Origin of the sequence: Rhodococcus sp. 4CII, assembly GCF_014256275.1 — a bacterium.
Lineage (GTDB): Bacteria > Actinomycetota > Actinomycetes > Mycobacteriales > Mycobacteriaceae > Rhodococcus_F > Rhodococcus_F wratislaviensis_A.
In genome coordinates this window covers 6,378,999-6,435,090 of sequence record NZ_JACCFE010000002.1, presented here as the reverse complement: position 1 = coordinate 6,435,090, position 56,092 = coordinate 6,378,999, and the positions used below count along the sequence as shown (strand labels likewise).

The 56,092-nt window shown below is 68.5% G+C and carries 59 protein-coding genes and 3 tRNA genes (2 of these 62 only partly in view); 22 read left to right on the top strand and 40 right to left on the bottom strand.

What is annotated here, in order from left to right; all coding sequences use genetic code 11:
• Positions 1–382 carry the 5' portion of a cobalamin biosynthesis protein gene (locus H0B43_RS30615; protein ID WP_185724510.1) on the bottom strand. The gene continues 602 nt to the left of window position 1, outside the view, so the window shows 382 of its 984 coding nt (coding positions 1–382); its start codon is at positions 380–382; its stop codon lies off the left edge, out of view.
• 49 nt (positions 383–431) lie between these two features.
• Between H0B43_RS30615 and H0B43_RS30610 the strand changes: the two genes are divergently transcribed.
• Together H0B43_RS30610 and H0B43_RS30605 are read left to right on the top strand one after the other, a co-directional pair.
• Positions 432–794 (top strand): DUF5655 domain-containing protein, encoded by a 363-nt coding sequence (locus tag H0B43_RS30610; protein ID WP_185724511.1) that lies wholly within the window; start codon positions 432–434, stop codon positions 792–794.
• 230 nt (positions 795–1,024) lie between these two features.
• Entirely contained in the window at positions 1,025–1,216 is a 192-nt protein-coding gene (locus H0B43_RS30605) for a hypothetical protein (protein WP_185724512.1), read from the top strand.
• A gap of 4 nt (positions 1,217–1,220) precedes the next feature.
• Here H0B43_RS30605 and H0B43_RS30600 read toward each other — a convergent pair whose 3' ends face one another.
• Complete coding sequence (locus H0B43_RS30600; protein ID WP_185724513.1) at positions 1,221–1,409, bottom strand: hypothetical protein; 189 nt, start codon at positions 1,407–1,409, stop codon at positions 1,221–1,223.
• Between the two features lie 98 nt (positions 1,410–1,507).
• On the opposite strand from H0B43_RS30600, the gene H0B43_RS30595 reads away from it, so the two are divergent.
• Positions 1,508–1,768, top strand: a complete 261-nt coding sequence (locus tag H0B43_RS30595) for a hypothetical protein (RefSeq protein ID WP_185724514.1) — start codon at positions 1,508–1,510, stop codon at positions 1,766–1,768.
• A 52-nt stretch (positions 1,769–1,820) separates the two neighbouring features.
• On the opposite strand, the gene H0B43_RS30590 is transcribed toward H0B43_RS30595, so the two are convergent.
• The 4 genes from H0B43_RS30590 to H0B43_RS30575 form a co-directional block, all read right to left on the bottom strand.
• Positions 1,821–1,892, bottom strand: a tRNA-Val gene (locus H0B43_RS30590).
• Between the two features lie 32 nt (positions 1,893–1,924).
• Positions 1,925–2,389, bottom strand: coding sequence for a peroxiredoxin (locus tag H0B43_RS30585; protein ID WP_005247827.1), 465 nt, complete (start codon positions 2,387–2,389; stop codon positions 1,925–1,927).
• Between the two features lie 42 nt (positions 2,390–2,431).
• A complete protein-coding gene (locus tag H0B43_RS30580; protein WP_005247829.1) occupies positions 2,432–2,857 on the bottom strand; it encodes a DUF3052 domain-containing protein in 426 nt (141 codons plus the stop codon).
• Positions 2,858–3,025: 168 nt separating this feature from the next.
• Positions 3,026–3,562: a hypothetical protein gene (locus H0B43_RS30575; protein ID WP_185724515.1), complete on the bottom strand. Its 537-nt coding sequence runs from the start codon at positions 3,560–3,562 to the stop codon at positions 3,026–3,028.
• 224 nt (positions 3,563–3,786) lie between these two features.
• Here H0B43_RS30575 and aceE point away from each other — a divergent pair, with 224 nt between their 5' ends.
• The 6 genes from aceE to H0B43_RS30545 all read left to right on the top strand — a co-directional run bounded on the left by aceE (position 3,787) and on the right by H0B43_RS30545 (position 12,237).
• Positions 3,787–6,642 carry a pyruvate dehydrogenase (acetyl-transferring), homodimeric type gene (gene aceE, locus H0B43_RS30570; protein ID WP_185724516.1) on the top strand — a complete coding sequence of 952 codons (2,856 nt, stop codon included), beginning with the start codon at positions 3,787–3,789 and terminating at the stop codon, positions 6,640–6,642.
• Positions 6,643–6,716: 74 nt separating this feature from the next.
• Positions 6,717–7,988: a CdaR family transcriptional regulator gene (locus H0B43_RS30565; protein WP_185724517.1), complete on the top strand. Its 1,272-nt coding sequence runs from the start codon at positions 6,717–6,719 to the stop codon at positions 7,986–7,988.
• 127 nt (positions 7,989–8,115) lie between these two features.
• A complete protein-coding gene (locus H0B43_RS30560; protein WP_185724518.1) occupies positions 8,116–9,033 on the top strand; it encodes an ACP S-malonyltransferase in 918 nt (305 codons plus the stop codon).
• Positions 9,034–9,139: 106 nt separating this feature from the next.
• Entirely contained in the window at positions 9,140–9,451 is a 312-nt protein-coding gene (gene acpM, locus H0B43_RS30555) for a meromycolate extension acyl carrier protein AcpM (protein WP_005247839.1), read from the top strand.
• An 8-nt stretch (positions 9,452–9,459) separates the two neighbouring features.
• Positions 9,460–10,710, top strand: coding sequence for a KasA/KasB family beta-ketoacyl-ACP synthase (locus H0B43_RS30550; protein ID WP_072946664.1), 1,251 nt, complete (start codon positions 9,460–9,462; stop codon positions 10,708–10,710).
• Between the two features lie 93 nt (positions 10,711–10,803).
• Complete coding sequence (locus H0B43_RS30545) at positions 10,804–12,237, top strand: acyl-CoA carboxylase subunit beta (protein ID WP_185724519.1); 1,434 nt, start codon at positions 10,804–10,806, stop codon at positions 12,235–12,237.
• 91 nt (positions 12,238–12,328) lie between these two features.
• Here H0B43_RS30545 and H0B43_RS30540 read toward each other — a convergent pair whose 3' ends face one another.
• From H0B43_RS30540 to H0B43_RS30525, 4 genes are all read right to left on the bottom strand, one after another.
• A complete protein-coding gene (locus H0B43_RS30540; protein ID WP_185724520.1) occupies positions 12,329–12,838 on the bottom strand; it encodes a DUF3145 domain-containing protein in 510 nt (169 codons plus the stop codon).
• A gap of 125 nt (positions 12,839–12,963) precedes the next feature.
• Positions 12,964–13,782 carry a serine hydrolase gene (locus H0B43_RS30535; RefSeq protein ID WP_185724521.1) on the bottom strand — a complete coding sequence of 273 codons (819 nt, stop codon included), beginning with the start codon at positions 13,780–13,782 and terminating at the stop codon, positions 12,964–12,966.
• Positions 13,783–13,873: 91 nt separating this feature from the next.
• On the bottom strand, positions 13,874–15,001 hold the full coding sequence (locus H0B43_RS30530) for an NDMA-dependent alcohol dehydrogenase (protein WP_185724522.1): 1,128 nt from the start codon (positions 14,999–15,001) through the stop codon (positions 13,874–13,876).
• A 110-nt stretch (positions 15,002–15,111) separates the two neighbouring features.
• Positions 15,112–15,630: a DinB family protein gene (locus tag H0B43_RS30525; protein WP_185724523.1), complete on the bottom strand. Its 519-nt coding sequence runs from the start codon at positions 15,628–15,630 to the stop codon at positions 15,112–15,114.
• Between the two features lie 66 nt (positions 15,631–15,696).
• Between H0B43_RS30525 and H0B43_RS30520 the strand changes: the two genes are divergently transcribed.
• Positions 15,697–16,530, top strand: coding sequence for an MBL fold metallo-hydrolase (locus H0B43_RS30520; RefSeq protein ID WP_185724524.1), 834 nt, complete (start codon positions 15,697–15,699; stop codon positions 16,528–16,530).
• Positions 16,531–16,543: 13 nt separating this feature from the next.
• Here the strand turns inward: H0B43_RS30520 and H0B43_RS30515 are convergent, their stop codons facing one another.
• The 3 genes from H0B43_RS30515 to H0B43_RS30505 form a co-directional block, all read right to left on the bottom strand.
• Positions 16,544–17,026, bottom strand: a complete 483-nt coding sequence (locus H0B43_RS30515) for an adenosine-specific kinase (protein ID WP_185724525.1) — start codon at positions 17,024–17,026, stop codon at positions 16,544–16,546.
• A 21-nt stretch (positions 17,027–17,047) separates the two neighbouring features.
• Positions 17,048–17,416, bottom strand: coding sequence for a hypothetical protein (locus H0B43_RS30510; RefSeq protein WP_185724526.1), 369 nt, complete (start codon positions 17,414–17,416; stop codon positions 17,048–17,050).
• Positions 17,417–17,556: 140 nt separating this feature from the next.
• Positions 17,557–17,630 (bottom strand) — tRNA-Ile (locus H0B43_RS30505).
• A 232-nt stretch (positions 17,631–17,862) separates the two neighbouring features.
• On the opposite strand from H0B43_RS30505, the gene H0B43_RS30500 reads away from it, so the two are divergent.
• Complete coding sequence (locus tag H0B43_RS30500) at positions 17,863–18,093, top strand: DUF6480 family protein (protein ID WP_185724527.1); 231 nt, start codon at positions 17,863–17,865, stop codon at positions 18,091–18,093.
• Here H0B43_RS30500 and H0B43_RS30495 read toward each other — a convergent pair.
• Together H0B43_RS30495 and H0B43_RS30490 are read right to left on the bottom strand one after the other, a co-directional pair.
• Positions 18,034–19,206: an AI-2E family transporter gene (locus H0B43_RS30495; protein ID WP_185724528.1), complete on the bottom strand. Its 1,173-nt coding sequence runs from the start codon at positions 19,204–19,206 to the stop codon at positions 18,034–18,036. The genes H0B43_RS30500 and H0B43_RS30495 overlap by 60 nt on opposite strands.
• A gap of 125 nt (positions 19,207–19,331) precedes the next feature.
• Positions 19,332–19,404, bottom strand: a tRNA-Asn gene (locus H0B43_RS30490).
• A gap of 138 nt (positions 19,405–19,542) precedes the next feature.
• Here H0B43_RS30490 and H0B43_RS30485 point away from each other — a divergent pair.
• Positions 19,543–19,791, top strand: a complete 249-nt coding sequence (locus H0B43_RS30485) for a hypothetical protein (protein WP_185724529.1) — start codon at positions 19,543–19,545, stop codon at positions 19,789–19,791.
• A gap of 13 nt (positions 19,792–19,804) precedes the next feature.
• Here H0B43_RS30485 and dnaG read toward each other — a convergent pair whose 3' ends face one another.
• From dnaG to H0B43_RS30465, 4 genes are all read right to left on the bottom strand, one after another.
• Positions 19,805–21,739, bottom strand: a complete 1,935-nt coding sequence (gene dnaG / locus H0B43_RS30480) for a DNA primase (RefSeq protein WP_185724530.1) — start codon at positions 21,737–21,739, stop codon at positions 19,805–19,807.
• A 48-nt stretch (positions 21,740–21,787) separates the two neighbouring features.
• Entirely contained in the window at positions 21,788–22,993 is a 1,206-nt protein-coding gene (locus tag H0B43_RS30475) for a lipase family protein (protein ID WP_185724531.1), read from the bottom strand.
• A 105-nt stretch (positions 22,994–23,098) separates the two neighbouring features.
• Positions 23,099–24,397, bottom strand: a complete 1,299-nt coding sequence (locus H0B43_RS30470; RefSeq protein ID WP_185724532.1) for a deoxyguanosinetriphosphate triphosphohydrolase — start codon at positions 24,395–24,397, stop codon at positions 23,099–23,101.
• A 7-nt stretch (positions 24,398–24,404) separates the two neighbouring features.
• Entirely contained in the window at positions 24,405–25,097 is a 693-nt protein-coding gene (locus tag H0B43_RS30465; RefSeq protein ID WP_185724533.1) for a YdcF family protein, read from the bottom strand.
• A gap of 69 nt (positions 25,098–25,166) precedes the next feature.
• On the opposite strand from H0B43_RS30465, the gene H0B43_RS30460 reads away from it, so the two are divergent.
• Together H0B43_RS30460 and H0B43_RS30455 are read left to right on the top strand one after the other, a co-directional pair.
• Complete coding sequence (locus H0B43_RS30460) at positions 25,167–27,227, top strand: YgcG family protein (RefSeq protein ID WP_185724534.1); 2,061 nt, start codon at positions 25,167–25,169, stop codon at positions 27,225–27,227.
• Positions 27,228–27,433: 206 nt separating this feature from the next.
• The gene (locus tag H0B43_RS30455) at positions 27,434–28,057 is read left to right on the top strand and encodes a hypothetical protein (protein ID WP_312033647.1); all 624 of its coding nucleotides are present in this window, start codon (positions 27,434–27,436) and stop codon (positions 28,055–28,057) included.
• A gap of 8 nt (positions 28,058–28,065) precedes the next feature.
• Here the strand turns inward: H0B43_RS30455 and H0B43_RS30450 are convergent, their stop codons facing one another.
• Positions 28,066–29,457, bottom strand: a complete 1,392-nt coding sequence (locus tag H0B43_RS30450) for a glycine--tRNA ligase (protein WP_005247885.1) — start codon at positions 29,455–29,457, stop codon at positions 28,066–28,068.
• Between the two features lie 122 nt (positions 29,458–29,579).
• Between H0B43_RS30450 and H0B43_RS30445 the strand changes: the two genes are divergently transcribed.
• Both H0B43_RS30445 and H0B43_RS30440 read left to right on the top strand, forming a co-directional pair.
• Positions 29,580–30,023 (top strand): ArsR/SmtB family transcription factor, encoded by a 444-nt coding sequence (locus tag H0B43_RS30445; RefSeq protein ID WP_378465005.1) that lies wholly within the window; start codon positions 29,580–29,582, stop codon positions 30,021–30,023.
• Between the two features lie 5 nt (positions 30,024–30,028).
• The gene (locus tag H0B43_RS30440; RefSeq protein WP_185724536.1) at positions 30,029–30,454 is read left to right on the top strand and encodes a Fur family transcriptional regulator; all 426 of its coding nucleotides are present in this window, start codon (positions 30,029–30,031) and stop codon (positions 30,452–30,454) included.
• Positions 30,455–30,457: 3 nt separating this feature from the next.
• Here H0B43_RS30440 and H0B43_RS30435 read toward each other — a convergent pair whose 3' ends face one another.
• The 10 genes from H0B43_RS30435 to H0B43_RS30390 form a co-directional block, all read right to left on the bottom strand.
• The gene (locus H0B43_RS30435; protein ID WP_185724537.1) at positions 30,458–30,859 is read right to left on the bottom strand and encodes a hypothetical protein; all 402 of its coding nucleotides are present in this window, start codon (positions 30,857–30,859) and stop codon (positions 30,458–30,460) included.
• A complete protein-coding gene (locus H0B43_RS30430; protein ID WP_061045323.1) occupies positions 30,856–31,665 on the bottom strand; it encodes an isoprenyl transferase in 810 nt (269 codons plus the stop codon). Before H0B43_RS30430 ends, H0B43_RS30435 begins: the two co-directional genes overlap by 4 nt.
• On the bottom strand, positions 31,631–32,446 hold the full coding sequence (recO, locus tag H0B43_RS30425; protein ID WP_185724538.1) for a DNA repair protein RecO: 816 nt from the start codon (positions 32,444–32,446) through the stop codon (positions 31,631–31,633). The genes H0B43_RS30430 and recO overlap by 35 nt, the downstream gene beginning before the upstream one ends.
• Before the next feature lie 57 nt (positions 32,447–32,503).
• Positions 32,504–33,184, bottom strand: coding sequence for a response regulator (locus H0B43_RS30420; protein ID WP_185724539.1), 681 nt, complete (start codon positions 33,182–33,184; stop codon positions 32,504–32,506).
• Positions 33,181–35,718, bottom strand: a complete 2,538-nt coding sequence (locus tag H0B43_RS30415) for a sensor histidine kinase KdpD (RefSeq protein WP_185724540.1) — start codon at positions 35,716–35,718, stop codon at positions 33,181–33,183. Before H0B43_RS30415 ends, H0B43_RS30420 begins: the two co-directional genes overlap by 4 nt.
• A gap of 7 nt (positions 35,719–35,725) precedes the next feature.
• A complete protein-coding gene (locus H0B43_RS30410) occupies positions 35,726–36,376 on the bottom strand; it encodes a potassium-transporting ATPase subunit C (RefSeq protein ID WP_185724541.1) in 651 nt (216 codons plus the stop codon).
• Positions 36,377–36,382: 6 nt separating this feature from the next.
• Positions 36,383–38,485 (bottom strand): potassium-transporting ATPase subunit KdpB, encoded by a 2,103-nt coding sequence (gene kdpB, locus H0B43_RS30405; protein WP_185724542.1) that lies wholly within the window; start codon positions 38,483–38,485, stop codon positions 36,383–36,385.
• Complete coding sequence (kdpA, locus tag H0B43_RS30400; RefSeq protein WP_185724543.1) at positions 38,482–40,167, bottom strand: potassium-transporting ATPase subunit KdpA; 1,686 nt, start codon at positions 40,165–40,167, stop codon at positions 38,482–38,484. The genes kdpB and kdpA overlap by 4 nt, the downstream gene beginning before the upstream one ends.
• Entirely contained in the window at positions 40,167–40,265 is a 99-nt protein-coding gene (locus H0B43_RS30395; RefSeq protein ID WP_185724544.1) for a potassium-transporting ATPase subunit F, read from the bottom strand. The genes kdpA and H0B43_RS30395 overlap by 1 nt, the downstream gene beginning before the upstream one ends.
• 256 nt (positions 40,266–40,521) lie before the next feature.
• Positions 40,522–41,151, bottom strand: coding sequence for a pyridoxamine 5'-phosphate oxidase family protein (locus tag H0B43_RS30390; RefSeq protein ID WP_185724545.1), 630 nt, complete (start codon positions 41,149–41,151; stop codon positions 40,522–40,524).
• 77 nt (positions 41,152–41,228) lie between these two features.
• Between H0B43_RS30390 and H0B43_RS30385 the strand changes: the two genes are divergently transcribed.
• From H0B43_RS30385 to H0B43_RS30375, 3 genes are read left to right on the top strand one after another with little or no spacing between them, the layout of a single operon-like run.
• A complete protein-coding gene (locus H0B43_RS30385) occupies positions 41,229–42,677 on the top strand; it encodes a PLP-dependent aminotransferase family protein (RefSeq protein WP_185724546.1) in 1,449 nt (482 codons plus the stop codon).
• 40 nt (positions 42,678–42,717) lie between these two features.
• The gene (locus H0B43_RS30380) at positions 42,718–44,184 is read left to right on the top strand and encodes an amidase (protein ID WP_185724547.1); all 1,467 of its coding nucleotides are present in this window, start codon (positions 42,718–42,720) and stop codon (positions 44,182–44,184) included.
• A 3-nt stretch (positions 44,185–44,187) separates the two neighbouring features.
• Complete coding sequence (locus H0B43_RS30375) at positions 44,188–44,760, top strand: TetR/AcrR family transcriptional regulator (protein WP_185724548.1); 573 nt, start codon at positions 44,188–44,190, stop codon at positions 44,758–44,760.
• Positions 44,761–44,803: 43 nt separating this feature from the next.
• Here H0B43_RS30375 and era read toward each other — a convergent pair whose 3' ends face one another.
• The 9 genes from era to hrcA all read right to left on the bottom strand — a co-directional run bounded on the left by era (position 44,804) and on the right by hrcA (position 53,024).
• Positions 44,804–45,721 carry a GTPase Era gene (gene era / locus H0B43_RS30370; protein WP_185724549.1) on the bottom strand — a complete coding sequence of 306 codons (918 nt, stop codon included), beginning with the start codon at positions 45,719–45,721 and terminating at the stop codon, positions 44,804–44,806.
• Positions 45,714–46,046, bottom strand: coding sequence for a cytidine deaminase (locus tag H0B43_RS30365; RefSeq protein WP_185724550.1), 333 nt, complete (start codon positions 46,044–46,046; stop codon positions 45,714–45,716). The genes era and H0B43_RS30365 overlap by 8 nt, the downstream gene beginning before the upstream one ends.
• Positions 46,039–47,355 carry a hemolysin family protein gene (locus tag H0B43_RS30360; protein WP_185724551.1) on the bottom strand — a complete coding sequence of 439 codons (1,317 nt, stop codon included), beginning with the start codon at positions 47,353–47,355 and terminating at the stop codon, positions 46,039–46,041. The genes H0B43_RS30365 and H0B43_RS30360 overlap by 8 nt, the downstream gene beginning before the upstream one ends.
• Positions 47,356–47,376: 21 nt before the next feature.
• Positions 47,377–47,919, bottom strand: a complete 543-nt coding sequence (ybeY, locus tag H0B43_RS30355; protein ID WP_185724552.1) for an rRNA maturation RNase YbeY — start codon at positions 47,917–47,919, stop codon at positions 47,377–47,379.
• Between the two features lie 36 nt (positions 47,920–47,955).
• Complete coding sequence (locus H0B43_RS30350) at positions 47,956–49,029, bottom strand: PhoH family protein (protein ID WP_185724553.1); 1,074 nt, start codon at positions 49,027–49,029, stop codon at positions 47,956–47,958.
• Between the two features lie 183 nt (positions 49,030–49,212).
• Positions 49,213–49,974 (bottom strand): alpha/beta fold hydrolase, encoded by a 762-nt coding sequence (locus tag H0B43_RS30345; RefSeq protein ID WP_185724554.1) that lies wholly within the window; start codon positions 49,972–49,974, stop codon positions 49,213–49,215.
• 6 nt (positions 49,975–49,980) lie between these two features.
• Positions 49,981–50,742 carry a 16S rRNA (uracil(1498)-N(3))-methyltransferase gene (locus H0B43_RS30340; RefSeq protein ID WP_185724555.1) on the bottom strand — a complete coding sequence of 254 codons (762 nt, stop codon included), beginning with the start codon at positions 50,740–50,742 and terminating at the stop codon, positions 49,981–49,983.
• A gap of 2 nt (positions 50,743–50,744) precedes the next feature.
• Complete coding sequence (dnaJ, locus tag H0B43_RS30335) at positions 50,745–51,893, bottom strand: molecular chaperone DnaJ (protein WP_185724556.1); 1,149 nt, start codon at positions 51,891–51,893, stop codon at positions 50,745–50,747.
• A gap of 87 nt (positions 51,894–51,980) precedes the next feature.
• Positions 51,981–53,024: a heat-inducible transcriptional repressor HrcA gene (hrcA, locus tag H0B43_RS30330; RefSeq protein WP_072946667.1), complete on the bottom strand. Its 1,044-nt coding sequence runs from the start codon at positions 53,022–53,024 to the stop codon at positions 51,981–51,983.
• A gap of 210 nt (positions 53,025–53,234) precedes the next feature.
• On the opposite strand from hrcA, the gene H0B43_RS30325 reads away from it, so the two are divergent.
• Positions 53,235–53,552: a type II toxin-antitoxin system VapB family antitoxin gene (locus H0B43_RS30325; RefSeq protein WP_005261240.1), complete on the top strand. Its 318-nt coding sequence runs from the start codon at positions 53,235–53,237 to the stop codon at positions 53,550–53,552.
• Between the two features lie 18 nt (positions 53,553–53,570).
• On the opposite strand, the gene hemW is transcribed toward H0B43_RS30325, so the two are convergent.
• Positions 53,571–54,818: a radical SAM family heme chaperone HemW gene (gene hemW / locus H0B43_RS30320; RefSeq protein ID WP_185724557.1), complete on the bottom strand. Its 1,248-nt coding sequence runs from the start codon at positions 54,816–54,818 to the stop codon at positions 53,571–53,573.
• A gap of 136 nt (positions 54,819–54,954) precedes the next feature.
• Here hemW and H0B43_RS43275 point away from each other — a divergent pair, with 136 nt between their 5' ends.
• Both H0B43_RS43275 and H0B43_RS30315 read left to right on the top strand, forming a co-directional pair.
• Entirely contained in the window at positions 54,955–55,056 is a 102-nt protein-coding gene (locus tag H0B43_RS43275) for an Ms4527A family Cys-rich leader peptide (protein ID WP_397517546.1), read from the top strand.
• Positions 55,057–55,176: 120 nt separating this feature from the next.
• Positions 55,177–56,092, top strand: partial view of a nitrite/sulfite reductase gene (locus tag H0B43_RS30315; protein WP_185724558.1) — the 5' portion only. 806 nt of this gene lie beyond the right edge of the window; only the first 916 of its 1,722 coding nucleotides appear in the window; its start codon is at positions 55,177–55,179; the stop codon falls past the right edge of the window.

The window sequence follows — 56,092 nt, the reverse complement described above, 5'->3', positions numbered from 1 at the left end:
ACGGCAGCAGGGCGCGTGCCGCGGCGAGGTCGTCCGCTGTGAGATGCGCGGCCATGGCCGTCCCGGTCCGGCTCAGCGACGTTCCGCCGAGCACGGCCCAGGTCGCGACGGCCGTCCCGGCTGCCTCCCCGCCCCATCCCCCGCGCCGTGCCACCCGCGCGGCGGCGGCTCCGGCACCCGCCGCGCCGCCCACGAGGACCGCGACGTGCAGGACCCCCGACCACCGGGAATCGCGGTACGTGAGCTTCTCCAATGCCATTGCCGTGCGGCCGAATCCGGACACCGGATGCCACCGGGCCGGGTCGGCGAACACACGGTCGGCGACGAAGCCGAGGAGCAGGCCGGCCGCACGGGCGGTGCCGGGACGGGAGGTTCGATGCACGTCGCTATTTGTATCAACTAACGTTGCAGTCGATGTAAAGGAGCGTCCCATGAGTGCCTCGATCGACGAATACCTGGCAGGCAAGGACCCGGACGCCACCGAGCGCCTACTGCAGTTCCGCGACCTCGTGCTGGCGTGCGGGGAGGTGGACGAGCGGGTCCACCGGACCGAGATCGCGTGGGCCCGTGCCCGCGTCTTCGCCGCCGCGTTCATCTATTCGTCGCGCCTCGAGATCGCGCTCGACCTCCGTCGGCGCATCCACCACCCGCAACTGCGGGAGGCTTTTCCCACCACCAAGACGGTGATCACTCACCGGCTGACAATCACGTCCGACGATCAACTCGACGGCACCCTGTCGGACCTTCTCACCGAGGCATACGAGACCGTGGGCCCGGGCACGCGCGCACGATAGCGAGTCGGATTTCGGAAACTCTGCCCAGTATCTCGCCAAGCGGCCTTTCGGGCGCCTACCATGGTAAATGCCGCCTCGTTCCCCCCATTCAGAGGCGGCGCACGGCCCCGCCCCGCTCACATCTTCGGTGCTGACTCAACACACCCACGTGGCCCGGCGGGGTTCTGCGCGTCCGGAAATTTTTCGTACGAGGCGTTGGAATCGCCGGCGGCGGCTGCGACGATCGAAGAGTGAGCGGCGACGTGACGAAGCTGGGCGACGACCAACTGCTCGCCCTGCTGAGCGAGCACCGGGCACTGCTCGGGGAATCGATAGCGAACGACTACGGCAGCGGGACGGTACGCAGCGTCACCGTCCGGATCGCGGAGTTCGAGGCCGAGATCCATCGCCGCGGCTCCACGGCGCGCGGAAGTCCGGCCTGACCAGCTACGACCGGGTCTTGGCGGGAGCAGACCAGACGGCCTCGACTCCCCCGTTCTCTGCGTAGCGGTCGATCTGCACGATGCCCGCCCCGGGCTCGGTGGGCCGGTGCGTCTCGTTGACTGCCTGGAAGTCCGATTCGAACGTCTTGTCGCTCGACGTGCCGTTGCGCAGCGTCACCTTGTACCTGGGCATGTCAGGAATATGCCACTGCCGGGGAAGCTCCGGGCGATGAACAGGTGAACTCCGCGAAACCCGTCACAGCACGGTGGTTCGAGAAGAGGATGTACTGCATGGCCGAACCCGATCTGTCCGTCCTTCGCGAGCGCGCCGCGAACGGTGACCAGACAGCGATCGACATCCTGATCGAACTTGCCGGCGAGCGCGGCGACATGGACGAGTTGCGCGGCCTCGCCGAGAACGGGAGCTCCGATGCGGCCGACCAACTCATCGAAGTGGCCACCGAACTCGGCGACCTGGGCGAACTCCGCCGCCTCGCCGACGGTGGAAACATCACCGCCGCCGAGCAACTGAGGGAACTCACCGAGGAATGACACGAGAAAGCCCCGACGTGCGAGAAACGCACATCGGGGCTCTGCCTGACGGTGGGCGCGGAGGGTTTCGAACCCCCGACCGCTGGTGTGTAAAACCAGAGCTCTACCACTGAGCTACACGCCCGAACATCCGGCGAGAAACTCGCCGGATGCGCATCAGGACTCTAGCGTGGCGAGCGCTTTCTCCCAAGCTCCCTGGTCACGGGCCTCTCCGGGTCCGTTCATCTCGGCGAACCGGATGACACCTTCCTTGTCGATGACGAAGGTGCCGCGGTTCGCGAAGCCCAGCTTCTCGTTGAAGACGCCGTACTGCTGCGCGACGGCGCCGTGCGGCCAGAAGTCCGCGAGTAGCGGGAAGGTGTATCCCTGCTCGGCGGACCAGATCTTGTGGGTCGGCGACGCACCGACGGAGAGGGCGAGGATCGCGGTCTCGTCGTTCTCGAACTTCGGCAGTTCGTCGCGAACCTTGCAGAGCTCACCCTGGCACGTTCCGGTGAACGCGAGGGGGTAGAACACGAGCAGAACGTTCTTCTTTCCGCGGTAGTCGGAAAGCGTCACCTCCTGGTTGTTCTGGTCCTTGAGGGTGAAATCGGGGGCGGTGGTGCCCACCTCGAGCGGCATGGCGGTATTCCTTCGGTGAGTGTGACGGAAAGGTGTGACAGTTCAGCGCTTGTTCGCGGGACGCGACTTCGGCTGAACCAGACGGCTTCCCGACCAGTCCCCGAGGTTTGCCGCCGACGTCTGGGTGAGACCGGCTGTGGGTGCGGACTCGGCGATCTCGCTGGGCTCCACGTGACCGGGCTGACCGGTCTTGGGCGTGAGGACCCACACGAATCCCTCGTCGGCCAGTGGGCCGATGGCATCCATGAGGGCGTCGACCAGATCTCCGTCTTCGTCGCGCCACCACAGCAGCACGACGTCGATGACCTCGTCGGAATCCTCGTCCAGTAGTTCTCCACCGATGGTGTCCTCGACCGCGGCACGCAGGTCGTCGTCGGTGTCCTCGTCCCAGCCCAGTTCCTGTACCGCCATGTCGGCAGTGATCCCGAGTTTCTGAGCGTAGTTTTGGGCGTCCGCCGCGGCGACCACGGTGGGGTCCTCCTTTTGTTGACGGTGCTCGGGTACCCGAACACCGGCCGGATGAAGATCAATTAGGTGAAAGCGAACATGCTCGGACGCTTTCGCGCAAGCCGACCGCGCGAATTTTTGTCAGAAAGTAGTGTTGCGCGGTCATCGACCGAGCCTACGGTGCGGGAGTCAGGATGTGGGGCAGGCTGCCCGAATCGAGTCGCTGATCTCGTCTCCGCGGCTTGCGAGGGTGTTCAGATTGTCTCCGCGTTGCCCGCTGTCGACGGCGGCTGCGAGATCGCGGTAGTTGTTCGCGTAGTCGGTGAGCAGTCCGGTCAATTCAGGGGGAAGCGACGGGATGGAGGCATTCGCCCCGTCGGCAGCCGCCCGGAGAGCCACCGCCGCGGCGCTCGCCTTGGCGCCGGTGTCCGCGGCGTCGGCGTTGGCTGCGTCGATGAACGCGTTGTAGGTCTCGATGGTGTCGCCCGCGCGGGTCACGAACATCGTGCATTGCGTCACAAGTTCCTCCCGCTCGGCTGCGGCCTTCTGTGAGGACGACGCCGCCACCGAAGAGGACGTCGCCTCCGCCGCGTATTCGGCAGCCTGGGCATCGTTCTGCTGCGCGGTCCCCTCGATCGCGCTGGCACATCCGGCGATGAGGCCGGCACCGACGATCGCCGCGGCGGCGGCACACATCAGACCCCCGCGGCGCGACGACGTGCGCATTCGTCTCCCCCATGTTTTGGACGACATCGATAAGTTCAACATTCGGCCCCGGATCTGCGCAAACGCTACCGGAGAGTAACCCGAACTGAGTGTGCCGACTGCGCCGCAATGGGGAAAGATAAGGGTTGCGCCATATTCATAAAGGAGATGGGTCGGGCCTAACAAGGCCGCGATCGCATGGAGAGGACGCCACACCGCGCGTCCCACCACAATGAGGAGCAACGTTGTCAGACCTGATCCAGGGACCCGCGTCTCAACCGGATTCCGCCGCACCCGGCGCCGGAGCGGCCCAACCTTCCAGCCCCAGTGCGACCCCGGGTTCCGACGGCCGCGTTCGCGTCATCCGTGAGGGTGTTGCGTCGTATCTGCCGGATATCGATCCGGATGAGACCACGGAGTGGTTGGAATCGTTCGATGGTTTGTTGGACCGGTCCGGTCCTACTCGTGCCCGGTATCTGATGTTGCGGATGCTCGAGCGGGCCGGGGAGAAGCACGTCGCGTTGCCGGCGTTGACGTCCACCGATTATGTGAACACCATCCCGACGGAGAACGAGCCGTGGTTCCCGGGGGATGAGGAGGTCGAGCGCCGGTATCGGGCGTTCATCCGGTGGAACGCGGCGGTGATGGTGACCCGGGCGCAGCGGCCGGGTGTCGGGGTCGGCGGGCACATCTCGACGTACGCGTCGTCGGCGGCGTTGTACGAGGTCGGGTTCAACCACTTCTTCCGCGGCAAGGATCACCCCGGTGGTGGGGATCAGATCTTCATCCAGGGCCACGCCTCCCCGGGCATTTATGCGCGCGCGTTTTTGGAGGGGCGGATCCCGGCGGAGCGGATGGACGGGTTCCGGCAGGAACACTCGCACGCCGATCAGGGTGGTGGGTTGCCGTCGTACCCGCACCCGCGGCTGCTGCCGGATTTCTGGGAGTTCCCGACCGTGTCGATGGGTCTGGGCCCGATGAACGCGATCTATCAGGCCCGCTTCAACCACTACCTGCACGATCGGGGCATCAAGGACACCGCCGATCAGCACGTGTGGGCGTTCTTGGGGGACGGGGAGATGGACGAGCCGGAGTCGCGGGGTCTGGCGCACGTCGCCGCCACCGAGGGCCTGGACAATCTGACATTCGTGGTGAACTGCAACCTGCAGCGCCTCGACGGCCCGGTCCGCGGCAACGGGAAGATCATCCAGGAGTTGGAGTCGTTCTTCCGCGGCGCCGGCTGGAACGTGATCAAGGTGGTCTGGGGCCGCGAGTGGGACGCGTTGTTGCACGCGGACCGGGACGGTGCCCTGGTCAATCTGATGAACGTCACCCCGGACGGGGACTACCAGACGTACAAGGCCAACGACGGCGGGTATGTGCGGGAGCATTTCTTCGGGCGCGATCCGCGGACGAAGGAGTTGGTGGCGAACCTGTCCGATCGGGACATCTGGAACCTCAAACGCGGCGGGCATGACTACCGCAAGATTTATGCGGCGTACGCGGCGGCGATGGCGCACAAGGGGCAGCCGACGGTCATCCTGGCGCACACCATCAAGGGTTACACGTTGGGTAAGCATTTCGAGGGCCGCAACGCCACCCACCAGATGAAGAAGCTGACCCTGGACGATCTGAAGAATTTCCGGGATCTGCAGCGGATCCCGATCTCCGACGAAGAGTTGGAGCGGGACCCGAAGATGCCGCCGTACTACCATCCCGGCCCCGATGCCCCGGAGATCCGGTACATGCTGGACCGGCGCAAGGCGCTCGGTGGGTTCCTGCCCGAGCGGCGGACCGCCCCGAAGCCGTTGCCGCAGCCGGCGGATTCGACCTACGACGTGGTCCGCAAGGGTTCCGGTAAGCAGCAGGTCGCCACGACGATGGCGTTGGTGCGGATCATGAAGGAGCTGTTGCGGGACAAGGAGATCGGGAAGCGGATCGTGCCGATCATCCCGGACGAGGCCCGCACCTTCGGGATGGACTCCTGGTTCCCGTCGCTGAAGATCTACAACCGCAACGGGCAGCTGTACACCGCGGTGGATGCGGAGCTGATGCTGGCGTACAAGGAATCGGAGATCGGGCAGATCCTGCACGAGGGCATCAACGAGGCCGGCTCGACCGCCTCGTTCACCGCGGTCGGCACCTCGTATGCCACCCACGGGGAGCCGATGATCCCGCTGTACATCTTCTACTCGATGTTCGGGTTCCAGCGCACCGGCGACGGCCTGTGGGCGGCGGCCGACCAGATGGCCCGCGGGTTCGTCCTCGGCGCGACGGCCGGCCGCACCACCCTCACCGGCGAAGGGTTGCAGCACGCCGACGGGCACTCGCTGCTGCTGGCGTCGACGAACCCGGCGGCCGTGGCCTACGATCCGGCGTTCTCCTACGAGATCGCGCACATCGTCAAGGACGGGTTGCGCCGGATGTACGGCGGCACCGACGGGGTGGACGGGTTCGGTGGGGAGGACATCTTCTACTACATCACCCTCTACAACGAGCCCTACTCCCAACCCGCCGAGCCGGAGAACCTGAACGTCGAGGGCCTGCTCAAGGGCCTGTACCTGTTCAAGAAGGCAACCACCTCGGGACCGAAGGCGCAGATTCTGGTCTCCGGTGTCACCATGCCCGAGGGGCTGCGGGCGCAGGAACTGCTCGCCACCGAGTGGGGGGTGGCCGCCGACGTGTGGTCGGTGACCTCCTGGGGTGAGCTGCGCCGCGACGGCATCGAATCCGAACGCCAGGCACTGCGCGACCCGGGCACCGACGCCCCGCTGCCCTACGTCACCCAGGCGTTGTCGGATGCGGCCGGACCGTTCGTCGCCGCCTCGGACTGGATGCGCGCGGTCGCCGACCAGATCCGGCAGTGGGTGCCCGGCTCGTACACCACCCTCGGCACCGACGGGTTCGGATTCTCCGACACCCGCCCCGCCGCCCGCCGGTACTTCAACGTCGACGCCGAATCCATCGTCGTCGCCGTCCTGTCCGCCCTCGCCGGCGAAGGCACCCTCGACCGCTCCAAGGCCGTCGACGCCGCCAACCGGTACCGCATCGACGACGTCCGCGCCGCCGCCGTGTCCTATACGGACACCGGAAGCGCATAACCCGAGTTCCTCACCCACCGCCGCCCGTGTGTCCATCGGACTACACGGGCGGCGGTGGGCGTAGGTTCTTGTCTATGGTCGAGCAGAGTCCGCTGGTCTCCCGCAGACGACAAACCCGGGATCCGTTGCCCGACGCACTGTTGCGGCGGGTCAAACAGTTCTCCGGCCGCCTCTCGACCGAGGCCGTCACGACGATGCAGGATCAGCTGCCGTTCTTCGACGACCTGGACGCCGCCCAACGGTCCAACGTGCAGTTGCTGGTCCAGACGGCGGTCGTCAACTTCCTCGAATGGCTCAAGAATCCGGACAGCGACATCCGGTTCAGCCTGGACGCGTTCCAGGTTATTCCGCAGGATCTCGCGCGCAGGCTCACCCTCAGCCAGACGGTCGACATGGTGCGCGTGGCGATGGAGTTCTTCGAGCAGTGGCTCCCTGCTCTCGCCCGTAACGACCAGCAGCTGGTCGCCCTCACCGAGGCCGTGTTGCGTTACGGCCGCGAACTCGGCTTCGCGGCCGCTTCCGTGTACGCGAGTGCGGCGGAGTCCCGTGGCGCCTGGGACACCCGGCTCGAGGCCCTCGTGGTCGATGCCGTGGTCCGCGGCGACACCGGTTCCGACATGCTGTCGCGGGCGGCCACCCTCAACTGGGACGCGACCGCTCCCGCCACCGTCATCGTCGGCACACCGCCCGAGGACGAACGGGTCTCCGTCGTCGGCACGGTCCACACCATCGCGCAGAAGCACGGTCGGGCCGCTCTCGCCGTCGTGCAGGGTTCGCGGCTTGTGATGGTGGTCAGCGGCGAGCTCCAGGAGGGTTCCGGGCACTCGAGCTTCATGACCGATCTGCTCGGCAAGTTCTCCGACGAGCCGGTGATCATCGGGCCGACCACTCCGACGCTCGGCGCGGCGCACCTCAGTGCGGTCGAGGCGCTCGCCGCGATGCAGGCGGTCGCCGGCTGGCGCGGGGCCCCTCGACCGGTCCACGCCGCCGAGTTGTTACCCGAACGCGCACTGCTCGGTGACAACGCCGCAGTCACCGCTCTCAACGACCATCTGGTCGCACCGCTGGCGGCCGCCGGAGGTGTTCTCACCGACACTTTGGACGCGTATCTCGACTGTGGAGGTGCGGTTGAGACTTGTGCACGGCAGCTGTTTGTTCATCCAAATACTGTGCGGTATCGACTCAAGAGAATCGCGGAAGTCACCGGGCGCGATCCGACGAATCCGCGGGATGCGTACGTGCTGAGAGTGGCCGCGACGGTGGGCCGATTGACACATTCCCATAACGAACCCATCACACGTTTAACACCAGTCACACCCTTCCCATTCGGAGAAGCAGGGCTGTAACGAACGCCTGTCCAAATTCGATGCGAGCACTCCACGTGCAATTTTGTGGGAACCCAACAAATCCGCTGACGAAGGTTCATCCGCAACGACATCTCGCGGTACGCGGTTGACGGTGTTCTCTTGAAGAGTGATTTCGTTGCTCGCCCCGGGTCAGGGCTCTCAGACTCCCGGCATGCTCATCCCTTGGTTGGAGCTGCCGGGTTCTCATGACCGCGTCGAACTCTGGTCGAAGGCTGCCGGCCTCGATCTGGTCCGCCTCGGTACCACCGCGACCGCGGAGGAGATCACCGACACGTCGGTGACCCAGCCACTCGTCGTGGCCGCCGCGCTCCTCGCCTTCGAGGAGCTCGACGCACGCGGCCTCGTTCCCGCGGACACCATCGCGGCCGGACACTCGGTCGGTGAACTCGCCGCCGCGGTTGTCGCAGGGGTTCTGTCCGCCGACGACGCCGTCGCCCTCGCCGCGCTCCGCGGCGCCGAGATGGCCAAGGCGTGCGCACTCGAGCCGACCGGCATGTCCGCCGTCCTCGGGGGCGACGAGGCCGAGGTGCTCGCCCGCCTCGACGAACTGGGGCTCGAACCCGCCAACCGCAACGCCGCCGGGCAGATCGTCGCGGCTGGTCTGCTGTCCGCGCTCGAGGAACTCGCGGCCAACCCGCCCGAGAAGGCGCGCGTCCGCGCCCTACCTGTCGCCGGCGCGTTCCACACCCGGTTCATGGCACCCGCCCAGGAGGCCGTCACCGAGGCTGCGTCGAAGATCACACCGGGTGAACCCACCCGCACACTGCTCTCCAACGCCGACGGCGCACCGGTCGCATCCGGAGCCGACGCACTGACTAAGCTGGCCGCGCAGGTAACCCGACCTGTGCGTTGGGACCTGTGTACCGCAAGCCTGCGGACCGCTCAGGTCTCCGCGATCGCGGAGCTCCCACCAGCCGGAACCCTGGTCGGTATCGCCAAGCGTGAAATGCGCGGCACGCCGACTCTGGCACTCAAGACCCCGGGGGACATCTCCGCGCTGGCCGAACTGACAGAACTCGGCTAGTTTGCTGCGCGCACCTCGGTGCGCGTAGGGCCCGCAGGCGCGGCCGATGGGGACGTGCCTGCACAACTCCAGATACATCTACACCGAATCAGAAGGGAGCCACTCAGTGGCCGCCACCCAGGAAGACATCATCGCCGGACTCGCGGAGATCATCGAGGAGGTCACCGGTATTGAGCCGTCCGAGGTGACCATCGAAAAGTCTTTCGTCGACGACCTCGACATCGACTCCCTCTCCATGGTTGAGATCGCCGTCCAGACCGAGGACAAGTACGGCGTGAAGATCCCCGACGAGGATCTCGCCGGACTGCGCACCGTCGGTGACGCCGTGTCCTACATCCAGAAGCTCGAAGCAGAAGGTGGCGCCGACGCGGAGGCCGTGAAGGCCAAGCTCGAAGCTGCCAAGAACGACGAGGAGTGAGCTCAACCGTGACTTCCGCCTCGACCAACGGGAGACAGTTCCCCAACATCGTCGTCACCAGCCTCGCGGCTACGACGTCGATCGCTGGTGACGTGGATGCCACGTGGAAAGGCCTGTTGGCCGGCGAGAGCGGCATCGACACCATCCAGGAAGCCTTCGTCACGGAGAACGACCTGCCGGTGACGATCGGCGGCAAGCTGAAGGTGTCACCCGACGAGTCGCTGTCCCGGGTCGAGATCCGCCGGATGAGTTTCGTCGAGCGGCTGGCGCTCGTCCTGGGCCGTCAGGTCTGGGAGAACGCCGGTAGCCCGGAGGTCGACAAGGATCGCCTCGGCGTCGTGATCGGCACCGGACTCGGCGGCGGCGAAGCTCTGATCGACGCCGTCGAGAAGATGAAGGCCGGTGGATACCGCAAGGTGTCGCCGTTCGCCGTCCAGATGGTGATGCCCAACGGCCCGTCGGCCACCGTCGGACTCGAACTGGGCGCCCGCGCCGGAGTGATCACTCCCGTGTCGGCCTGCTCTTCGGGTTCGGAGGCCATCGCCCATGCGTACCGCATGCTGGTGATGGGCGACGCCGACATCATCGTCGCCGGTGGTGTGGAGGGTTACCTCGACGCCGTGCCGATCGCGAGTTTCGCGATGATGCGCGCACTGAGCACCCGCAACGACGATCCGAAGGCGGCCTCGCGGCCGTTCGACAAGGATCGTGACGGCTTCGTGTTCGGTGAGGCCGGAGCGATGATGGTCCTCGAAACCGAGGAGCACGCCAAGGCTCGCGGTGCCACCATCCACGCCCGACTGCTGGGCGCCGGGATCACCTCCGACGGGTTCCACATCGTCGCTCCCGATCCTTCGGGTTCGGGTGCTGCGCGGGCCATGACGAGGGCGATCGAGACTGCTGGATTGACGAAGAAGGACATCCAGCACATCAACGCGCACGCCACTGCCACGCCGATCGGTGACACGGCAGAGGCGAACGCCATCAAGGCTGCCGTCGGCAACCACGCTGCGGTGTACGCACCGAAGTCCGCGTTGGGGCATTCGATCGGCGCCGTCGGTGCGCTCGAGGCGGTGCTCACGGTCCTGAGTCTGCGTGACGGAGTCATTCCGCCCACGCTGAATCTCGAGAATCAGGATCCAGAAATCGACCTGGATGTCGTCAAGGGTGAAGCCCGTTACGGCGAGATCGATTTCGCGATCAACAACTCGTTTGGTTTCGGTGGGCACAACGTCGCGCTCGCCTTCGGCCGGGCCTGACAGCCGGTCCAGCCAGATCGCGGGTGGAGACCCCTTCGTCGAAGGGGTCTCCACCCATCGACAGCCCCCCGGGCCGCTACAGAGGAGGACGCGATGACAATCTTGGCACCCGCGACGAAGTCCGATGCGTCGGTCGATCCGCGTGATCCCCTTGCGCGCCTGGAGAAGCTGTTCGACGGCGGGACGGTCGTCCCGCTCCACCCGCGTGACAAGTCCGGTGTGCTGGCCGCGTCCGGCAACATCGACGGTGTCCGCACCATTGCCTACTGCTCCGATGCCACCGTCATGGGCGGTGCGATGGGCGTCGAAGGCTGCAAGCACATCGTGACCGCGATCGACACCGCCCTCGAGGAAGATGCCCCGATCGTGGGTCTCTGGCACTCGGGCGGCGCCCGTCTCGCCGAGGGCGTCGAGGCCCTGCACGCCGTGGGCCTGGTCTTCGAGGCCATGGTCCGCGCGTCCGGCCGCGTCCCCCAGATTTCCGTCGTCCTCGGATTCGCCGCCGGCGGCGCGGCATACGGTCCCGCCCTCACCGACGTCGTCATCATGGCGCCGGAGGCCCGTGTCTTCGTCACCGGACCCGACGTGGTCCGCAGCGTCACCGGGGAACAGGTCGACATGGTCTCCCTCGGCGGCCCCGACACGCACACCAAGAAGTCGGGTGTGGCGCACATCGCCGCCCACGACGAGGGCGACGCCCTGCACCGGGCCCGCCGCCTGGTGTCGATGTTCTGCGAACAGGGCGAGTTCGATCAGGCCGCGGCCGCGCACGGCGACACCGATCTCCGCGCCCTCATGCCGGAGTCGGCGAAGCGCGCCTACGACGTCCGTCCCATCGTTCACGAGCTGCTCGACAACGTCGAGGGTGAGTCGAGTTTCGAGGAGTTGCAGGGCAATTACGCCCGCAGCATCGTCACCGGGCTCGGACGTCTCGGTGGCCGCACCGTCGGTGTCATCGCCAACAACCCCCTTCGCCTCGGTGGTTGCCTCAACTCGGAAAGCGCAGAGAAGTCGGCTCGTTTCGTCCGGCTGTGCAACGCCTTCGGCATCCCGCTCGTCGTGGTCGTGGACGTGCCCGGATACCTGCCCGGTGTGAGCATGGAATGGGAGGGCGTCGTGCGCCGCGGGGCCAAGCTCCTCCACGCGTTCGCCGAGGCCACCGTTCCCCGCGTGACGGTCGTGACCCGCAAGATCTACGGCGGCGCCTACATCGCCATGAATTCCCGCGCGCTCGGCGCCACCGCCGTCTACGCCTGGCCCGACGCCGAGGTTGCCGTCATGGGTGCCAAGGCCGCCGTCGGAATCCTGCACAAGCGTGCTCTCGCCGCGGCGCCGGAAGAAGAGCGTGAGGCGCTGCACGAGCGTCTGGCCGTCGAGCACGAAAGCATCGCCGGCGGCGTCGACCGGGCCGTCGCGATCGGTGTGGTCGACGAGGAGATCGATCCCGCCAAGACGCGCAGTGTCGTGACCGCCGCTCTCGCCGCCGCCCCGGCCAGCCGAGGCGATCACAAGAACATCCCGCTGTGATCTGAGCTCAGTTCGAGAGAAGGCCCCCACCGCAAGCGGTGGGGGCCTTTTCGTGTGCGTGGACCGCGTGTGCGGGGGGACGTGACGTGGGTCAGCCGACGTCGCGGCGCAGCCAGGTGACCTCTGCACCTTCGCCGCCGCTGCGGAACGGCTCGAGAGCCTCGTCCCAGGCGGTACCGAGCGCGTAGTCCAGTTCGGCGGCGAAGTCGCCTCCCGCTTGCATCAGTGCCCGCAAGCGCATCTCCCCCACGACGACATCGCCGTTGGCACTGGTGGATCCGTGCCACAGACCCATGCCGGGCACGTGGCTGTACCGCTCGCCGTCCACGCCCTCACTGGGGTCCTCGGTGACCTCGAATCGCAGCATCGGCCACGCGCGGAGCGCATTGACCAATCGCGAAGCCGTGCCGACGGGACCCACCCAGCTGGTGGTCGCGCGCAGGACGCCGTTGGAGGCCGGCTGCGAGGTCCATTTCAGGTTCGCTCGGCAGTCGAGGGTCGCGGTCAGCGCCCATTCGATATGGGGGCACAACGCGGCGGGCGACGAGTGGATGTAGACCACACCAGCCGTCGCGTCCGCGAACTGATTCAATGCGCGCACTCGAGCCTCCTGCTTCGACGAGGGACGTCTTCCCCAACGGCCTCAGTCGGTGTGTGCAGCACGCTCGGTTGACCAGTGTGCCCTGTGATGCCTGTGTTGCGCCAGTGATTCGAGCAATCGGTGTGTCATCGCCTTTCGCGTTCCGAGAGGATACCGTCGCTCAGCTCGGTCCACACGGGCTTGGCCCAGTCGCCGAAATCTCGGTCCGTCAACGCGACGCACGCCAGCCCCGCGGCCGGATCGACCCAGAGGAACGTGCCGGACTGCCCGAAGTGGCCGAACGTCTGCGGCGAGTTGCCCGTACCCGTCCAGTGCGGGCTCTTGTCCGACCGGATCTCGAATCCCAGACCCCAGTCGTTGGGACGTTGTGAGCCGTATCCGGGCAGAATTCCGTCCAGCCCGGGGAATTGCACCGAAGTGGCATCTGCGAACGTCTGAGGCGAAATGAGCGCGGGGCGGAACAATTCGGTCGCGAAGCGGCCGAGATCTCCCGCCGACGCCTGCGCTCCGTGGCCGGCGGGCCCGACCAGAGCGGACGCGGTCATCGACAGCGGAGCGAAGACGGATTCCGCGACGTATTCGGCGAAGTCGATCGACGTCTCCGCAGTGAGGAAGTCGGCGAGCACCTCGTAGCCGGCGCTCGAGTAGATCCGCTTGCGCCCCGGCGTCGTCTGCACCCGGTTCGCGTCGAAGGCGAGGCCCGACGCGTGCGCCAGGAGATGACGCACCGTCGAGCCCTCCGGGCCCGCGGACTGGTCGAGTTCGACGGCCCCCTCCTCGGTGGCCACCAGGACTGCGTACGCGCAGAGCAATTTGGTCACCGAGGCCAGGGGGAAGACGCGCTGCTGGTCGCCGTACTCGCCGATCACCCCTTCGTCTCGCGACAGGACCACCGCCGCAGCGTTGTCCACGGGCCATCGGGCTATCTGATCGAGACTCTGCACCGGGTCAGACTACGAGAGCCGCCCGCGGTCGGCTGCGGCGAGCCGCACAGGCCGGCTGCGGCGAGCCGCACAGACCGACAGCGGCGAGCCGTCACCAGTCGGCTTCGGTATACCGGATGACGCCGCGAATGTTCTTGCCGTCGAGCATGTCCTGATATCCGTCGTTCACCCCTTCCAGGGTGTAGGTGCGGGTGATCATGTCGTCGAGATTCAGCTGCCCCGACTTGTACATGTTCAGCAGGTTCGGGATCTCGACCCGGGCGTTTCCGCCGCCGAAGATGGTGCCCTTCAGGTCCTTCTGCAGCATCGAGAAGAGGAACAGGTTCAGCTTGACGTCCATGTCGGTCATCGCGCCCATGGCCGTGACGACGCACGTACCGAATTTGCTGGTGAGCAGCAGGGCTTCCTCGACATACTCGCCGTGCATCTCCCCGACGGTGATGATCGTCTTCTGCGCCATCAGCCCGTTCGTGAGTGCGATGATCGGTTCGATCGCGGCGGCGGCGCTCTCGAACGCGTGGGTGGCCCCGAACTTCAACGCTTGTTCCCGCTTCCACGGCACCGGGTCGATGGCGAAGATCTGACGGGCCCCGGATGCCACCGCGCCCTGCAGCGCGCTCATACCGACGCCGCCGACACCCATGATGACGACGGATTCGCCCGGCTTCACCTCCGCCATCCTCGTCGCCGAACCCCAGCCGGTGGGCACGCCGCAGCCGACGAGGGCCGCGACGTCGAACGGAATGTCCTTGTCGATCTTCACTACCGACGTCTCGTGCACGACCATGTACGGCGAGAACGTGCCGAGCAGGCACATCGGGATGACGTTCTCGCCGCGCGCGTGGATGCGGAACGTGCCGTCGCTGATCGCCAGCCCGCTCAGGAGCCCCATGCCGAGGTCACACAGATTCTGGTGTCCCGCCGAGCACGCCGGACAGCGTCCACAGGCGGGTACGAAGGAGAGCACCACGTGGTCGCCGACTTGGAGATCCTTCACCTCCGGCCCCAGTTTGGTGATGACTCCGGACCCTTCGTGGCCGCCCATCACCGGGAAGGACGCCATGGGCATCGAACCGGTGACGATGTGGTGATCGGAGTGGCACATGCCGGCGGCTTCCATGCGGATCTGCACCTCGCCCGCCACCGGATCGCCGATCTCGATCTCCTCGACGGACCACGGCTCGTTCAGGCCCCACAGGATCGCACCCTTGGTCTTCATGTGACTCCAACCCCTTCATTCATGTCTGCGCATCTGCTGATGTGACGATAGACACAAACTCGCAGAATTGGAACACGTTCTACCGAATCGGATCCGGGAATCCGAAACTGTTACCCCGACACGTCGTGAAGGTGATGGATCGGATCGTGGACGAAGTACGCGGCCAACGACTCCACGGTGAACGACGCGCCGTCACTGCGGCGCCCCGTCCGTCCCCGGAGCTCCGGGGCAACGGCCGCGAAGTCGGCGGCCACCGCCGCGCCGGCCTCACGCAGTTCGGCGCCCACAACGTCCGGATCCTGCTCGTTGTAGCGCTCGGATTCGGCCGTCTCGTCCTGATCCCAATTCGGGAACAGTGGATCCGTCTCGTCCAGCATGAGCCGCAGCCGGACGTCGAAGATCCGGAACACGTCGCGCACGTGCGCCGCGTACTCGAGCGCCGACCACGTCCGCTCGTCCGGCCGGAGCTTCACGTCGGGGCGGGCGAGCACGGACGACCAGGCGTCGGCGTTCGCACGGACGAGAGCCGGAATGTCCTCGTACCGGGTTGCCGCCGCGTCGAACCCACAGTCGGGGCAGGCCCGGTCGAGGACCCAGGTCCAGTTCTTCGTGTCGGGAGTAATCGCCATGACGGTCATCGTAGAGCGGCGCCCCGATCACGCCGGGCGACCGCGGCCGCCGGTACCGTCACGAGGATGCACGCCACCTTCCTCGGTGTCTCCACGGTCCTGTTGTCCGACGGCGAGACGTCGGTGATGACGGACGGGTTCTTCTCCCGGCCGCCGCTCCTGCGATCGGTCCTGAGGCCGCTGCGTCCCGACCGTGCCGCCGTCGACCGGGCCCTCGCGCGGGCGGGAACCGAGCGTCTCGCAGCCGTTTTCGTCGCGCATTCGCACTACGACCACGCGCTGGACTCTCCGACCGTGGCGCAGCGCACCGGCGCGGAACTCGTCGGGTCGCCGTCGACGCGGCGCATCGCCGAGGGGTACGGATTCGCGCCGGACCGGTTCCGGACGATCGAGGTCCGAACTCCCCTGCGATACGGCGCCTTCGAGGTGACGGCGCTGCCCGCTGCGCACAGTCCCGGGGCGAAGTTCCCGGGCACGATCGACCACGCAGTGCATCCACCGGCGTCGATCCGCGAGTACGCGCAGGGCGACTGCTTCTCGTTTCACTTCGCGCATCCGGACGGCCGGGTTCTCGTCCACGCCAGCGCGAACTTCGTTTCCGGTGCACTCGACGGATACGGCGCCGACACCGTCTATCTGGGTATCGGCACGCTCGGCAAGCAGTCCGACGAATTCCGCCGCGACTATTGGGACGCGCTGGTGACCCGGACCGGAGCCCGCCGGGTGATCCCGATCCACTGGGACAACTTCTGGAAGCCGCTGGACCGGCCGTTGACACCCCTCCCTCGTTTCGCCGACGATGTCCGGCGATCGCTGCGGTTCCTCACGGAAAAGGGCCTCGCCGACGGTGTCGACGTGCAACTCCCCGTCGCGTGGGAGCGGGTCGATCCGCTGGCGTAGTGCGGGCGCACGCTCAGAGCTTGTAACCGATCGTCCGGAGTAGTGCCTTGCGCTCGGCGACGTCGTCGCTCGTCTCCACGCCGGCGGGGGAACCGCCGTCGATCACGCCCGCGATTCCCCGGCCGAGATCGGTCTCGGCCACGATGATTTCGACGGGGTTGGCGGTGGCGCAGAAGATTCCGCACACCTCCGGAACCTGCTTCAGCGTGTTCAGGACGTTCACCGGATAACCGTCCTCCACGAACACGAAGAACGAGTGGCCCGCACAGACCGCGACCGCGTTGCGCGTGGCCAAATCGACGAGCCGATCGTCGTTGCCGGAGCGACGCACGAGGCGGGGCCCCGACGCTTCACAGAACGCCACCCCGAACCGGAGGTGAGGACTCACTCCGGCCAGCGCCTCGTGGATGTCCTCGACGGTCTTGATGAAATGGGACTGCCCGACGATCACGTTCATGTCGTCGGGCTTGTCGACTGCCACGATCTGCAGTTCCACGATGGCCTCCTCGGGTGCCTCTCAGTCTGCCCCGCTCCGACACGGAGAACAACGGACGCGGCGCGTGCCGGGCTTCCGGTCAGGCGCCGATACGGGCGGCGAGTGTCGGCTGGCCGGAGCCGGCGAGGTCGCCGAGTGCGTCGCGGCGCCCGGGCGAATCAGCGAAGCAAAACGGGCGAACTCCAGCGCCGCGCGCAGCCGATCCTGCGGAATCGTCCGGGGAATCGCGAGGGGCCGCCGGATGTCCTGCTGATGGATCATGCCGTCGACGAGGCCGATCATCCCACCGAAACCGGCTGGCAGACCGCTGGGTTCGGCATGCAGGCGCATCGAGTCCACCAACTCGTCTGTGGTGCGGTCCGCGAGATCGGCGACCCCCAGCGCGTTCACCCGATCCTGCAGGAACCACCCCTTCCCGAACCGAAGGAAACTCCGCGAACTCTTCACGTTCCGCACGCGCCAACGTCATGGCGTCCACACTGCCCGCATCCGGGCGGGTTTGGATAGACCGGCCCGACCGGCGGCAACGGTGGGGCGGGCGGGGCTCGAACCCGCGACCAATGGATTATGAGTCCACGGCTCTAACCGACTGAGCTACCGCCCCATCACCGCAGCACTCGCACTCGCGGCGTGCCGATGTTACCGTGCGCCCGCCGTGGCGGCGTACCCGGGACGAAGCCCGTCCGGACAGGACTTTTCGAGTAACGGCGGACCCCACCGCCGCAGCATGTGTGTGCGGCACCGCCGCAGCATGTGTGTGCGGCACCGCCGCAGCATGTGTGTGCGGCACCGCCGCAGTGGGTACGCGAGTCTCATTCCCCAGCGAAGGAGCAGAGATGAGCGTCGAACGACCAGGACCCGAACCGGAAGATGCGCCCGCACTCGACGAGGGCGGCGGCGTTCAGCCCGGTGACACACCACCGGATGCCGGCCAGACCTCGGGGTTGTCCCACCCCCAGCCGATGCCGGGCCGGACGGTGCCGATCCTTGCTTTCGTACTGATCGGTCTACTCATCCTGGGAATCGCGGCCTTCTTCGTCGCGCGCGTCTTCGCGCTGTTCGACTGACGCGGCCCCCGGCTTCCCGCCGTCTGCGACGAGTTCGTACCGTCGCCCGTAGGTTTCGACGAGCGCCTGGATCGCCGCGACCACCGGGACCGAGACGAGTGCACCGACCGCACCGAACAGAGAGGCACCCACGATCACCGATCCGAACGCGACCGCGGGGTGGATCGAGACCGTCGCGGACGTGATGCGCGGGTGCAGCACGTAGTTCTCGATCTGCTGGTAGACGGTTCCGAAGACGATCACCCACACACCGTCCATGGGCCGGGCCGCCGCGGCGATGATCGCGGGCAGAGCGATCGCGAGATAGGTGCCCAGGGTGGGGACGAACTGCGAGACGACACCGGTCCACAACGCCAGCGGCAGCCAGTAGGGCACCCCGATGACCACGAGGAAGACTCCGGTGGCGACCGAGCTCACGGCGGCGAGGATCAGCCGTGACACCACGTATCCCCCGGCCTTCTCGACCGAGATCTCCCACACCACCGAGATGACCTGCTGCTGCCGCGCCGGGAACCAGCTCGAAATGGTGCGCCGCATCGTCGGACCCTGCGCGGACATGTAGAACACGAACAGCAGCAGCGTCAGCATCTGGAACACCACACCGAGCAGCGAGGACAGCACCCCCAGAACCCCCGGGGTGAAGCGTTGCGCGAGGTCGCGGATGGTGTCGGGGGTGAGGTGGATCAGATCTTCGCCGGTCGAGAAGTCGGTGTCGAATACGCGATTGGACCATTCGGTGGCCGAGGAGAGCGCGCCCGGCAGCGCCTTCAGGAGCTGCGCGAGTTGCTGGGCGAGCAGCGTTCCGAAGAGCGCAAGAAATCCGACGGCGGCAACGAACAGGGCGAACAGCACCAGACCGGTGGCGGCGCCGCGGCGCAGTCCCCGGCCCTCGAGCCAGTCGACGACCGGTTCGAGGGTGATACTGAACAGCCACGCGAGGAACAGCAGCCCCAGGAAGCTCCGCAGGTTGACGAACAGCCAGCCCGACAACTGGTAGGCGGCGACGGCGAGAAGAACGTAGAAGATCGAGGGCAGTAACCACCGCGGGGTGTCGCGCGCACCGAACCGCGCGATCGACCCCGTCCGCTCGGTTTCGCCGCCGTCCTCGCTCATCGCACACCCCGCGGTCGATTGCTGCCGATACAGCGAGAATGTACTCGTCCGGGCAGGCGCACCGATCCGAATCGGCCGGGCACAACAGAAAACCCCGCCCGGATGAACCGGACGGGGTTTCGATGCTCCCCCGGCTGGACTCGAACCAGCAACCGTCCGATTAACAGTCGGAAGCTCTGCCAATTGAGCTACAGGGGATTATTCTGCTGTGCTTCGCCGTTCCCGGCGATGCGAGAGAAACTGTAGCGCATAGCCCCACCCCAGTACCAAATCGCCTGCCTGTCGACGCATCAGGCAGGATGGGTGAAGGTCGTTGTGCGTCGGGAGGAAGCGGGAATGATGCGGTTGTTGATCGGTATCGCTGCTGGTTACGTGCTGGGTACGCGAGCGGGACGGGCACGGTACGAGCAGATCAGCAGGGCCACGAAGGCCGTGGCCACCAGCCCCGCGACGAAGAAGGTGCTGCAGGTGTCCCGGCAGAAACTGTCCGACTCACTGAGCACCCAGCCGAGGCTGGAACCGATGAAGCCGCTCGACGAGGAAACGACCATCCTGGTTCCCCAGGATCAGCTCAAGAAGAAGTAGTGGGCGGGCCGGGTCAGCCGGCCATCCCGTCTCGGTTGGTGTCGCCGATGGCCTGATCGAGCAGGCTTCGGCGGTACTGCTCGAGGGCGACGAGGTCGCCGAGCAGGGAGTGGAACTCGTCCGATTCCGCCGCCGGTGAGATGCGCTGCAGTTTCGACTTGAGTTCCGCCACCTGTTCCCCCACCCACACCTCCTGCAGGCGTGCGATCACGCCGGAGATGTAGCGCGGGACGGTGTCCTCCTCGGCCGGTAGCGGCTCGACGGCGAGTTCCGACACGAGGGACGCCGCGGTGACGTCGTCGACGCCCCGGCTGACCGCGTCGACCCATTCGGCGCCGCCGAGGCCCGCGCTGGTGCCGCCGGACGCGATCATCGACTCGCGGATCACCACATACGTGGGGTGCGTGAACGTCTCCACCGGCAGCGAATCGAACACGGTGCCCGCGATCGACGGATACTGCAACGCGCCCTTCAGCGCCTCGCGCTGCGCCCACAGCGTCGGGTCGTTCGGACGCGGCCGCGCGAGCCCGACCGGCAGCTGCGGGGTGTCCCGGTTCTCCTCGCGCGCCCCCTTCCTCTTCGGGGGTGCCGGCATCGATCCGCGGGTGGATGCCCGTTTCCGCGCCTCGTCGCGTACCCGCTGACGGACTGCGGCGATGTCGTCCCAGCCCACCCAGCCGGACAGCTGGACGGCATAGCTGTCACGCAGCGTCGCTTCCTTGATCTGGGCGACCACCGGAACCGTGCGCCGCAGCGCCTCGACCCGGCCCTCAGCTGTCTCGAGGTCGTGCTCGGTGAGGATCGATTTGACCACGAACTCGAACATCGGGGTGCGCCGCGCCACGAGGTCGCGGACGGCGGCGTCGCCCGACTTCTGCCGCAGTTCGCACGGGTCCATGCCCTCGGGTGCGACGGCGACGAAGGTCTGCCCGGCCATCTTCTGGTCGCCCTCGAACGCCTTCATCGCCGCGGCCTGACCGGCGGCGTCTCCGTCGAACGTGTAGATGATCTCGCCGCGGAAGTAGCTGTCGTCCATCAGCAGCCGTCGCAGCATCGCGAGGTGGTCCTCACCGAATGCGGTGCCGCAGGCGGCGACCGCGGTCTTGACCCCTGCGAGATGCATCGCCATCACGTCGGTGTAGCCCTCGACCACCACGGCCTGATGCCCCTTGGCGATCTCCCGTTTGGCGAGATCGAGACCGAACAGCACCTGAGACTTCTTGTACAGCACGGTTTCCGGCGTGTTGACGTACTTGCCGGGCATGGTGTCGTCGTCGAACAACTTGCGCGCGCCGAAGCCGATGACGTCGCCGGACAGGTTCCGGATGGGCCACAGCAGTCGCCGGTGGAAGCGGTCGATGTGGCCGCGCCGCCCCGCCTTCGACAGACCCGCGGCCTCGAGCTCCTTGACGTCGAAGCCCTTGCCCAGCAGATGCTTCGTGAGGATGTCCCAGCCGTCGGGCGCATATCCGCACCCGAACTGCTGCGCGGCCGCGGCGTCGAAATTCCGCTCCGTCAGGTAGTCGCGGGCTGCCTGCGCGTCGGGTTCCTGCAGCCGCGCCGAATAGAACTCCTGCGCGGCCGCATTGGCCGCGACCAGCCGCGCGCGGGTGCCGCGATCGCGCTGCACCGACGTGCCGCCGCCCTCGTACGAGATGGAGTAGTTCAACCGGTCGGCGAGCTGCTCCACGGCCTCGACGAAACTGATGTGCTCGATCTTCTGGAGGAACGAGTAGACGTCGCCGCCCTCGCCGCACCCGAAGCAGTGGAAGTGCCCGTGGTTGGGCCGCACGTGGAACGACGGCGACTTCTCGTCGTGGAACGGGCACAGCCCCTTCATGGAGTCGCCGCCCGCGCGCTTGAGGGAGACGTACTCCCCCACGATGTCCTCGATCCGTGTGCGCTCGCGAATGGCCGCAACGTCACGATCAGGGATTCTGCCAGCCACGAACGACAGTCTAGGCGCTCCGCCGGAGCCCGAACGCCCCCCTCCGGGTCAGCAGTTCGAGGGCGCGGGAATCCCGGCGAATCGGTCGCCGAGGTAACCGAATGCGGGACCGGCGCCGAGCATCGTGGCGGTGCCGTGGTCGGCGCCCGGGATCACGTCGAACTGCACCCGCGCACCCTGGGAGCAGTACCGGGCGACGGTGTTCTGCACCGGCCCGATGGCGACGAGCGGGTCTGCACTGCCGTGCCAGACGAACATCGGGGTCCGCGGAACTCCCGGATACAGTTCCACGCTGTTCTCGTCCATCACCGATCGGCCGGACGGATTCCCGAGGATGCCGGGACCGTTCGTCAGATCGGGCAGCGACTTCCCGGCTCCGGCGCCGAGGATCGAGTCGGTGCACATGTTGCTCATCTGCGCGCGCAGAGCGAGCCCCTCGTCGTTGAGGCCGTCCCCGAGCGGCGACCGGGTCGGGTATTCACGCTCGAGTCCGATGGCGGCCGCGAAGCCCAGGCCGAACGCCTGCGAACGGGTGCTGCCCAGCCGATCGGCGAGTTCGCCGATGTTGACCGGGGTGCCGCCCTCGGCGGCACCGACGATGTTCAGTTCCGGGGCGTAGGTGGGTGCGAGCGCCGCGGCCCAGTTGGTGGCCATGGCGCCGCCCGAGTAGCCCGCCAACCCGACCGGACTGCCGCCGAGCCCGGCCTCGGGGAGTCGCTGGGCGGCGCGGACGCCGTCGAGCACGAGCCGCCCACCGAGCTTCGCGGCACCGTACGCGCTGGTGGGACCGAGATGGTCGGGTACGGCGACGGCCCAGCCCCGCGCGAGGAGCGCGTTGAGGGCCGGGGCTTCCTGCAGTCCACCGGTAAACAGCTGACGTGACGGAGCGCACTCGAGTCCGAGCGCGTTGACGAACGGCTGATACGACACCAGCGGCCGGTTCGCGGGGGTTCCGCGGGGCACCAGCACCGTGGTCATCGCCGCGATGGGCGCCCCGGCGGAGTTCGTCGACTTGTACTTGACCTGCCAGGCGTCGGCCGTGGGAAAGCCGGTGGCGGCGACCGGACGGCTGGCCAGCACGTCACCGTCGGCATGTGCCGCGACGTCCGCGGGCGCACCGTAGAACGGGTCCGGGTCCGCGAAGGGGTATACGGGCGCGGCCTGCGCCGCGGGTGGGGCCAGCAGTGCGGCGCCGACCGCTACTGCCAGCGCTGCGGATGTCGAACCGATGATCTTGCGAACTGCAGACTTCATCCGGTCTCCCTGACCCTCGGGTGTGAGCTGTACGTGGGGGTGCGAGCTGTCTGTAGACGTATTCGTAGCACCGCGGCGGCCGGATTGGTCCCGACTTCCGGCGTGTCAGCCCCAGCTCGCCTGCGCCCCCAGACTGGACTTGTCGACGCGTTCGAGCCGGCTCTCGGTGTAGGAGGCGATCTGGTCGACGATCACCCGGACGCGGGCCGCGTCGTCGGCGGCCGCGGTCCACCCGGGGACCAGGATCGGGTCGAGGCCGGCGGGTGCGGTCGCGAGCAGCCACTCGGCGACGCGATGCACGCGGTCACGCTGGCGTTCCTGCCGCGCCCGGTGGCCGGCATCGGACATCACGTAGTTCAGTGCGAACGTCTTGAGGAGCGCCACCTCGGCCGCGACCACCGGCGGGACCACCAGGTCGGCGTCGTAGCGCGCGACCGCCCGCTCGCCGTGGACGTCGCGGGTTCCGATGATCGCGGCGGTCGCGAACCGGCCGACCAATTCGCTGGTCAAGTTCTTGAGGGCGACGGAACTGGTGAGCGTGCCGTCGTAGGTTCCCACGTCCCGGACGACCGGCAGCAGACTCAACCGCTGTGCCGCCTCGACGAGTTCCTCCACGTCGAGTCCCGCGAACTCGGAGGCCCCGAACTCGGCGAGCGCCCTCTGATCGACCGGATCGGCGAGCGAACGCAGATCGATGCGGCCGTCGATCACCCCGTCCTCGACGTCGTGCACGGAGTAGGCGACGTCGTCCGCCCAGTCCATGACCTGCGCCTCGAGGCACTGGCGGCCGTCGGGGGCGCCCTCCCGAATCCAGGCGAGCACGTCGGCGTCGTCTTCGTAGGCGCCGAACTTGGCACCCGGGCGCGGGCGGGTCCACGGGTACTTGATCGCCGCGTCCAGCGATGCACGGGTCAGATTGAGTCCGGCGCTGGTTCCGTCGGGGTAGAGCACCTTCGGTTCGAGGCTGGTGAGGATGCGGAGATTCTGGGCGTTCCCCTCGAACCCGCCGCAGCGTTCCGCGACCTCGTCGAGTGCCTTCTCCCCGTTGTGGCCGTACGGAGGGTGGCCGATGTCGTGAGCGAGGCCCGCGAGGTCGACGAGGTCGGGGTCGCAGCCGAGTCCGTCGGCGATTCCGCGGCCGATCTGGGCCACCTCGATCGAGTGCGTCAACCGGGTGCGCGGCGTATCGCCGTCCCGGGGACCCACCACCTGGGTCTTGTCGGCGAGCCTGCGGAGCGCCGCGGAGTGCTGGACCCGGGCGCGGTCGCGGGAGAACACCGATCGGTGCTGCGCGGCCGCGATCTGGCTCCCCGGGATGCCGGCCCGTTTCGGTGCCTCGCGGACCCGGCGGGCGACGTCGTGTGCGGAGTACACGTCGCGGCGAGGTGTCGGGTGTGCTGTCATCGACTCTCTACTGTCCCGCCGTGTAGGGGAAATCGGCCGAGAAGTGGGTGAGCTGATACCAGATCAACGCCCCTGTCTCGCGGGCGATTCCATGCAACTGGGATTCGCGGGTGAACACCGCCGGGCCCTGCCGGGTGGGCGCCGTCCACGCGTCGAGCCCGGCGTCGCGCGCCATCGTCCGCGTTCGCAGCGAATGCCAGGGGTCGCTGACGAGGACCGCCGAGTGGATGCCCTGCGCGCCCATCGCCTCGCCGACCGCCTCGATGCTGAGCAGGGTGTCGGAGCCCTCCTCGACGGCGGTGATGCTGTCGGCGGGGACGCCGCGGGAGATCAGGTAGTTCTTTCCGGACGCAGCCTCCGTGTACTCGTCGCCCTCCTGCTTGCCGCCGACCGTGATGACCTCGGGGGCCACTCCCCGCTCGAACAGCTTGTACGCCTGTTCGAGACGCGCCTCGAACACCGAGGACGGGGTGCCCGAATACTGGGCGGCGCCGAGCACCACGATCGCGTCCGCCGTCGACGTGTCGTCGATCCGCGCGACCTGCCACACCCGGACAGCGGTGCCGGCCACCAGTGCCGTGGCGAGGAGGACGACGCCGACGATGATCCGGCGGGTCCACCGGGCCAGCGTGCCGGCGAACCCCAGGCGCGCGGGGCGGCGCGGGAGGTCGTGGCGTTCACGGCTCGGTGCAGAATTCACTCCCTGATTCTGCCAGCTGTCGCCGATCTGTCCCGATGACGACTCGCCACACCCGATAGATTTGCTGCCATGCCACTCGCACCGCGCCTCGAGCAGACGCCGTCGTCCCGCCCCCAACTTACCCGTTTTCGGCGGTTCGCCGCGCTGGGCGCCGTCTCCGCACTCCTGACTCTCGTGGCGATCCTGTTCTCTCCCGCGCTCGCCGCGGCGGACGCACCGTTCCGTCTTCCGGGCCAGATCACGGACACCGTCGGCGTGCTCGACGCCGACCAGAAGGGCGACGTACAGGCGGCGATCGACCAGCTCTACGACGAGCACAAGGTGCGGTTGTGGGTGGTGTACGTTCCCGACTTCAGCGGGCTGGGCGCCGGTCCGTGGGCGGATCAGACGGCGCATGCCTCCTCGCTCGGCGACCGCGACGCCCTGCTCGCGGTCGCGACGGTGGACCGCGAGTACGCCCTCATCGCGCCGGACGGACTGTCGGAGATCACCAGCGACGAGGCCGAGTCGATCCGGGTGGATGCGGTGGAACCGGCTCTGCGCGAAGAGGACTGGGCGGGCGGCGCCATCGCCGCGGCAGGTGGACTGGGCGATGCGATGAGCACGAGCGGCGGCATGTCCGTGCGCACCCTGCTGATCGGCGGCGGTGTCGTCGTCGTCGGCGCGGGCGGGGTCGTGCTGTACTCGCGCAAGAAGAAGCACGACCGGGCGCGGGCCGGCGTGGAGGCGGCGCGCAGCATCAGCCCCGAGGACACCGCCGCACTGACGGCGCTTCCGTTGCCAACCCTCGACGAGCGCGCCAAGGAGGTGCTCGTCGAGACCGACAACGCCCTGCGCACGAGCCAGGAGGAACTCGACCTGGCCCGCGGCGAGTTCGGCGATCAGGCCACCGCCGCGTTCACCGCGGCATTCGACACGGCGAAGGCCACCCTGGCAGCGGCGTTCACCGTGCGGCAGCGACTCGACGACGCGTTCCCCGAGACACCCCAGCAGCAACGGGAGATGCTGATCGACATCGTCACCTCCTGCGGGCGCGCCGACCGTGAGCTCAACGAGCAGGTGCAGGAGTTCGACGGGCTCCGGGACCTGCTGATCAACGCCCCCGACCGCCTCGACGCGCTCACCCGGGACATGGTCGCGTTGACCGTGCGCATCCCCGACTCGACCCGGATCCTCACCGGACTGCAGACCGAATTCCCGGCCGCCGCACTCGCTTCCGTCGCCCACAACGTAACCATGGCGGAGGAGCGGCTGGCGTTCGCGGAACGGTCCGTGGCCGAGGGCCGGGACGCGATCGCCCTGCCGCCCGGGAAGCAGGGGCCGGCGGTGTCCGCGATCCGCGGCGCGGAGGGTGCGCTCGAACAGGCCCGGACTTTGCTCGACGCCGTCGACCACGCCGCCGACGACATCCGCCACGCCATCGCCACCCTGCCGGCCGCGATCACCGACGTGGAGGCCGGGATCACCGCCGCGGGCCAGTTCACCGAGCAGGGCGGGGCCCGGCTCGCATCCGCCCGGTCCGCGGCCGAGGCAGCGCTCGCGGCGGCCCGCACGGCCGCCGACACCGACCCGCTCGGCAGCTTCACCCAGATCGTCAAGGCCGACGCCGAACTGGACGCCGTCCTCGCCGAGGCGCAGGAATCCCGGCAACAGGCCGAACGCGCGCAGCAGCGCCTCGAGCAGGACCTCGTCGCGGCGCAGTCGCAAGTCACTGCGGCGTCGGACTTCATCGGCACCCGACGCGGCGCGGTCGGGGCAGACGCCCGGACCCGCCTCACCGAGGCGCAAAGGTACCTGACGGGCGCACAGCAACTGCGCGCCACCGACCCCTCCCGTGCGCTCCAGCACGCGCAGGCCGCGGCCGGCCTGGCCGCCGACGCCCTGCGGCTGGCGCAGAACGACGTGAGTCGCTGGGAGTCCCGTCAACGCCCCGGGCCCGGCGCCGGTGGCGGCGGGAATGCGACCGGGGCGATCCTCGGCGGCATCCTGATCGACAGCATCCTGCGCGGCGGATTCAGCGGTGGCGGCAACTGGGGAAGCCGGGGCTCGGGAGGCGGCCGCAGCAGTGGGCCGCGTTCCTTCGGCGGACCGAGCAGCTCGGGCCGAATCAGCGGGGGCGGCCGATTCTGACGTCGCCCCGGACTGTCGTCCTACTCGTCTGCGCCGCGGCCACCGCCTGCGGCGTCCTCCCGGGCTGCAGCAACGGGGAGTCGGCCGACGAGGCTCCCGCCCCGCTGGCGGCGGAGGCGTATCGCAGCCGTGAGGACGACGCCGCCGGCGGCCGGATTCACGTACGGATAACGAATACCGGCGACGTCCCCGCCACCGTGACGTCGGTGGCGCTGGACAGTCCGGGTTTCGATCCGGCGCCCGAGACACGGCGCGAGATCGAACTCGGTCCCGGGAACCGGATCGACGTCGAGGCCGGGTACGGCACGGTGCGCTGCGACACTCCCCCGGACCCGGCGTACGCCCTGCTCGGTGTGGCGGGAGCGTCTCCCGTGCGGGTGCCGCTCGCCACCCCCTACGACGTTCTCCGCCGCATCCACGACGCCGACTGCGCCGCAGAAGATCTGGAGAAGGCCGCCCCGGTGACCCTCGTCCCGGCGCCGGCACCGCCCGAGCCGACGGCTCCGCTGCCCGCCCGGCTGGTCGTGACCCGGGGCACGGCGTCGGGCGACATTCGATTGGACGAGGTCGGCGGCAGCGTCCTGTACGACGTGCGCGGTGCGCTTCCCGCCACGATGCCGGCCGATCAGGATCGGCTGAGCGTCGACATCACGATCGACGCGGCACGGTGCGACCCCCACGCACTCGCGGAGGCGAAGAAGCCGTTCGTCTTTCCGTTGTGGATCGCCATCGGCTCGTCGGAACCGGAATACTCGCGCATCCCGGTGTCCGAGGAGAACCGGCGAATCCTGACGAACTATCTGACCGTCACGTGCGACGCGCGCCGGTGACGGTCAGATCAGGAACCGATGAGGCGCTGCGCCAGGTAGCCCTCGACCTGGTCGAGCGCGACCCGCTCCTGGGCCATCGAGTCACGCTCGCGCACCGTCACGGCGTGGTCCTCGAGGGTGTCGAAGTCGACGGTGATGCAGAACGGGGTGCCGATCTCGTCTTGACGGCGGTAGCGGCGGCCGATCGCGCCGGCGTCGTCGAACTCGACGTTCCAGTGCTGGCGGAGCGTCGCGGCGAGGTCCTTGGCCTTCGGCGTCAGGTCCGCGTTACGCGACAGCGGCAGCACCGCAGCCTTCACCGGCGCGAGACGACGGTCCAGGCGCAGCACGGTGCGCTTGTCGACGCCGCCCTTCGCGTTCGGCGCCTCGTCCTCGGTGTACGCGTCGACGAGGAACGCCATCAGCGAACGGGTGAGACCGGCTGCCGGCTCGATGACGTACGGCGTGTACCGCTCACCGGTGGCCTGGTCGTAGTAGTTGAGGTCGGTGCCCGAGTGCTTCGAGTGGGTCGACAGGTCGAAGTCGGTGCGGTTGGCCACACCCTCCAGTTCGCCCCATTCGCTGCCCTGGAAGTGGAAGCGGTACTCGATGTCGACGGTGCGCTTCGAGTAGTGCGACAGCTTGTCCTGCGCGTGCTCGTACAGGCGCAGGTTGTCCTTGTTGATGCCGAGCCCGGTGTACCAGTCCATGCGGTAGTCGATCCAGTACTGGTGCCACTCCTCGTCCTCGCCGGGCTTGACGAAGAACTCCATCTCCATCTGCTCGAACTCGCGGGTGCGGAAGATGAAGTTGCCGGGCGTGATCTCGTTGCGGAAGCTCTTGCCGATCTGGCCGATGCCGAACGGCGGCTTCTTGCGCGACGTGGTGAGCACGTTCGCGAAGTTCACGAAGATGCCCTGCGCGGTTTCCGGGCGCAGGTAGTGCATGCCCTCTTCGCTCTCGACCGGGCCGAGATACGTCTTGAGCATCATGTTGAAGTCGCGGGGCTCGGTCCACTGACCGACCGTGCCGCAGTCGGGGCAGCCCACGACGTCCATCGGGACATCGTCCGGGTTGTCGAGACCCTTCTTCTCCGCGTACGCCTCCTGCAGGTGGTCCTGACGATGACGCTTGTGACAGTTCAGGCACTCGACCAGTGGGTCGTTGAACACGCCGACGTGACCCGACGCCACCCACACCTCGCGCGGCAGGATCACCGAGGAGTCGAGGCCTACGACGTCCTCGCGGCTGGTGACCATGTTGCGCCACCACTGCTTCTTGATGTTTTCCTTGAGTTCGACACCCAGGGGGCCGTAGTCCCAGGCCGACTTCGTGCCTCCGTAGATCTCACCGCACGGATAGACCAGGCCACGACGCTTGGCGAGATTGACGACGGTTTCGACTTTGGACTTCGGTGCCACTCGAGTGCTCTCCATCTGGGTAATAGATGCATGGTTCACGTGCGCTTTTCGGATCCCAGCCTATCTGCCCGATTCCCGTCGGTTCACCCACCCGGTTGACATGCGTATTCGTGCATATCAAAATGGAATTGATTTGCAATAAGATGAGGGCGATCCTCCGAGGCCCGTGGCCCGGTGGCCTCATTCTCGTCCATCGTCCGGCACACCGAAGGAGATCACTGGTGAGCGTCACCGATCCCGGGGATCTGCATCCGTTCGAGGCCGCCCCGCCGGCCCCGGTGCCGTCGAAGGAGACGCTGACCGCCGCCGGCGACATCCTCCGCGCCCTCGCCGCCCCCGTCCGCATCGCGATAGTCCTCCAACTCCGCGAATCGGAACGTTGCGTCCACGAACTCGTGGGAGCACTGGGCGTCACCCAGCCACTGATCAGTCAGCATCTTCGCGTGCTCAAGGCAGCCGGCGTCGTCCGCGGCGAACGCACCGGACGGGAAGTCCTCTACCGCCTGGTGGACGACCACCTCGCCCACATCGTCGTGGACGCCGTCGCGCACGCCGAGGAAGGATAGAAGCCTTGACCCAGAACACCGGCCAGCGCAAACCCGTCGTCGTGGGCGTTCGGGCGACCAAGCAGCGCAGCGCCATCTCCGCCCTCCTCGACGACATCGAGGAGTTCCGGTCGGCGCAGGAACTGCACGACGAACTGCGCAAACGCGGCGAGGGCATAGGACTGACCACCGTGTACCGCACCCTGCAGACGCTCGCCGATGCCGGCACGGTCGACGTCCTGCGCATCGACACCGGCGAGTCCGTGTACCGGCGCTGCTCGTCCGGGCACCACCATCACCTCGTCTGCCGCACCTGCGGCTACACCGTCGAGGTCGAGGGACCGACCGTGGAGCAGTGGTCGCAGTCGATCGCCGACACGCACGGTTTCTCCGACGTCAGCCACACCATCGAGATCTTCGGCCTCTGCAAGGACTGCACCGCACCGCAGTGAGCGTCAGGGAATGAGCCCCTGCCGGGCAGTGTCGGCGCCGCTCAGCACGAGGAGCAGCATGGTCGTGAGCGCCTCGTCTTCCAGCCCGGCCGCCGGGAACGTGTAGCGCAGGATGACGTCCGCGAGCCGGCCGTGGGCGAACACCGCGATCGAACCGAATTGCACTGCGCCGTTCCGTTCCGCAACCTTCTTGTGCAACGAGGCACTGACCGGGCGATCCCAGGCCAGCACGCACGTCATCGACAGCACATCGAGGCCGTCGGTGAGGGTCATCGCACTGATCGAACACAACGCACCCGCGTACTCGAAGCTCAGCGACCCGTCGTCCGCCGTCGAGACGGTCGCGAAATGCTCGAGCGCCCTCGCCGCGCCGGCGAGCAGCGCGGGTGCTCCGTCGGCCGTCACTTCACTCCCCCGAACCTGCGGTCGCGCGAGGCGTACTCGACGCACGCCGCCCACAGATCGCGGCGGTCGAAATCGGGAAACAGCTTCTCCTGGTACACCATCTCGGCGTACGCCGACTGCCAGATCAGGAAGTTGGACGTGCGCTGCTCGCCGGACGGCCGGAGGAACAGGTCGACGTCCGGCATGTCCGGCTCGTCGAGGTACCGCGCCACGGTCGCCTCGGTGATCTTCTCCGGGTCCAGCTGTCCGGCCGCCACCCGCCTGCCGATCTCCTTCGCCGCGTCGGCGATCTCCGCGCGACCGCCGTAGTTGACGCACATGGTCAGGTTCATGACCGTGTTGTGCTTCGTCAGCTCTTCGGCGATCTCGAGTTCCTTGATGACGCTGCGCCACAGCTTCGGGCGGCGCCCCGCCCACCGCACACGCACCCCCATCTCGTGCATCTCGTCACGGCGGCGCCGGATCACGTCGCGGTTGAACCCCATCAGGAAGCGGACCTCCTCGGGGCTGCGCTTCCAGTTCTCGGTGGAGAACGCGTACGCCGACAACCATTCGACGCCCATCTCGATGCACCCGCAGACGGCATCCATCAGCACGGCCTCGCCGCGTTCGTGGCCCGCGGTCCGGGGCAGTCCCCGCTCCTGCGCCCAGCGACCGTTGCCGTCCATCACCAGCGCGATGTGCCGCGGCACCAGTTCGGGTTGCAGGCCGGGCGGGCGGGCGCCCGAGGGGTGCGGGTCCGGCGGCCGGATCTGGCGCTCGGCCCCGGAGTTATGCGGGGCTCGAGGTTCGCGTCGTCGAATCACGGTCCCCATCCTGCCTGACCGAATCCTCCGCCCCCACCGCCGCATGCGGTCGTGCGCGTTCGATCAGCGGGAGAGTGCGGAGTTGCCGTTCGAGGTGCCACTGCAGATGCGCCGCGACGAGACCGCTCGCCTGCCCCCGCAACGCGTCGGGCACCTGCTCCGTCCTTACCCAGTCGCCGCGGAACAGCGCATCCATCAGATCGAGGACACCCGGCGACGGGGTGGCGGCGCCCGGCGGGCGGCAGTGGACGCACACCGCTCCCCCGGCGGCCACGTGGAAGGCCCGGTGCGGTCCGGGCGCGCTGCACCGCGCACAGTCGTCGAGGGCGGGCGCCCACCCCGCGAAACCCATGGCCCGCAACAGGAACGCGTCGAGGATCAGCTCACACGGACGGTGGTGTTCGGCGACCGCACGCAGCGCCCCGACCGTCAGTCGATGCAGTTGCAGCGCCGGGGCGCGTTCCTCACCGGCGAGCCGCTCGGCGGTCTCGAGGATCGCGCACGCCGTCGTGTACCGGGTGTAGTCGTCGACGATGTCGGTGGCGAACGCGTCGACGGTCTGCACCTGGGTGACGATGTCGAGGTTGCGTCCCGGGTAGAGCTGCACGTCGATGTGCGCGAACGGCTCGAGCCGGGCCCCGAACTTCGATTTCGTGCGGCGCACCCCCTTGGCGACCGCCCGCACCAGACCGTGCTGCCGGGTGAGGAGCGTGACGATCCGGTCGGCCTCGCCCAGCTTGTGCTGGCGTAGCACCACCGCATTGTCTCGATACAACCTCACCGGTCCAGTCTCCCACGTCGAGGCGACCACATTCCGCACGCCGAGCCGCGCGCGATCTCACACCTGGAACCGGTATCCCATCCCGGCCTCGGTGATGAGGTGACGCGGATGGGACGGGTCGTCCTCGAGTTTGCGCCTCAGCTGCGCCAGGTACACCCGCAAGTAGTGGGTCTCGGTGGCGTACGCCGGACCCCACACCTCCCGGAGGAGTTCTTTCTGGCCCACGAGTTTGCCCTTGTTCCGCACGAGCATCTCGAGCATTCCCCACTCGGTCGGCGTCAGGTGGACCTCCACCCCGGACCGGCGCACGGTTTTCGCCGCGAGATCGACGGTGAACGAATCCGTCTCCACCACAGGCTCGCTCGTGTCGACGGCGGCGGTCGCGCGGCGCGCGGCCGCCCGGACCCGCGCCAGGAATTCGTCCATCCCGAACGGCTTGGTGACGTAGTCGTCGGCGCCGGCGTCGAGGGCGTCCACCTTGTCCGCGGAATCGGTGCGGGCCGACAGCACGATCACCGGTGCCGGGCACCACCCGCGGAGGCCGGCGAGCACCTCCGTCCCGTCCATGTCGGGGAGCCCGAGGTCGAGCACGATCACGTCCGGCTGTCGCTCGGCGGCGGCGCGCAGAGCGGCCGCCCCCGACGCGGCCGTGACCACGTCGTATCCGCGCACGCTGAGATTGATCCGCAGGGCGCGGAGGATCTGCGGTTCGTCGTCGACGACGAGAACTCGTGTCATGGATGCTCCCCTCCCGGCCCGGCCAGTTCCACCACCATGGTCAGTCCTCCGCCCGGGGTGTCGGTGGCGCTGATCGTCCCGCCCATCGCGTCGACGAATCCGCGGACGACGGAGAGTCCGAGCCCGACCCCGGTGGTCGTGTCCCGGTCTCCCAGCCGCTGGAACGGGTCGAACATCTCCTCGGCCCGCCCGCGCGGAATCCCCGGTCCCGTGTCGGCGACGGTGATCACGGCGCGGTCTCCCACCGCCGCGGCGCCGACCCGGATCACGGAGTCCTCACCGTAGCGGAGCGCGTTGTCGATCAGATTCGCCAGAACCCGCTCGAGCAGCCCCGAATCCGCCATGGCCGTGACCGCTCCGACGTCGACCTCCACCCGTTCCCGTGCCCGGGTGCCCGTGCGGCCGCCGATCCCCAGACCCACCAGCGCCCGGTGCACCACCTCGTCGAGATACACCGGACGCAGAGTCGGCGTCACGACCCCCGCCGCGAGGCGGGACGAGTCGAGCAGGTTGCCGACGAGCGAGGTGAGGACATCGGCGGATTCCTCGATGGTCGCGAGCAGTTCGGCGGTGTCTTCCGGGGAGAAGTCGACGTCGTCGCTGCGCAGGCTGGACGCAGCCGCCTTCACGGCGGCCAGCGGGGTCCGGAGGTCGTGGCTGACGGCGGACAGCAGCGAGCGCCGCAACCGGTCGGCCTCGGCCAGCGCCTGCGCCTGGCCGGCTTCTTGAGCGAGCTCGGCCTGGCGGATCATGCCCACCGCCTGGTTGGCGACCGCGAGCAGCACGCGACGGTCCCGGGCGCGCAGTTCACTGCCGCGGAGGGCGAGCGCGTATTCCCCTTCCCCCACCTCGCAGACCGTGTCGGCTTCGTCGACGCTCCGCGGGGCGTGCGGTCCGACCGACCCCACCGCACCGCGATCGCGGTGCAGGACACTGACCGACTCCTGGCCGTACGTCTCGCGCACCTTGTCGAGCAGGGTCTCCAGATCCGCGCCACGCAGCACGGATCCGGCGAAGAGTGCCAGCAACTCCGCCTCCTGCGACGCCCGGCGGGCCTCCCGCGAACGCTTGGCTGCCGCGTCGACCAGGACCGCGACCGCGACGGCGACCACGAGCAGCACGACCGTGGTGACGAAGTTGTCCGGCTCGGCGATGGTGAAGCTGTGCACCGGCGGCGTGAAGAAATAGTTGAGGAACAGTCCCGAGATCAGCGCGGAGAAGGCCGCGGGCGCGACACCGCCGAGCAGGGAGACGAGCAGGACCACGATGAAGAACAGCGCGCCCTCGCCGACCAGTCCGAGCCACCGGTCGACGGCCGTCATCACCAGCGTCGCCACCGACGGGACGAGGACCGCGGCGATCCAGGCGATCGCGGTGCGGGACCGCGATCCCACCGGCGACAGTCGCCGCGGGCGGTGGGATTCGCCGTGCGTCACCATGTGCACATCGATCGACCCCGACTGCTGCAGGACGCTCGCACCGATCCCCTCGTCGAAGATCCGCGCCCACCGTGAACGTCGCGACGTGCCCAGCACCAACTGGGTGGCGTTCGCGGTCCGGGCGAAATCGAGCAGTGTGGTCGGCACGTCGTCCCCGACGACGCTGTGCAGGCTCGCCCCGATACTCGCGGCGAGAGTGCGCACCTTGCCCATCTCCGGCGCCGAGACGCCTGCGAGACCGTCGCCCCGCACCACGTGCACGACGCTCAGCTCGGCGCTGGATCTCGACGCGATGCGGCTCGCGCGCCGCACCAGTGTCTCCGACTCCGGTCCGCCCGTCACGGCGACCACGACGCGTTCACGAGCCTCCCACGTCTCGGTGATCTTGTTCTCCGCGCGATATTTCGCGAGCGCGGCGTCCACCTGATCGGCCACCCACAGCAACGCCAGTTCACGGAGCGCGGTGAGATTCCCTTTCCGGAAATAGTTGCCGAGCGCGGCGTCGACCTTCTCCGCGGCGTAGATGTTTCCGTGGGACAGTCTGCGGCGCAATGCCTCCGGGGTGATGTCCACCAGCTCCACCTGGGTGGCCGCGCGCACCACCTTGTCGGGGACCGTTTCCTGCTGCACCACCCCGGTGATTCGCTGGACCACGTCGTTGAGGCTCTCGAGGTGCTGGACATTGAGCGTCGACAGGACGTCGATGCCGGCGGCGAGGAGTATCTCCACGTCCTGCCAGCGTTTCTCGTGGACGCTGCCCGGCGTGTTCGTGTGCGCGAGCTCGTCGACGAGCACGAGTGCCGGTGAGCGCGCCAGCACCGCCTCGACGTCCAGCTCCCGGCCGAGCGTGCCGCGGTAGGCGATGACCTTGGGCGGAATCAGTTCGAGGTCACCGAGCTGCGCCGCCGTGCGGTCGCGGCCGTGGGTTTCCACCACGGCCGCGACCACGTCGCATCCCCGCTCCCGGCGGCGGTGGGCCTCACCGAGCATGGCGTACGTCTTGCCGACACCCGGTGCCGCACCGAGATAGATGCGCAGTTCACCGCGCCGGCGTTCGACGTCCCGGCGCTCGCCGTCGGATCCGGTACCACTCACCTCGTCATCATCCACCAGCGGTCGGTGCCGTGCACTCGGGTGCGGTCAGGCCGAGCGCCAGGTTCAGTTCGAGGACGTTCACCCGTTCCTCGCCGAGGAACCCGAGTTGCCGTCCCTCGGTGTTCTCGGCGACGAGCTGCCGGACCCGGATCTCGCTGAGGCCGTTCGCCTCCGCGGCCCTCCGCACCTGCAATGCCGCATACGCGGGGCTGATGTGCGGGTCGATGCCGGAGCCCGATCCGGTGACCGCGTCGGCCGGAACGTCGCCGGGATCGACGCCCTCGCGCGCGGCGATCGCGGCACGGCGCTCGGCGACGAACGACGCCAGGATCTCACTGCTCGGTCCCTGGTTGGTGGGCAGCGCCGTCGCGGGGTCGCCGGGGGTGAACGGATCCCCATCGGACACCGACCCGGTCACCCGGTTGTGGAAGTACGGGTCCGGCTGCCCTGCCGGCACCTGCGGGTCGACACCGACCCACCGGCTTCCGATGACGCACCCGGTGCTGTCCCGCAGGGGAGAACCCTCGGCCGCGCCGGCGCCGATCCTGCTCACCCCCCACACCGCGGCGGGATAGAGCACGCCGAGAACGGCCGTGAGTGCGAGCAGGACGAGGAGCCCGGCCCAGGTCTGCCGGAGCAGTCCGATGAGAAAACGCATGCGGGATCACCCAATTCCGGGAATGAGACGGACGACGAGGTCGATCAACCAGATACCGGCGAACGGGGTGATCACTCCGCCGAGACCGTAGACCAGCAGGTTACGGCCGAGCAGTGTCGACGCCGACGACGGCCGATAACGAACACCTTTCAGCGACAACGGGATCAGGGCCACGATCACGACGGCGTTGAAGATCACCGCCGACAGGATGGCCGATTCCGGGGTGGCCAGACGCATGATGTTCAGTGTGTCCAGCTGCGGGTAGATGACGCTGAACAACGCGGGGAGGATGGCGAAGTACTTGGCCAGGTCGTTGGCGAGCGAGAACGTGGTCAGCGCCCCGCGGGTGATGAGCAGCTGTTTGCCGATCTCCACCACCTCGATGAGCTTGGTGGGATCCGAATCGAGATCCACCATGTTCCCGGCTTCCTTCGCGGCGGACGTGCCGGTGTTCATGGCCACCCCGACGTCCGCCTGGGCCAGCGCCGGGGCGTCGTTGGTGCCGTCACCGGTCATCGCGACCAGCCGTCCTCCCTCCTGTTCCTTGCGGATCAGCGCGAGCTTGTCCTCTGGTGTCGCCTCCGCCATGAAGTCGTCGACACCGGCTTCGGCCGCGATGGCCTTGGCGGTGAGCGGATTGTCGCCGGTGATCATCACCGTGCGGATTCCCATCGCCCGCAGTTCCGCGAACCGCTCGGCGATGCCCGGTTTCACCACGTCCGACAGCGCGATCACCCCCAGCACCGTCGGCTCGCCGGTGTGAGCCGAGGCCACGACCAACGGTGTGCCTCCGGCCTGAGCGATAGCGGTCACCGTCTCGGTGACCGCGTGCGCCGCACGCCCGCCGAGGGCCTGGACCCACGTCAGTACGGCGTCGCTCGCACCCTTGCGAATCCTTGTGTCGTCGATATCGAGTCCGCTCATCCTGGTCTGCGCCGTGAACGGCACGAACTCCGCGGTTCGCTCCGCCTCGGACGGTGCCGGGGCGAGCCCGAAGTCCCGGGCGCACAGATCCACGATGCTGCGACCCTCGGGGGTGCCGTCCGCGAGACTCGACAGACGTGCGGCCGTGGCCAATTCGATCGCCGTGACTCCCGGAGCGGGGTGCAGGGCGGTGGCCTGCCGGTTGCCGAACGTGATGGTGCCGGTCTTGTCCATCAGCAGCGTGTCGATGTCGCCTGCGGCCTCCACCGCCCGCCCCGACATCGCGAGGACGTTGCGCTGCACCAACCGGTCCATCCCCGCGATGCCGATGGCGGACAGCAGGGCACCGATGGTCGTGGGGATCAGGCACACCAGCAACGCGATCAGCTTGATCGGATCCTGCTCCCGACCCGCGTACAGGCCCATCGGACCGATCGCGACGACGGCCAGCAGGAAGATGATCGTCAACGACGCCAGCAGGATGTTCAGGGCGATCTCGTTGGGCGTCTTCTGCCGCGCCGCCCCTTCCACCAGGGCGATCATCCGGTCGACGAACGACTGTCCCGGGGCTGCGGTGATGCGGACGACGATCCGGTCGGAGAGCACGGTCGTGCCGCCGGTGACGGCGCAGCGGTCGCCGCCGGATTCGCGGACGACGGGTGCCGACTCGCCGGTGATGGCCGACTCGTCCACGGTCGCAATGCCGTCGACGACGTCGCCGTCGCCCGGGATCACCTCGCCCGCCTCGACGACGACCCGGTCACCGACGACGAGGTCGGTGCCCGGCAGCGATTCCAGGCTGCCGCTCGGCGTGACGCGATGCGCCGTCGTGTCCTGCTTCACCTTCCGCAGACTCGCCGCCTGCGCCTTGCCGCGCCCCTCGGCGACCGATTCGGCCAGGTTGGCGAACAGCACGGTGAACCACAGCCACGCCGTCACCGCCCAGGAGAACACCGACGGGTCGGCGACGGCCATCGCGGTGGTGACGACGGAACCGACGAACACCACGAACATCACCGGGTTGCGCGCGAGATGCCGGGGGTCTACTTTGCGCACGGCGCCCGGTAGCGCCGTCAGCAGTTGAGCGGGGCTGAAGATTCCCGCCTTCACGGGTGCCGGGCCGTGGCCGCCCGGCGTCGTGGTCGCCGTCCCGGTCTCCGGACGACTGGTCACGTTCACACTCACTGCAGGGCCTCCGCGATCGGTCCCAGCGCGAGGGCCGGGAAGAATGTCAACGCCGCGACGAGCACGACGGTGCCGGTGAGAAGCCCGGTGAACATCGGGCCCGCAGTCGGCAGGGTGCCGGCGCCTGCGGCGGTCTTCTTCTGCGATGCCAGCGATCCGGCGAGCGCGAGAACGAGGATGATCGGCAGGAACCGGCCGAACAGCATGCACAGTCCGAGAGCGCTCTGGAACCAGTCGCTCGTCACCGTCAGACCGCCGAACGCGCTGCCGTTGTTATTCGACGCCGACGCGAACGCGTACAGCACTTCCGAGAATCCGTGAATGGATCCGGGGGTTCCGGGGTCGCCGCTGTTGCCCTGATAGCCGGTGGTCGAGGACAGGATGACGGTGATTCCGGTCCCGATCAGCACCAGCGCTGGCATCACCAGCACGGACAGGGCGGCGAGGGTGATCTCCCGCTGCCGCAGTTTCTTGCCGAGGTATTCGGGGGTACGGCCGACGAGGAGTCCGCCGACGAAGACGGCGATGAGGGCGAGGACCAGAATTCCGTAGAGTCCGGTACCCACACCGCCAGGCGCGATCTCACCGAGGAGCATGTTCAGCAACACGGCCCCGCCGCCGAGCGACGACAGGCTGTCGTGTGCGGAATTCACCGCGCCCGTGGACGTTCCGGTGGTGCTCACGGCGAACAGTGCCGTGCCGGGGATGCCGAATCGAACTTCCTTGCCCTCCATCATCGCGCCCGCGGCGGTGGCGGCGACGCCGCGCCGACCGGACTCGGCCGCAAGCGTGATCGCGAGCAGCGAGCCCCACAGGATGCCCATGACGGCGAGCAGGGTCAGACCCTGCTTGCGGTCGCCGACCATGGTGCCGAACGTGCGGGTGAGCGAGACCGGGATCAGGAGGATCGCCAGGATCTCGACGATGTTGCTGACCGGCGTCGGGTTCTCGAACGGGTGCGCCGAGTTGGCGGCGAGAATGCCGCCGCCGTTGGTGCCGAGTTCCTTGATCGCTTCCTGCGAGGCGACGGGCGCCAGCGCGTTGGTGACGGCATTGCCGTCCAGGCCGGTGGACGCGAATCCGGTGTGGAAGGACTGGATCACACCCTGGCTCAACAGAATCAGCGCGATGACGAACGAGAACGGCAGCAGGATCCGCAGACTCCCGCGGGTGAGGTCGACCCAGAAGTTGCCGACCTCCCCGCCCCGCGACACCCGGACGAACCCGCGGATCAGCGCGACCGCGACGGCCATCCCCACTGCCGCGGACACGAAGTTCTGCACGGCGAGTCCGACCGGCTGGGTCAGGTTGCTCATCGTGGTTTCGGGGGCGTACGACTGCCAGTTGGTGTTCGTCACGAACGACACCGCGGTGTTGAAGGCGACGGCGGGGCTGACCCCGGACAGGTCCCCGGACAGCGGCAGAATGCCCTGAATACGTTGCAGGACATACAGGAAGAGCACACCCGCCATCGAGAATCCCAGCACGCTGCCGGCGTAGCCGTACCAGGTCTGCTCGGTGTGGGGATTGATGCGGCAGAGGCGGTACAGCACGGACTCCACCCGCAGGTGGTGCCGCGATTCGTACACGCGGGCCAGGTAGTCGCCCACCGGCACGTACGCCACCGCGAGGACGGCGACGACGACGGCGATCTGCAACCCGGCCGCGAGAGCGGGCGTCATCAGAAGCGCTCCGGGTCGACGAGCGCGATGAGCAGGTAGACGACGAGCGCGGCGGCGATCGCGACGAGGACGACAGCGAGTATTCCGGCGCCCGTCATTTCGCGCGTCCGGTCTGCACGCGTCCGGTCTGCAGGGCACGGAGAACGAGCGCGCAACAGGCGAATCCGCCGAGGACGAGCGCTACGTAGGCCACGTCGGCCATGTGAGGATCCTCTTCGTACTGATCCTGCGGTTCAGCGCAGGCATGACAGCCCACGATGCGTGGGGTGTCATGCCAGCATCGCGCCGGATCGAGGCGGCAGAAGCGACGCTGACGAAGCGCTTACGGGTCCCGGACGGCTCTTGACGCTTTCCTTACGCGGTCCGGGTCAGGCGCGACACGGACGCCGGCAGCGGGGTGCCGCTCGCCACCCACGGCGCCGGGACGGGCGCACCGGCAACCGACCGCACGGGGACCACGCCGGCCCAGGCGCTGCTGGATTCCGCAGGTTCGCCCGGCGGCGCGTCGCGCACCTTGACGGTCCACCCGCCCGGCGTGATCGGGAGGGCGAGGGCCAGCGTCGCGGCGAGTTCCTTGCGCCGGTGCCCGCGAACCTCGGTGCTGCGGCCGGGGATCAGCACGTCGGACAGCGCGTTGAGCGCGTCGGCGGATTCGTCCTCGTCCAGGGTGACGAGGTTGCCGCGGACCACGGCGGAGCGGTAGTTCGCCGACGAGTCGAACAGCGTGTCCGCGACGACGATCCCGTCGAGCATCGCGACGCACAGCACCGCGGGGGCGCCCGCGGCCACCTGCCGCAGCGCACCCGCCCCGGTGGATCCGTGCAGCAGGATCCTGTCGCCGTCGCGGGCGTAGAGCATCGGCACGGCCCACGGCAGCCCGTCGACGACGGTGGCGAGGGTGCCCATCGGCGCGGCGTCGAGGACGGCGTCCAGTTGCGCTCGTTCGGTTCGGGCACGGTCGGGGTATCTCATGATCTTGTCCACGAGACCATCGTCGATCCCATGTGGATCAGCTTCCAGATCCACAATCGCAATTATCTACAGACCAGTATTGTCGGGTCATGCCCCGGATCAGCCCCGAACTGCACCTGACGTTGCAGCTCCCCCATACCGACGCGCCACTTCGACACCGGATCGCGGAGTCGATCCTCGACGAGATCCGGGTGGGGCGCCTTCGGCCGGGTGACCCCCTGCCCTCCACCCGGGCGCTGGCCGATCACCTGACGGTGGCGCGGGCCTCGGTGGTCGACGCCTACGACGAACTCTGCGCGTCCGGGTACGCCAGCGCCCGCGCCGGTTCCGGCACTCGGATCGCGCCCGGCGCCGACGTCGCGGCCCGCGCCCACGCCGCGTCGCACGCGGTTCCCGGTTCGCCCGGGCGGCGATCCTCCGCCGCCCCGGATGCACCGGACACCCGGTGGGATCTCACACCGGGCCACCCCGACCCCGGTCTGATCTCCACCACCGACTGGCGCCGGGCGTGGCGGTCGGCGGCCGCCGCCGCGGTGACCTCCGACGTCCCCGGCCCCGACGGGCACCCGGAGTTGCGGCAGTCCCTCGCGGGGCATCTGCGCCGCACCCGGGGGATCGCGGCACATGCCGACGAACTGGTGATCGTTCCCGGTGTGGGCTCCGCGCTCCGGACCCTCGTCGCCGCGGCCGGGCTCGGCGGCCGCGACATAGCGTTCGAGGAGCCCGGCTACAGCCGCGCCCGCCGGGTCCTCGAGGCCGCAGGCGCGCGGACACGCTGCGTGCCGGTAGACGACGACGGCCTCGACCCCGGACTGCTGGCCACGACCGACGCGGCGGCGTACTGCACCCCGGCGCATCAGTACCCGATGGGTGCCCGGATGCCGGTGGGCCGCCGGGCCCGGCTCGTCGCCGATGCCGCCGCATCCGGGACCTTGATCATCGAGGACGACTACGACGGCGAATTCCGCTACGACGTGTCGGCGTTGCCCGCGCTGCGCAGCATCGACCGCGGGTCCGAATGCGTGGCGTACGTGGGCACCGCGTCGAAGATCCTCACCCCCGCGATCCGAGTGGCGTGGGTGATCGCCCCGCCGGCGCTGCGGACGGAACTCGTCCGGGCCCTGGACACGAGTGGCGAGGCCTGCTGCGCGGTCACCGCCCTCGCCCTGGCGCAGTTCATCGATTCGGGTGCATTGTCGCGGCACCTCGCCCGCGCCTCCCGCACGTACGCGGCCCGCCGGTCCGCGTTCGTCACCGCGCTGCGTCAGCAGTGCGCCGCGCGCGGCGTGGACGGTGTCGGGATCGCCGGCATCGAGGCGGGCCTCCACGTCGTCCTCACGCTGCCGCGCTCGGTGGACGACGTGGCCTTGTCGGCGGAACTGCAGGACCGCGGGGTGACGGTACCCACTCTCGCCGACTACCGCACCACACCGGGCGGACATCGGGGACTGGTCTGCGGTTACGCCCGGCTGCCCGAAACGCAGGCTCACGGTGCCGCCGAAGTGATCGGAACCGTAGTCCGCCGACACGTCCGCTGATACTGTTCGTTCGAACGAACAGTGACGCGGGAGGGGCGGGATGAGCACGGGACACGTGGGCAGTGAGCGACAGCGCAGCGGACGACGGCGCGGGGACGAGGGCACTGGCGACTGGGCGCCGGGGCTCGTCCAACAGGTGGCGGCGCTGGCGTCCGGCGCCACCACCTCGGTCGCGGCCACCCGCGCCGCACTGGACCGCATCGACGCGAGCCAGCCGACGCTCAACGCGTTCAAGGTGGTCCGCCGAACCACGGCCCTGGCCGAAGCGGCCGAGGCCGACCGCCGGATCGCCGCCGGTGAGCGCCTCCCGTTGCTCGGGGTGCCGATCGCCGTCAAGGACGACGTGGACGTGGCGGGAGAGCCGACCGCATTCGGATGTCCCGGCGACTTCCCGCCCGCGGAACGCGATTCCGAGATGGTGCGACGCCTGCGCGCCGCCGGTGCCGTGATCGTGGGCAAGACGAACAGCCCGGAACTCGGGCAGTGGCCCTTCACCGGTGGCCCCGCCTTCGGTCACACCCGAAATCCGTGGAATCGCGACCACACACCCGGAGGATCGTCCGGTGGCGCCGCGGCCGCCGTCTCCGCCGGTCTGGTGTCCGCGGCGATCGGCTCCGACGGCGCCGGTTCCATCCGCATCCCCGCCGCCTGGACCAACCTCGTCGGGATCAAGCCGCAACGCGGCCGCATCTCCACCTGGCCCGCCGCGGAGGCGTTCTACGGACTCACCGTCAACGGTCCGCTCGCCCGGACCGTCGCCGACGCGGCGCTGCTGCTCGACGTCGCGGCGGGACCGCACGAGGGCGACCTCCACACGCCGGCACCGGTTACGGTCAGCGACGCCGTCGGCCGCGATCCCGGACCGCTGCGCATCGCGCTGTCCCTGCGGATCCCGTTCACCGCCACCCCCACCACGCTGCACCCCGAAGTCCGTCAGGGCGTCGCCCGGATCGCCGAGGCGCTGCGCAGGCTGGGCCATCGCGTCGTCGTGGACGACCCCGACTACGGAATCATGTTCGGGCTCGGTTTCCTCCCGCGGTCGATGGCCGGCATCGACGACTGGACGCGGAAGGTCCCGGACCCGTCGCTCGTCGACCCCCGCACCAAGAGCAATGCCCGCACCGGGCGGCTCCTGCGCGGCGCGCCGCTGCGTGCCGCCCGGGCGGCCGAGCCGAGGGCGCGGCGACGCGTCGGCGCGATCTTCGACAAGTACGACCTGGTCCTCGCCCCCACCACCGCGACTCCCCCACCGGCGGTCGAGGGGATCGACGGGATCAGCTCCTGGGCCACGGACAAGGTGATCACCGCGGTCTGCCCGTACGCGTGGCCGTGGAACGTGCTCGGCTGGCCCAGCGTGAACGTCCCGGCGGGGTTCACGTCCGGCAACCTGCCGATCGGAGCACAGTTGATGGGACACGACAACGCCGAACCGCTCCTGGTGTCCGTTGCCGCCCAGCTCGAATCGGTGCTCCGGTGGGATCGGGAACGTCCAGGGAAATGGTGGTGACCGATGGCTTCGACGGACGTCCGTGACCGCATCCTCGCGGCGGCGCTGCACATCGTCGGCACGGAAGGCATTCCCGGCGTGACCAATCGGCGGATCGCCACGCAGGCCGGGGTCTCGCTCGGCTCCATCACGTACCACTTCCCCACCCAAACGGACCTGCTCCGCGCCGCGCTGTCGGGGTTTGTGACGGAGGAGACGCGGCGACTGTCGGAACTGGCGGAGGGCTACCGCGACACGGGGCTGAGCTTCGAGGACGCCGCGGCTCTCACCGAGAAGGTCGCGAAGGATCTGGCGTTCTCCGCCGAGCGGATCGCCCCGTTCGAGCTGTACATCCACGCGGGTCGTGATCACGAACTACGGCAGTCCGCCGCCGAATGTTTCGCCGCATACGACGAACTGACGGTGACGATCCTCACCGCACTCGGTATCCCCGATGCGGCGTCCATCGCGCCGACGGTCGTGGCCACCATCGCCGGCCTCCAGCTCAGGAGACTCGCCACCGGAAGCGACGGCGATCACGACTTCGCGGCGTCGGTGCTCCTGCTGTTGAGGGCCGCAGGCCCCGTGAGCGGTTGACGAGTCCCTGGACTCGTCGACCACGCACGGGCGGCGCGGCCGCCTAGAAGCCCAGGCGGCCCAGCTGTTTCGGGTCGCGCTGCCAGTCCTTGGCCACCTTGACGTGCAGTTCGAGAAAGATCTTGGTGCCGAGGAGTTTCTCGATCTGCAGCCGGGCCTTGGTGCCCACCTCGCGGAGGCGGGCGCCGCCCTTGCCGATCACGATGCCCTTCTGACTGGGCCGCTCGACGTACAGCAGCGCGTGGACGTCGAGCAGCTCGCCCTGCTTCTCGGTGCGTCCCTCGCGGGGAATGATCTCCTCGATGACCACGGCCAGCGAGTGCGGCAGTTCGTCGCCGAGCCCCTCGAGCGCCGCCTCGCGAATGAGCTCGGCCATCAGCGTCTCTTCGGGTTCGTCGGTGAGTTCGCCGTCCGGGTAGAACGCCGGGCCCTCCTCCATCTTCGAGGCGAGGACGTCGACCAGCACCTCCACCTGCTCCCCGGACGCGGCGGACACCGGCACGACGTCCGACTCGGGGCCGAGGAGCTGGGACACGGCCAGCAACTGCTGCCCGACCATGTCCTTGCTGACCTTGTCGATCTTCGTGACGATGCCGACGAGCGTGGTCTTGGGCGCGATCTGCCGGACCTGCTGCACGATCCACCGGTCGCCGGGGCCGATCTTCTCGTCCGCCGGGATGCACAAACAGATCACGTCGACCTCGGAGTACGTGTCGCGCACGAGATCGTTGAGGCGCTGCCCGAGGAGGGTCCGGGGACGGTGCAGACCCGGGGTGTCGACGAGGATCAGCTGCGCGTGGTCGCGGTGCACGATGCCGCGGATGGTGTGGCGGGTGGTCTGCGGGCGCGACGACGTGATCGCGATCTTGCTGCCCACCAGCGCGTTGGTCAGCGTGGACTTGCCGGTGTTGGGTCGTCCGACGAAACAGACGAATCCGGAACGGAATTCGGGTTTACTCATGTTGCTCCTCGATCACGGATCCATCGGTTCGCGCGAAGACGACGGCCGCCTGCGCACTGATTTCGTGTAGTGCGGCGATGCCCGGGTCGTGTGCGTTGCCGCCGATCACGGCGGCCGCCTCGAAACCCTCGGCGCCGCTCGACACCGCCGCCGCGACGGCGGCCTGCAGCGCGGTCAGCGACAGCGCCGTCAGCGCGACCGCTCCCGCCGCGTAGGTGCGTCCGTCGAGATCGCGGACCGCGGCACCCTGCCCACTTCCGGTGCGGCCGAGCGCTCCTCGCGCGAGCACGACCAATTTCGCGTCCTCGGCGTCCAATTCAGTCATCGTCACCCTCCCGTCGGCGGTCGTCCGGATCGTCGTCGTCGACGGGTGCCCGTTGCACGAACACAGTGCTGATCCGCACCCGCCCGCGCACATCGGGCGAACCCTCACCGCGGAGGACGAGTCCGTGCGACACGACCTCGGATCCCGGGAGCGGGACCCTGCCGAGTTCGTATCCGATCAGCCCACCGACCGTTTCGACTTCGTCGTTCTCGATCTCGATGCCGAACAGGTCACCGAGATCCTCGATCGGCAGTCGCGCGGAAACACGGAACATGCCGTCTCCGAGGTCCTCGACGGGCGGCGTCTCGTCCTGGTCGTACTCGTCGGCGATCTCTCCGACGATCTCCTCGATGACGTCCTCGATGGTGACCAGTCCGGCGACGCCGCCGTATTCGTCGACCAGCACCGCCATGTGGTTGCGGTCGCGCTGCATCTCGGCGAGCAGACTGTCAAGGGGCTTGGAATCGGGCACGAACACGGCGGGCCGCATCACGTCGCGGACGAGGACACTGCGTCCGCCGTCCCGCGAGTGGTACGTCTCCTGCACGAGATCCTTGAGATACACCACGCCGAGCACGTCGTCGACGTTCTCCCCGATCACGGGGATGCGCGAATGCCCGCTGCGCACGGCCAGCGACGTCGCCTGCCCTGCGCTCTTGTCGCTCTCGATCCACACCATCTCGGTGCGCGGCACCATCACCTCGCGGGCGGACGTGTCCCCCAGTTCGAACACCGACTGGATCATCCGGCGTTCGCCGTCGGCGACCACGCCGCGCTCCTGCGCCATGTCGACGAGTTCGCGCAGCTCGATCTCGGAGGCGAAGGGGCCGTTGCGAAATCCCTTACCCGGGGTGATCGCGTTACCGATCAGGATCAGCAGGCGGCTGATCGGGCCCAGCAGGGTTCCGATGACCTGCAGAGGAAATGACGTGATCAGTGCGATCGAATATGCGTGCTGGCGGCCGAGCGTACGGGGGCCGACCCCGATCACCACGTAGTCGACGAGCACCATGATGATCGCGGTGACCGTGAGCGCCCACACGGGTTCGAGGAGGTCGGAGAGTCCACCGACGAGCACCACCGTCGCCGTGATCTCACACAGGATGCGCAGCAGCACCATGAGATTCACGTAGCGGGGGCGATCGGACAGGATGCGGAGGACGCGGGTGGCGCCGGGCCGGTCGTCTTTCGCCATCTCCTCGATCCGCGCGGACGAGATCGTGTTGAGAGCGGAATCGACGGCGGCGAAGACACCACCGAGAGGGACGAGGACGATCGCGAGGACGATCAGCGCGATGGCGCTACTCACAGAAGACCCTTCACGTGGCGGTTACTGATCCGGTGAGTCGAAGAAGCCGGCCTTGCCGAGCAGCTTCTGGTCCCGGGCAGCGAGTGCGGCGTCCCGCTCGGCTCTGCGCAGATCCTCGTACCAGTCTTCGAGCAACTGGTTCTGCAGGCCGAACATCTCCTTCTCCTCCTCCGGTTCGGCGTGGTCGTAGCCGAGGAGGTGGAGCACACCGTGCACGGTGAGCAGCGCGAGTTCGTGTGCGAGCGCGTGACCGGCCTTGTCTGCCTGGTCGGCGGCGAAGGACGGACACAGCACGATGTCACCGAGCATCGACGGCCCGGGCTCGGGCGAATCCGGGCGACCGCCGGGCTCGAGTTCGTCCATCGGGAAGGACATCACGTCGGTGGGGCCGGGAAGGTCCATCCACCGCATGTGGAGGTCGGCCATGGTGGCGGAGTCCACGAGGACCATCGACAACTCGGCCGCGGGGTGCACGTCCATCCTCGCGATCACGAAGCGGGCGACGCTGATCAGCTCCTCTTCGGAGACGTCCATGCCCGATTCGTTCGAGACTTCGATGCTCATGTGTGTCGCTTCCTCCTGGTTCCGGCGACACTCACCCTACCGTCGTGGAGAACGCGCGTGCGCCGCTCTGCGCTGTGCGCGGTTTCCGAGCTCGACCTTGCCGTCCCGGTCCGCCTCGAAACGCTCGTACGCGTCGACGATGTCGGACACCAGCCGGTGCCGGACGACGTCGCTGCTGTTGAGTTCGGCGAAGTTGATGTCGTCGATGTCACCGAGGATCTCGGTGGCCGCGCGCAGACCCGACCGGGCACCACCGGGCAGGTCGACCTGCGTGACGTCGCCGGTGACGACGACCTTGGAACCGAATCCCAGGCGGGTGAGGAACATCTTCATCTGCTCGGCGGTGGTGTTCTGGGCCTCGTCGAGGATGATGAACGCGTCGTTGAGGGTGCGACCGCGCATGTAGGCCAGCGGCGCCACCTCGATGACACCTGACTGCATCAGCTTCGGGATGGCCTCGGGGTCCATCATGTCGTGCAGCGCGTCGTGCAGCGGGCGCAGGTACGGATCGATCTTCTCGTGCAGCGTGCCGGGCAGGAACCCGAGCCGCTCGCCCGCCTCGACCGCGGGGCGGGTGAGGATGATCCGCGACACCTGCTTGGTCTGCAGGGCCTGCACCGCCTTGGCCATGGCGAGGTAGGTCTTGCCGGTTCCGGCGGGCCCGATGCCGAACACGATGGTGTTGGCGTCGATCGCGTCGACGTAGCGTTTCTGGTTGAGCGTCTTCGGCCGGATCGTCTTGCCGCGCCGCGACAGGATGTCGAGGGTGAGGACCTCGGCGGGCGATTCGCTCAGGCCCTGCGTGAGCATGCCCACGGTGCGACGAACCGCGTCGGGGGTGAGCGGTTGCCCGCGGCCGACGATGGAGCCCAGTTCGGCGATGACCCGTTCGGCGAGCGCGACGTCGCCCGGCCGTCCCGTCAGCGTGACGGCGTTGCCGCGTACATGGATGTCTGCGTCCAGGACCCGTTCGAGAGCGCGCAGATTCTCGTCGGAGGAACCGAGGAGAGGCGGGACCGTTTCGGGTGGGAGATCGATACTCGAACGCACGGTGCGTTCCGCCGGACGCGTGGCGCCGAACGTCTCGCCGTTCTGGTCGTGTTCGCTCACGTTTGGGATATGGCCTACTTTCCGGTTCCCGGGTGGTCGCGACGGTCGTCGTGATGAGGGAAGTCTATCGCTCGCAGGTCACAGCGCCCACTCGATTACGCGACGCCGTCACCGATCCGAAGCCTCCGGATTCTCGCGTAACCCCCATGCCGGCCGCGACGGCGGGTTCGTCGGGACCGCGGTTCAGAACTCGCCGGCGTCGGACAGCAGGGCGTCCCGCGAGATCTTCCAGCAATCGGTCTCGGGATTCAGGAACGCGTAGTGATCCTCACCCTCGACGACGTGCAGGGCGACCGGATCCCCGGCCGCCCGCGCCGCCTCGCTGTACCGCACGCTCACCTTCACCGGAACCTGCGCGTCCTCCGTGCCGTGGACGCACACCACAGGCACCCCGACGGGAAGCCGGTGGTGTGGGGAGGCGGCGCGGTACCGGTCCGGGTCTTCGTCGAAGGGGACGCCGAGGAGATCCTCGATGTAGCCGATCCGCCGCCCACGTTCGCCCGCGGACGCGAGGTCGAGCGCGCCCGCCTGGGACACGACCCGTTCCGGCCGGACCGTCGTCTGTGTCTCCCCGGCGAGCCACACCGCGAGCTGCCCACCGGCGGAGTGTCCGACCACCCGGACCTTCGACAGGTCGAACGGGACGGGCGACCGCTCGGCGACCGGACCGGCGATCGCGTCGAGTGCGGCGCGGACGTCCGCGGACATCTCGTCCCACCGCCCGCCCGCACCGAGCCTGCGGTATTCGATGTTCCACACGGCGACACCGTGGCGGGCCAGGTCGACCGCGAAACTCGTCCCGAGGTTCAGGTGGTACTTCCCGCTCCAGAAACCGCCGTGGACGACCATCACCACCGGGACCGGGGTCGACACCGGTGCCTCGGGCGGATAGAAGTGCCCGAACTGCTGAGGTTCGGTTCCGTAGGCGATGCGAATGCGGTCCACGGGCTGTCAGGCTAGCGGGGCCGCGCCCCAGCGGTCGGTGAGGACCCCGATGGCGCCCAGCGCCACTGCCGCCGCGGTCGAGGTCCGCAGGACGTGCGGACCGAGCAGCACCGGGACGGCGCCCGCCTCGGTCAGCGCGGTGATCTCCTCGTCGGAGATGCCGCCCTCGGGTCCGACGACCAGCACGATCTCGGCGGCCGCGCGCAGCGGAAGCTCGGCGAGAGCGTGGGTGGCCGCCTCGTGCAGCACGGCGACGACGCCGCCCCGGCCGACCACCTCCCGGACGACGGCGAGCATTCCCGCGGTGCGGTGCAATTCCGACACCTCGGGGACGATCGCCCGCCGGGACTGTTTGGCGGCGGCGAGCGCCGCGCTACGCCAGCGCGCGACTCCCTTGGCGACCTTCGGGCCCTCCCACCGCGCCACGCAGCGTGACGACTGCCACGGCACGATCGCATCGACCCCGGCCTCGGTGGCCAGCTCGACCGCCAGCTCGGATCGCTCCGCCTTCGGAAGCGCCTGCACCACAGTCACACTCGGCGACGGCGCCGACACCTGCCGACGCTCGTGCACAGTGAGTTCGAGCCGGTCCTTCCCGGCGGCCGTCACCTCCGTGTCGGCAAGACCGCCCCGGCCGTCGGCCAGCACGATCCGCTCCCCGACACCGATCCGCCGCACCGTCGCCGCATGCCGGCCCTCCGGACCGTCCAGGACCGCGGTGCTCCCCACGTCGGGCAGCGGGTCGAGGAAGAAGACCGTCGCCGCCACGGTCAGCGACCGCTGAAGGCTTCACGCAGGCGTGAGAACAATCCGCCGCTGTGCTGCGACTGGGTGGAGACGACCTCGGCGACGTCGCGGTCGCGCAGGTCCTTGAGTTCGCGGAGCAGTTTCGTCTCCTTGTGGTCGAGGCGCGACGGAACCACGACCTCGAGATGCGCGTGCACGTCGCCGCGGATTCCGGACCGCAACTTCGGCATGCCGTGCCCGCGCAGGACCGTCACCGATCCCGGCTGGGTTCCCGGCTCGATGGTGATCTCCTTCGGGCCGTCGATGATCGTGTCGATCGTCACGGTCGTGCCGAGGGCGGCGTCGATCATCGGCACCCGGATCGTGCAGTGCAGGTCTTCGCCGTCGCGGACGAACACCTCGTGCGCCTGCTCCACCACCTCGACGTACAGGTCGCCCGCCGGTCCGCCGCCGGGACCGACCTCGCCCTGCGCGGCGAGCCGGATCCGCATTCCGCCGGCAACGCCGGCGGGCACCTTCACCGTGATGTCGCGGCGGGCGCGCACACGTCCGTCGCCGCCGCACTTGTGGCACGGGTCGGGGATCGTCTCGCCGGCACCACGGCACGTGGGGCACGGCCGCGACGTCATGACCTGGCCCAGGAACGACCGCTGCACCGACTGGACCTCGCCCGCGCCGCCACAGGTCTCACACCGCACCGGCGTGGAGTCGCCGTTGGTGCCCGATCCGGTGCAGCTGTCGCAGAGGATCGCCGTCTCGACGGTGACCTGCTTGCTCACACCGGTCGCGCACTCCGCCAAGGTCAGCTTGGTGCGCAGGAGCGAATCGGCGCCCGGCTGGACGCGGCCCCGCGGACCACGGCCCGCGCCGCCCCCGCCGCCGAAGAACGCCTCGAACACGTCGCCGAGTCCGCCCCCGAAACCGCCGCCGAAGCCGCCGCCTCCGCCGCCACCCGAGGACAGGGGGTCGCCGCCGAGGTCGACGATGCGCCGCTTCTCCGGGTCCGACAGCACCTCGTAGGCCGTCGAGATGTCCCGGAACCGGGCCTGCGCCGCCTCGTCGGGGTTCACGTCGGGATGCAGTTCCCTGGCAAGCTTGCGGTACGCGCGCTTGAGCTCCTGGTCGGTCGCCTTCTGATCGACGCCGAGCGTTGCGTAGTAATCCCGTGCCACGTTGAGTCTCTCGTCCTTCTCTACTTCGTTATCTCGCCACTGGTACGTGTGCTCGCCCCTTCGCGGCGTTGTCGCCGGGGCCGGCCGTCACCGCTCGGCGAGCACCTGGCCGATGTATCTCGCAACGGCTGCCACCGACGCGATTGTTCCCGGATAGTCCATTCGGGTGGGCCCGAGCACGCCCATTCCGCCGAGCACGGTGCCCGCCGCACCGTAGCCGGTGGAGATGACGGACGTGCCCCGCATCTGCTCCACCTGCGTCTCCTCACCGATCCGCACCGTCACGGTGCCGGCGTCCTGGGTGGCGGCCAGAAGTTTGAGCACCACCACCTGCTCTTCGAGCGCCTCGAGGACCGCGCGCAGCGAACCGGGGAATCCGCTGATTCCCGTGAAGTCCGCGGCGTTCCGGGTCAGGTTCGCGGTGCCGCCGAGTACGAGGCGCTCCTCGGGATGCTCGACGAGCGTTTCCACCAGCACGGTGGCCGAGCGGATCACGGCGTCGCGCAGATCTTCCGGCGCCTCGTCGGCGAGTTCCGACACGGCGATGGACGCCGCCGCCAGGCGCTTGCCGTCGAGGGCGCCGCCGAGCAGTCCGCGCAGCCGCGCGAGATCCTCGTCGTCGAGGACGTCGCCGAGTTCGACGATGCGCTGATCCACCCGGCCCGAGTCGGTGATGAGCACCAGCAGCAGGCGGGCGGGCGTCAGCGCGACCACCTCGAGGTGCCGGACCGACGACGCCGAGAGTGTGGGATATTGCACAACCGCGACCTGGCGTGTGAGTTGCGCGAGCAGGCGCACCCCGCGCCGGAGGACGTCGTCCAGGTCGACTCCGGACTCGAGGAAGTCGAGGATCGCGCGCCGCTCCGCCGTCGACAGCGGCTTCACGTCGGCGATGCGATCGACGAACTGCCGGTAACCCTTGTCGGTGGGGACGCGGCCCGAACTCGTGTGCGGCTGGGCGATGTAGCCCTCGCTCTCGAGGAACGCCATGTCGTTGCGGACGGTGGCGCTGGAAACACCCAGATTGTGCCGCTCGACCAGCGCCTTCGAACCCACCGGCTCCTGGGTCGAGACGTAGTCGGCGACGATGGCGCGGAGAACCTCGAACCGTCTGTCGTCAGTACTCGACATCGCCATCCACCTCCAGTTCTCGATCATCACGAGCAGCGGCGTCCCCGAACTTCCGTTCGGGTCGGCCGTCACATCCCCTGAGCTCCGTGCGTGTGCACGCGCATCTCGGCTCGATCCAGTCTAATCGCCGCGCCGCCGATACCGGTTCAGGCCTTAGTGTGGTGACGGGAGAGAAGCAGACGGCAACGACCACGGGCGGATGACGAGGCGATGATTTTCAAAGGTGTCATGGACGGTAAGCCGTACCCGGACCACGGGTTGTCGCTGCGCGACTGGTCCAAGATCCCGCCGCGGCAGGTGCGTCTCGACGAGATCGTCACCACGACCAAGGTTCTCGAACTCGACCGGCTGCTGTCCGAGGACTCGACGTTCTATGGGGACCTGTTCCCGCACGCGGTGCAGTGGCACGGGGTGCTCTACCTCGAGGACGGGCTCCACCGGGCCGTGCGCTCGGCGCTGCGGAACCGCGTGGTCCTGCACGCGCGAGTGTTCGACTACGACGAGATGCCGGGCATCGTCACGGCCTGAGTGGAGGAGGGCTCGGCGTCAGCGCAGCACCGTCCGGACCACGGCGTCGGCGAGGAGCCGCCCCCGGTCGGTCAGCACGAGGTACTCGCCTTCGCGCACCAGCAGTCCGTCGTCTATCACCTCGTCGGCGGCGCGCCGCTCCGCGGCGTCCAGTTCCGAGACGGGCAGTCCCGCGCGCAGCCGCGCGGTGAGCATCACCCGCTCGACGTGGACGTCCTCCTGCGTCAGCTGCTCGCTGCCACCGACCGGCAGGTTTCCCGCCGCCAGCTGGTCCGCGTAACGCGCCGGATGCTTGACGTTCCACCAGCGCACACCGCCGACGTGGCTGTGGGCGCCGGGCCCGGCGCCCCACCAGTCGCCGCCGTCCCAGTAGCCCAGGTTATGTCGGCAGGCTGCGTCGTCCCGTGCCCAGTTCGACACCTCGTACCAGGTCAATCCCGCCTCGGCGAGCCGCGCGTCGATGCGCTCGTACCGCGACGCGAGGACGTCGTCGTCCGGCGCGGGCAGTTCCCCGCGCCGGACCTTCCTGGCCAGCGCGGTGCCGTCCTCGACGATCAGGGCATAGGCCGACACGTGGTCGACCCCGGCGGAGAGCACCGCGTCCAGCGAGAGGTCGAGGTCCTCGTCGCGCTCCCCGGGCGTTCCGTAGATGAGGTCGAGGTTGACGTGCTCGAACCCGGCGGCCCGCGCCTCCCGGGCCGCCGCGACCGCGCGTCCCGGTGTGTGGGTGCGGTCGAGCACCTTCAGCACGTGCTGCGCCGCCGACTGCATGCCCAGCGAGATCCGGGTGAATCCGCCTGCCCGCAGGCGGTCGAAGAACTCGGGCGACGTGGACTCCGGGTTTGATTCGGTGGTCACCTCGGCGCCGTCGGCGAGCCCGAAACTCGACCGGATCGCACCCAGCACGTCCGCGAGGCCGTCGCCGCCGAGCAGGGACGGCGTGCCGCCGCCGACGAAGACCGTGTCGACGGACGGAGCGCCCGTCATCTGCGCGGCGAGGTCGAGTTCGCGGCGCAACCCCTCCATCCACGATTGCGGCGACGCCGACGTCCCCAGCTCACCGGCCGTGTACGTGTTGAAATCGCAGTATCCGCAGCGTGTGGCACAGAACGGCACGTGCACGTAGATCCCGAACGGCCGGCTCCCCACGCCCGCCAGCGCCCGTTCGGGCAGCGCGAACGCCGCCGACTCGTCGCGGCCGACCGTGGTACTGCTCGTTCCGTTCACCCCTCCAGTGTCCATGGTCGGCTCGCCTCGGGTGTCCATGGTCGGCCCGCCTCCGTATCCCAGGGTTCTCGACCCGCTCTCCCCACCCGGCCTCGGCGACCCCTGGCCGTGATATTTCCCGCAAAATTGGTGGAAATCGGTGCCCGGCTCTGCGTGAGCGATCTGACGTGGCACAATGATCTGCATGACCGGACCCGGAGTGCGACTCGTGGCGCGTCGTCACGTCGATCTCAAGCGTGTCTGCAGCTGTTGTTGTCTGCCCTGTCTTGCGCAGTAATTCAGCCTGTCAGCCCGTTCATCATTCTTCTCGACTTCCGGCCGGATTCGAATGCCCCGAGCGAGGATCAGCCCTCCTCCTCGGCCTGAGCCGGTGCACCGTGAGATTCAGGAGTGCTCCATGACGTCGACCACCGACGCCTCCCCCGCTGCCGCCCCGGCAGCACCCGCGCGGACGCGCACGGCGAAGCCGGCCCGGCGGCGCGCCGAAGGCCAGTGGGCCCTCGGCTACCGCGAGCCCCTCAACGCCAACGAGCAGGCCAAGAAGGACGACAACCCGCTCAACGTCCGGGCCCGCATCGAGAACATCTACTCGAAGCAGGGCTTCGACAGCATCGACAAGAGCGACCTTCGGGGCCGGATGCGCTGGTGGGGTCTCTACACCCAGCGCGAGCAGGGTTACGACGGCACCTTCACCGGCGACGAGAACATCGATCTGCTCGAGGCCCGGTACTTCATGATGCGGGTGCGCTGCGACGGCGGCGCCCTGAACGTGGAGCAGCTTCGCACCCTCGGCGGCATCTCCACCGAGTTCGGTCGCGACACCGCCGACCTCTCCGACCGCGAAAACGTCCAGTACCACTGGATCGAGATCGAGAACGTCCCGGAGATCTGGAAGCGTCTCGAGTCCGTCGGCCTGCAGACCACCGAGGCCTGCGGCGACTGCCCGCGCGTGGTGCTCGGCTCCCCGCTGGCCGGCGAGTCCCTCGACGAGGTGCTCGACCCGACGCCGGCGATCGACGAGATCGTGCGCCGCTACATCGGCAAGCCCGAGTACTCGAACCTGCCGCGCAAGTTCAAGACCGCCATCTCCGGCCAGCAGGACGTGGTGCACGAGATCAACGACGTCGCGTTCGTCGGCGTCAACCACCCCGAGCACGGCCCCGGCCTGGACCTGTGGGTCGGCGGCGGCCTGTCCACCAACCCGATGCTCGCGCAGCGGGTCGGCGTCTGGGTGCCGCTCGACGAGGTGCCGGACGTGTGGGAGGCCGTGGTCTCGATCTTCCGCGACTACGGCTACCGCCGGCTGCGCTCCA

Excerpts from the sequence above, each read along its gene's own strand:
- era (WP_185724549.1), bottom strand. The coding sequence starts at position 45,721 with ATGAGTAAACCCGAATTCCGTTCCGGATTCGTCTGTTTCGTCGGACGA.
- H0B43_RS43275 (WP_397517546.1), top strand. The coding sequence starts at position 54,955 with ATGATCTGCATGACCGGACCCGGAGTGCGACTCGTGGCGCGTCGTCAC.
- H0B43_RS30595 (WP_185724514.1), top strand. The coding sequence starts at position 1,508 with ATGGCCGAACCCGATCTGTCCGTCCTTCGCGAGCGCGCCGCGAACGGT.
- H0B43_RS30585 (WP_005247827.1), bottom strand. The coding sequence starts at position 2,389 with ATGCCGCTCGAGGTGGGCACCACCGCCCCCGATTTCACCCTCAAGGAC.
- H0B43_RS30575 (WP_185724515.1), bottom strand. The coding sequence starts at position 3,562 with ATGCGCACGTCGTCGCGCCGCGGGGGTCTGATGTGTGCCGCCGCCGCG.
- H0B43_RS30545 (WP_185724519.1), top strand. The coding sequence starts at position 10,804 with ATGACAATCTTGGCACCCGCGACGAAGTCCGATGCGTCGGTCGATCCG.
- H0B43_RS30475 (WP_185724531.1), bottom strand. The coding sequence starts at position 22,993 with ATGAAGTCTGCAGTTCGCAAGATCATCGGTTCGACATCCGCAGCGCTG.
- H0B43_RS30610 (WP_185724511.1), top strand. The coding sequence starts at position 432 with ATGAGTGCCTCGATCGACGAATACCTGGCAGGCAAGGACCCGGACGCC.
- ybeY (WP_185724552.1), bottom strand. The coding sequence starts at position 47,919 with ATGAGCATCGAAGTCTCGAACGAATCGGGCATGGACGTCTCCGAAGAG.
- H0B43_RS30495 (WP_185724528.1), bottom strand. The coding sequence starts at position 19,206 with ATGAGCGAGGACGGCGGCGAAACCGAGCGGACGGGGTCGATCGCGCGG.
- H0B43_RS30445 (WP_378465005.1), top strand. The coding sequence starts at position 29,580 with ATGGAATTGATTTGCAATAAGATGAGGGCGATCCTCCGAGGCCCGTGG.
- H0B43_RS30410 (WP_185724541.1), bottom strand. The coding sequence starts at position 36,376 with ATGCGTTTTCTCATCGGACTGCTCCGGCAGACCTGGGCCGGGCTCCTC.
- H0B43_RS30565 (WP_185724517.1), top strand. The coding sequence starts at position 6,717 with ATGGTCGAGCAGAGTCCGCTGGTCTCCCGCAGACGACAAACCCGGGAT.
- hemW (WP_185724557.1), bottom strand. The coding sequence starts at position 54,818 with ATGGACACCCGAGGCGAGCCGACCATGGACACTGGAGGGGTGAACGGA.
- H0B43_RS30500 (WP_185724527.1), top strand. The coding sequence starts at position 17,863 with ATGAGCGTCGAACGACCAGGACCCGAACCGGAAGATGCGCCCGCACTC.
- H0B43_RS30460 (WP_185724534.1), top strand. The coding sequence starts at position 25,167 with ATGCCACTCGCACCGCGCCTCGAGCAGACGCCGTCGTCCCGCCCCCAA.
- hrcA (WP_072946667.1), bottom strand. The coding sequence starts at position 53,024 with ATGTCGAGTACTGACGACAGACGGTTCGAGGTTCTCCGCGCCATCGTC.
- H0B43_RS30395 (WP_185724544.1), bottom strand. The coding sequence starts at position 40,265 with ATGACGGGCGCCGGAATACTCGCTGTCGTCCTCGTCGCGATCGCCGCC.
- H0B43_RS30600 (WP_185724513.1), bottom strand. The coding sequence starts at position 1,409 with ATGCCCAGGTACAAGGTGACGCTGCGCAACGGCACGTCGAGCGACAAG.
- H0B43_RS30530 (WP_185724522.1), bottom strand. The coding sequence starts at position 15,001 with ATGAAGACCAAGGGTGCGATCCTGTGGGGCCTGAACGAGCCGTGGTCC.
- H0B43_RS30385 (WP_185724546.1), top strand. The coding sequence starts at position 41,229 with ATGCCCCGGATCAGCCCCGAACTGCACCTGACGTTGCAGCTCCCCCAT.
- H0B43_RS30375 (WP_185724548.1), top strand. The coding sequence starts at position 44,188 with ATGGCTTCGACGGACGTCCGTGACCGCATCCTCGCGGCGGCGCTGCAC.
- H0B43_RS30420 (WP_185724539.1), bottom strand. The coding sequence starts at position 33,184 with ATGACACGAGTTCTCGTCGTCGACGACGAACCGCAGATCCTCCGCGCC.
- H0B43_RS30365 (WP_185724550.1), bottom strand. The coding sequence starts at position 46,046 with ATGACTGAATTGGACGCCGAGGACGCGAAATTGGTCGTGCTCGCGCGA.
- H0B43_RS30525 (WP_185724523.1), bottom strand. The coding sequence starts at position 15,630 with ATGGCGATTACTCCCGACACGAAGAACTGGACCTGGGTCCTCGACCGG.
- kdpA (WP_185724543.1), bottom strand. The coding sequence starts at position 40,167 with ATGACGCCCGCTCTCGCGGCCGGGTTGCAGATCGCCGTCGTCGTCGCC.
- H0B43_RS30470 (WP_185724532.1), bottom strand. The coding sequence starts at position 24,397 with ATGACAGCACACCCGACACCTCGCCGCGACGTGTACTCCGCACACGAC.
- H0B43_RS30520 (WP_185724524.1), top strand. The coding sequence starts at position 15,697 with ATGCACGCCACCTTCCTCGGTGTCTCCACGGTCCTGTTGTCCGACGGC.
- H0B43_RS30380 (WP_185724547.1), top strand. The coding sequence starts at position 42,718 with ATGAGCACGGGACACGTGGGCAGTGAGCGACAGCGCAGCGGACGACGG.
- H0B43_RS30325 (WP_005261240.1), top strand. The coding sequence starts at position 53,235 with ATGATTTTCAAAGGTGTCATGGACGGTAAGCCGTACCCGGACCACGGG.
- H0B43_RS30485 (WP_185724529.1), top strand. The coding sequence starts at position 19,543 with ATGATGCGGTTGTTGATCGGTATCGCTGCTGGTTACGTGCTGGGTACG.